This is a genomic window from Mesorhizobium sp. M0292, assembly GCF_040321695.1.
Classification (GTDB): domain Bacteria; phylum Pseudomonadota; class Alphaproteobacteria; order Rhizobiales; family Rhizobiaceae; genus Mesorhizobium.
In genome coordinates this window covers 1-56,378 of the sequence record NZ_JAMYSB010000031.1, presented here as the reverse complement: position 1 = coordinate 56,378, position 56,378 = coordinate 1, and the positions used below count along the sequence as shown (strand labels likewise).

The following is a 56,378-nucleotide window of genomic DNA, read 5'->3' as shown; positions in this document are numbered from 1 at the left end:
GTGCGCCTTCGATCAGATCCTTGATCTGCAGCTCGCCCTTGGCGCGCTCGTCGCCGCCCTGAATGATGGCAACCGGGCTGCCGCGGCGGTCGGCATATTTCAACTGCGCCTTCATGCCGGCGCCGCCGAGATACATTTCGGAGCGGATGCCGGCCGCGCGCAGGCCGGCCACCATCTTCTGGTAGCGGCCGAGGCTTTCGGTATCCTTGTCCATCACCAGCACGACGACCGGCGCGATCACGTCTGTGGTGTCCAGCTTGCCGAGGTTCTTCAGCGCCGTCATCAGGCGGGAGACGCCGATCGAAAAGCCGGTCGCCGGCACCGGCTCGCCACGGAAGCGCGAGACCAGCCCGTCATAGCGGCCGCCACCACCGACCGAACCGAAGCGCACGATCTGGCCGTCTTCGTTGGGGATTTCGGCCAGAAGCTCGGCCTCGAAAACCGGGCCGGTGTAGTATTCGAGGCCACGCACGACGGAGCGGTCCATGGCGATACGATCTTCGCCGTACCCTGCCGCCCTGACCAAGGCTTCAATCGTGGAGAGCTCGCCAACGCCTTCCTGATAGATCGCGTTCGCATCGACATTGGAATCCTGGCGGGCCTGTTCCCTCGCTGTCGCGAGAAGAACGGCCTCGGCTTGCGCCTCATTCAGTCCGGCACCCTTGGCAAAGTCACCCTCGCCTTCCTTGCCGCCATCCCAGCGCCCCGGACCAAGCAGCAGTCTCACGCCTTCCGGTCCGAGCTTGTCCAGCTTGTCGATCGCGCGCAGCACCGTCAGCCGACGCCCTGCATTCTCATCGCCGCCAAGGCCGATCGCTTCCAGCACGCCATCGAGCACCTTGCGATTGTTGACGCGGATGACGTAGTCGCCGCGCTTGATGCCGAGCGCTTGCATCACGTCGGCCATCATCATCGCCATTTCAGCATCAGCCGCGACGCCCGGTGTGCCGATGGTGTCAGCGTCGAACTGCATGAACTGGCGGAAGCGGCCGGGGCCGGGCTTTTCGTTGCGGAACACCCAGCCGGAGCGGTAGCTGCGATAGGGCTTCGGCAGTCGCTCAAAATTCTCGGCGACATAACGCGCCGTCGGCGCGGTCAGGTCGTAGCGCAACGACAGCCACTGCTCGTCATCGTCCTGGAAAGAAAATACGCCCTCATTAGGCCGGTCCTGGTCGGGCAGGAATTTGCCCAGCGCATCGGTGTATTCGATCAGCGGCTGGTCGGCCGGCTCGAAACCATAGAGCTCATAGACCGAGCGGATCGTCGCCATCATCTTCTCGACGGCGCGGATGTCTTCCGCACTGCGGTCGGCAAAGCCGCGCGGCAGCCGCGCTTTCGTCTTTTCCGATTTGTCGGCCATGGGATGGGTCTTTTCGCTTAGTAATCGATGACTTGTTTGGAGTGGGCGTGTCCTAACCGAAGCGGCTTTGTGCGGCAAGGGTTTGCGCTTTTTCCTTCTCCTCCGAAACAAAACGCACCAAAAGGAAACAATTCCGCCATCGGCGCGGCATCGTGCCGACACAATCAGAGCCGATAAGCGCGCCGAAACAAAGGGTTGGGGCCATGACTGCGGCACACAAGTTCGACATCAGAGACGACGGCTTGCATGAAGTCCGGCTGCGGCCGGCCGAGAGCCGTGCGCAGGTGACGGCGAGCCTCGGTCCGTTTGAGGTCACCGCCGACGAGCGCAAGGGTTCCACCATGCGCGAGGCGCTGATGACCGGATTGCTGGTGATTTATCCGGCCTTTGCGGCACTGGCGGCGATTGTGGCGGGATTGTTCCTGACTGGCGCCAGCGGGACGTGAGTTCCTTACCCTCCCCTTGTGGGGAGGGTCGACGCGTAGCGTCGGGGTGGGGGTGCGGCGCCAAGATACCCCCACCCGCGCCTTCGGCGCGACCTCTCCACAAGGGGGAGGTAGGGGGACAGCGCCCTACTTCGGCCTCTTAAAGGCCTTGCGTTCCTTCTCCACCTGCTCCCGGCAAACACACCCCTCGAGATGGTCGTTGACCAGGCCCATCGCTTGCATGAAGGCATAGACCGTCGTCGGTCCGACAAAGCTCCAGCCGCGCTTTTTCAACTCCTTCGAAATCCTGATCGAGACCGCTGTCGTCGGGTTGGCCCGCAGGTGGGCGAGGTCGACGATCTCCGGCCGCTCCTCCGACCCCGGCTCGAACTTCCAGAACCAGGCGGCCAGCGAGCCGAATTCATCCACCATTTCGCGCGCGCGTTTGGCGTTGTTGATGGTCGAGACGATCTTGCCGCGGTGGCGGATGATGCCGACATTGGCGACCAGGCGCTCGACATCCTCGTCGGTGAAGGCAGCGACCTTGTCGAAGTCGAAACCGGCGAAGGCCTCGCGGAAATTCTCGCGCTTGCGCAGAATGGTCAGCCAGGACAGGCCGGACTGAAAGCCTTCCAGGCAGATTTTTTCGAACAGCCTGCGGTCGTCGGCGACCGGCCGGCCCCATTCATGGTCGTGGTAGTGCAGATAGTCCGGCAGATTGCCGTGCCAGAAGCAGCGCGTGATCCCGTCGGAGCCGGTAAGCAGTCCGGTGTTGTCTTGCGCCATGGCCAATCCATCCGTTAACGCGCTTTCGCGCTGCATTTACCGCGGCTTTACCAGATTCCTGAACCCGGCGGTAACCACACCAAAAGGTTTACTGACAAAGCGGCATTTTACGCATTCCGATTCATGTTTCGGTTGCCGCTTCGCGCCAAGGATCGCGCAACCGGGGGCAAGTTCCGCCTCCGTCCGTTCGACGATCAAGGTGCGTTCCGATGAAGATCTTTTTGCGTTCCGTGCTCGGCGCCGTGGCCATTCTGGCCGCCGGCGTCACCTCCTCTGCCGCCAACGACCGCTATGCCGACAGGCCGCCGGTGATGGTGAGCCCCGACCTTTCCGCACCCTGGGTGCTGCAGCTTGGCCGGGCGCCCGGCATCGTGCGGCAGAGCCGACAGGTGGTCCAGCAGCCGCGACTTCGCTATGCGCAGCCGGCGCGACCCGATCGGGTGCGCACTGCTTCCGTGCAGGCGCCGGCCAAGCGCGTGGTGATGCGGCCGCAGATCAATCCGCTCTACCTGCCGCAGGAAGTCGCCTATGACGGCCCGCAGAAGCCGGGCACGATCGTGATCGATACGACGCAGAACTTCCTGTTCCTGGTCGAGAAGAACGGCAAGGCGCGGCGCTATGGCGTCGGCACAGGCAAGCCTGGCTTCGAATGGTCTGGCACGCACAAGATCACCAACAAGCGCGTCTGGCCGGACTGGCGCCCGCCAGCGGAGATGATCAAGCGCGAGGCCGCCAAGGGCCGCTACCTCCCGACCTATCTGGCCGGCGGCGAGGAAAACCCGCTTGGCGCCCGCGCGCTCTATCTCGGCACGACGGAATACCGCATCCACGGCACCAACCAGCCATGGACCATCGGCGGCTCGGCGTCTTCCGGCTGCATCCGCATGCGCAACGAGGACGTGGTTGACCTTTACGAGAGGGTCAATGTTGGAACGACCGTGGTCGTGATATAATCGGCTACCGAATCATCTGATCCAGAAGGTTAGACCTTCAGGATCGGGAAGAGTTTGCGGGGGACGGGCCGTGTGGGGATGCGGCCAGTCAGGAAAGGGCAGCCCGGGAAACCGCGCTGCCCTTTCTCTTTGCGGCTATAGCTGAGCCAGGCTGCGCCAGAACGTCGCGCCAGGGGGATGACGGTTCGCTTTCACGCTGCCTTGCCGCATTTCCCCTGCTATAGGGACGGCCAAACTCCCCTGCGCCAAACTCCGCTGCAAAGGTCCAGCCATGTCTCCGCCAGACGATAGCCGCTATCTCCGGGGCGGCCCGGTCGCCCAGCGCATCATGGCATCCGTGCGCGAGGATGCCGCCATCGCTACCGCCGAAGGTTTTCCGCCCAAGCTGGTGTCGATCACCGTCGGCGATACCGCTGCCGTAGATGTCTATGTGCGCAACCAGCGCGCCAAGGCCGCCCTTGCCGGCATCGGTTTCGAGGAGCGGCGGTTCCCCGCCGACATCAGCGCCGGCGAACTCGAGGCGGCGATCCACGGCCTGAACGCCGACCCGCGCGTCACCGGCATCATCATCCAGCGGCCGGTGCCGGCGCATATCCCGATCAAGACGCTGCAAGCGGCGGTGCATCCACTGAAGGACGTCGAGGGCATGCATCCGGCGTCGATCGGCAATATCGTCTACAATCAGCTCGACCTCGCGCCTTGCACGGCTGCGGCCTCGGTCGAGCTGCTCAAGGAAACCGGCCTCGACCTCAAGGGGCTCGAAGTCGTCGTCGTCGGCCATTCCGAGATCGTCGGCAAGCCGATTGCCTTCCTGCTGATGAGCGAAGGCGCGACGGTGACGGTGTGCCATCACATGACGCGCTCGGTGGCGGCACATGCGCGCCGCGCCGATGCGCTGTTCGTCGCCGTCGGCAAGCCGCGGCTGATCAAGGCCGACATGGTGAAGCCCGGTGCGGCCGTCATCGACATCGGCATCAATTCCGAGATCGGCCCGGACGGCACGAGCCGCATCGTCGGCGACGTCGACACCGAGAGCGTGAAGGAAGTCGCGTCCTGGATCACGCCGGTGCCGGGCGGCGTCGGCCCGATCACTGTGGCGATCCTCTTGCGCAACACAATGGTCGCGCTCAGCCGCCAGCGCGCGCGCTACCAGGCGACGTATGGCGTGGTGGACCGGCTGGCAGCGGAATAGCTGCTTACTCGGCGGCGACCAGGTTTCCTTCGGAGACGCCCTCCGGCTTCGGACCACCATAAGCCCAGTCGAGCAGCTTGATCGTGTGCACCACCGGCAGCTTTGCAGCCGAAGCGATCTGGGTGATGCAGCCGATATTGCCTGTGGCAACGATCTCCGCGCCGGTGGCCTCGATGTTTTTCACCTTTCGGTCGCGCAGCTTCTCCGAAATCTCCGGCTGCAGGATGTTGTAGGTGCCGGCCGAGCCGCAGCACAGATGTCCCTCGCGCGGATCGCGCACGACGAAGCCGGCCCTGGCGAGCAATTCCTTCGGCTGGCGGGTGATCTTCTGGCCGTGCTGCATCGAGCAGGCGGAGTGATAGGCGACGACGGTGCCGGGTTTGCGCACCGGCTCGGGCAGGTCGAGGCTTGCGAGATATTCGGTAATGTCCCTGGCCAGCGCCGAGACCCGCGCGGCCTTGTCGGCATAGGCCGGATCGAGGCGCAGCATGAAGCCGTAGTCCTTGATCGTTGTGCCGCAGCCGGACGCGGTGATGACGATGGCATCGAGCCCGCCCTGGTCGATGGCACGCGTCCACGCATCGACATTCTGCCGGGCCGAGGCAAGGGCTGCTGCCTCGCGGCCCATATGATGGACCAGCGCGCCACAGCAGGCTTCGCCCTGCGGCACCACGACCTCGACGCCCAGCCGTGTCAGCAATGCAATCGTCGTCTCGTTGATGGCGGGGTCGAGTACCGATTGGGCGCAGCCGGTGAGGATGGCGACGCGGCCTCTCTTCGTCCCCTGCCCGGCATGAATGCCGGAAGAGGCCATTGGCGAGACCGTCGGGATCGAGGCCGGTGCCAGCTTCAGCATCGCGCCCAGCGGCCTCAGCGCCGGCAGCCTTTCGAACAGGCCGATGAATGGCTTGCCCAGTCTCGCCAATTTCAGCGCGGCGCGAAAGCGCGCGGGATAGGGCAGCACGAAGGCCAGCATGGCGCGGGTCAGCCGGTCGAGCAGCGGCCGCTTGTAAGTCTCCTCGATATGGGCGCGGGCATGGTCGACCAGGTGCATGTAGTTGACGCCCGACGGGCAGGTGGTCATGCAGGCCAGGCAGGACAGGCAGCGGTCGATATGGGTGACGATCTCCTTGTCGGCCGGGCGGCCATTCTCCAGCATGTCCTTGATGAGATAAATGCGCCCGCGGGGCGAATCGAGTTCGTTGCCAAGCGTCACATAGGTCGGGCAGGTGGCGGTGCAGAAGCCGCAATGCACGCATTTGCGCAGGATCTTCTCCGATTCCGCGACATGCGGATCAGCAAGCTGGGCAAGGGAGAAGTTGGTTTGCATTATCTTAGCCTTGGGCCATGCGGCCGGGATTGAGGATGGACTTGGGATCGAACTCGGCCTTGAGCCGCGCCGACAGTGCGGCCTTATGCGGTGCCTGCGGCTCGAACACCGGGACGGCGGCGCGATGCGAAGAGGTGGCGCGCACCAGCGTGGCGTGGCCGCCGCCAAGCTTTCTGATCAGCCCGCGCAGCAGGGCGGCCTCGGGATCGCCCTCCTCCATGCGCAGCCAGAGCAGCCCGCCCTGCCAGTCGTAGAAGGCGCTGACACCGATCTGCATGCGCAGCGTCAGCACCATCTGATGGGCCTGAGACGGCGCCATGGAGACGCGCCAGACCGGCTTTTCGCTACGGTCGGCGAATGGCGTGCAGTCCCTTATGTCACGCCAGAGGGAATGCGAGGCCTCGCCTGCAATCTCCTGCAGCGGGCCCGCATTTTTGAGCAGGGTTTTCAGTGCCTCGATGCGGTAGGCGACCGAAGGGCCGAAGCCTTCGACGCGCAGCAGCGTTGCGGCGTCGGTCCCGAGACTGCCGCCGGCAACGCGCGCGGCGGTGCGCTCGGGCAGATGGGCGGCGCTCGACACTTCGGCGCTGGAGCCTAGCGCCAGCGCCATGGCGGCAGCCGCCGCATCGTCGAGCAAGCCGCGCACGGCAAGCGTCACCTCGATCTCGGCCGCCGGCAGCACCTTGAAGGTGACATCGGTGAATACAGCCAGCGTGCCCCAGCTGTTGGCCATCAGCTTCGACAGATCGTAGCCGGTAACATTCTTGACGACGCGGCCGCCTGATTTGAACGCTTCGCCACGACCGGCAACCGCGTTGATGCCAAGGATATGGTCGCGCGCGGCGCCCGCCTTCAGCCGGCGCGGGCCGGACAGGTTGGCGGCAAGCACGCCGCCGATCGTGCCTCTTCCCTTGATACCGCCGAACAATGGGCCGTAGTCCATCGGCTCGAAAGCAAGTTGCTGGCCGTTTTCGGCGAGCAGGCTTTCTATATCGGAAAGCGGTGTGCCGGCCTTCGCCGACAGCACCAGTTCGGCCGGCTCGTAGAGGGTGACGCCGGTGAGCTTCGAAAGATCGAGCGTGTGTTCGCTCTGCTGTGGCCGGCCGATGCCGCGCTTGGAGCCGTGGCCGATGGTCTCCAGCGGCGATTCCTCCGCAGCCGCCCATTGGACGGTGGAGAGGACTTCGGTGGATGAGGTGGGAGTGAAGGTGGTCATGGCGACGCGCCGCTTGCGAGTGCAGAGACGTCGAGTTCCTTCGCGCCCCCCTCTGTCCTGCCGGACATCTCCCCCACTTGGGGGGAGATTAGCAGCTTTGGCGACCGCGCCTCTCTAGCAACGTCGAAGATTGGCGAAGGCAGAGATGACTGGTGATCTCCCCCCTTGTGGGGGAGATGTCCGGCAGGACAGAGGGGGGCGCGAAGGATCGCCGACGTGAGACATTCCGCCCCCATCAAAACCTCGGAATGTCCGGAAACGCCACCTGGCCGCGATGCACATGCATGCGTCCAAGCTCCGCGCAGCGGCGCAGTTGCGGGAACACTTTTCCCGGGTTGAGCAGATGGTTGGGATCGAAGGCGCATTTGACGCGCATTTGTTGGTCGAGGTCGATCTGGTTGAACATTTCAGGCATCAAGTCGCGCTTCTCGACGCCGACGCCGTGCTCGCCGGTCAAGACGCCGCCGACCTTGACGCAGAGCCGCAAGATGTCGGCGCCAAAACTTTCCGCCTTGTCGAGTTCGCCCGGCACGTTGGCGTCGTAGAGGATCAGCGGATGCAGATTGCCGTCGCCGGCGTGGAAGACATTGGCGACGCCAAGACCGTATTTTCCCGACAGTTCGCGCATTCCGGCGAGCACACGCGGCAATTCCTTGCGCGGGATGGTGCCATCCATGCAGTAATAGTCGGGTGAGATGCGGCCGACCGCCGGGAAGGCCGCCTTGCGGCCGGCCCAGAAACTCAGCCGCTCCTGTTCGGATTGCGAGATGCGGCAGGTGGTGGAGCCGTTCTTGTAGGCGATCGCCTCGACGAGACCGATCAGGTGGTCGACCTCGACGCCCGGCCCGTCGAGTTCGACGATCAGCAGCGCCTCGACATCAAGGGGGTAGCCGGCATGGACGAAATCCTCCGCCGCATGGATCGCCGGCCGGTCCATCATCTCCATGCCGCCGGGGATAATGCCGGCGCCGATAATGTCGGCGACGCATTGGCCGCCCTGCTCGCTGGTCGGAAAGCCGATCAGCAGAGCACGGGCCGTCTCCGGCTTTTTCAGGATGCGCACGGTGACCTCGGTGACGACGCCGAGCAGGCCTTCGGACCCCGTCATGACGCCGAGGAGATCATAGCCTTCCGAGTCCAGATGATTGCCGCCAAGCCGCACCACCTCGCCGTTCATCAGCACCATCTCAATGCCCAGCACATTGTTAGCGGTCAGGCCGTATTTCAGGCAGTGCACGCCGCCGGAATTTTCAGCGACATTGCCGCCGATCGAGCAGGCGATCTGGGAGGATGGATCGGGCGCATAGTAGAAGCCCTCCTGCTCGACGGCGGTGGTGATGCCGAGATTGGTGACGCCGGGCTGAGCGACGACGACGCGATCGGGATAGTCGATGGCAAGGATGCGGTTGAAGCGGCTCATGACCAGCAGCACGGCATCCTCGAGCGGCAACGCGCCGCCGGAGAGCGAGGTGCCGGAGCCGCGCGGCACGACACGGATGTTGCGGTCGTTGCAGTATTTCAGCACCCGCGACACCTGCGCCACCGTTTCCGGCAGCACCACGACCAGCGGCAATTGCCGGTAGGCGGTGAGACCGTCGCTTTCGAAAGCGCGCATTTCGTTGGTGGCGTCGACGACGCCCTCGCCCGGCACGATGATGCGCATGTCGGCGACGATCTCTGCGCGCCTTCGCATCGTGGCGTCGTCTGGCTTGGGCATGACAAGGCCGGACATCGGCGGCGTCCTCCGCTTGGCTGGTAAAAATCTTTTACCAGTTACATCCGGATGTTGCAAACACCGCGTCGGGCAAAGAGCGTACTGCCAGCCTTCCGCAGCGGCAATCTGCCGCTATGGATCTTAACCCTCCCCCTTGTGGGGAGGGTCGCGAACGCAGTGAGCGGGGTGGGGGTCCGCGCGACGAAAGCTCTTTACGAGCACCCTCACCCCGATCCGCTATGCGGATCGACCCTCCCCACAAGGGGCAGGGTAAAGTGCGCTCCTACTCCCCCGGATGTTTCGCCGGCTCGGAGTGCATCCGCCTGACTCGCCGCACGCCCCACCAGACCAGCACGATGGCGACCGGCACCGCCGCGGCAGTGACGATTTCGGGTGCAAAGGCATGGCCGAAGATCGAGGCGCCCTTGGCGAGATAGGAGATCAGGCCGACGACATAGTAGGACACTGCTGCCACCGACAGGCCTTCCACCGTCTGTTGCAGCCGCAGTTGCAGCCGGGCGCGGTTGTTCATCGACGCCAGCAGATCGCGGTTCTGCTTCTCGACCTCGACATCGACCCACGTGCGCAGCAGCGTCGTGGCGCGGGTTAGTTTGCGCGACAGGTTGGCCTGGCGCTCCTCGACCGAACGGCAGGTGCGCATGGCAGGCGCCACCCGCCGCTGCAGGAAGCCGCCCCAAGTGTCGTAGCCGGGCACGGCTTCTTCGTCCAGCGCTTCCAGCCGCTCGACAACGATGCCGTCATAGGCGCGGCTGGCGCCGAAGCGATAGAGGCTGGAGGCGGCATCAGCCTCGAGTTCAGCGGCAAGCTCGGTCAGGTCGGCGAGCAGCGTCTGGCTGTCGCGGGTTTCAGCGACCTTCATTTCCAGCGTGGTCTGCGCCAGCCGGTCCTCGATGCGACGGGCGCGGCCCGACAGGGTCAGCGCCAGCGGCAGGCCGAGCATGGCAAGCGTGCGATACGTCTCGAGGTCGATCAGCCGCTGCGACAGCGCGCCGGTCCGCGCCGGCGTCAGGCCGCGATCAAGCACCAGGATGCGGGTCAGGCCGTCGCCGTCCTGGCGGAAATCGGTGACTATGGCCGCATTGCCGCGCTCGACCAGCGAATAGCACAGGCTCGTCGGGTCGAAGGCCGCTATCAGCTTTTCGCTCGCCTGCGTCCATTTGCGGATTTCGAGCCTTATCCCTGAAATGACCGTTCCCGGCGGCGAAAAGCCGTTGCCGAAGGGAGAGTCTTCTTGCGCCGCCCTGCTGCTTTCGGCCAGCGGCCCTTCCCACAGATAGGTCGAAAATTCCGTATGCCGCTCCCAGCGCACCGTACCCTTGCCCCACTTCATGGCGTGGTGGCGGGCATGGCGGTCGGGCGCGGCAATGCCGAGGCGCCGCGACAGTTCGGAGAGCACGGCCATGTCGACGCCGGAGCCGCCCTCGGTCATGAAGGCGAGTTGCACAAGCACGCGCGGCTTCTCGATCAGCGGATGCGGCCGGGCATGGACCTCGCCAAGCGCGCCGGGCCGTCCCTCATGCGCGGGAAAGCCCATCACGCTGCCCTGGGCGCGCGGCTGGAATTCGAGGTTGGACGTCTCGTCCGACACGGTGGCCCCCCTGTTCTCGACCCTTCGTGTGATGGCGTGCTCTAAAGGCAATCCATGAGGCGCGTAAACACCAAAGTCTAGCATCGTAAGTCCTGCCGGCGCGACGCGCAGACCGACCCGATTGGGCGAATTGGATAAATAATTTGACCAGTTGGCGACGCTGGCTTTATCTTGCGCGACACCGGTTCAATTCCCCAGGCCCCCGTTGAGCGATATTTTCTCCAGGATCGAGCATTCGCGCACCGCCGACGAGGTGGTGCAGCAGATCGAAAGCCTGATCCTTGAAGGCGTGCTGCGCACCGGCGACCGGCTGCCGGGCGAGCGCGAGCTGGCGCGCCAGTTCGACGTGTCGCGGCCGATCCTGCGCGATGCGCTGAAGGCGCTGGAAGGGCGCGGGCTGCTGATCACCAAGGCCGGCGGCGGCACCCATGTCGCCGACGTCATCGGCCAGTTGTTCACCAAGCCGGTGACCGACCTCATCTCGATGCACCGCAAGGCGGTGACCGACTATCTGGAATACCGCCGCGAGATCGAAGGTGTTGCGGCCGAATATGCGGCGCGACGCGCGACAGCGGACGACATTGCGCTGCTCGACCGCATCATGGCGCGTATGGACGAGGCGCACCGCACCGGCGATTTCGACGACGAGGCGGAAATCGACGTCGAGTTCCACCATGCTGTGTGCGAATGCGCGCACAACATCATCCTCTTGCATACGCTGCGCTCCTGCTACCGGCTGCTGTCTGAAGGCGTGTTCCAGAACCGGCTTCTGGTGTTCAGCGTGCCCGGAGCGCGCGAGGCGCTGCTGGCCCAGCACGGCGCGATCTACAAAGCCGTGAAGGCCGGCGATCCCTCAGCTGCCCGCAAGGCGGCGATGGACCATATCTCCTATGTCGAGCGCTCGATGCTCGAGGCCGAACGCAGCGGCGACTGGCAGCGCGTGTCGCGGCTCAGGCTCAAGCAGCGCTCCGACGCCGACGACGGCTTCAAGACGACTGGCTAACGAGGAACCACCATGAGCGACATCCTCACCATTGCCGATCTCAAGGACCTGGCGCGCCGGCGGGTGCCGAAGATGTTCTACGACTATGCCGATTCCGGCGCCTGGACCGAATGCACCTACCGCGCCAACGAGGAGGACTTCCAGAAGATAAAATTCCGTCAGCGCGTGCTGGTCGACATGAGCAACCGCTCGCTGGAATCGACCATGATCGGCGAGAAAGTGGCGATGCCGGTGGCGCTTGCCCCAACTGGAATGACCGGCATGCAGCATGCCGATGGCGAGATGCTGGCGGCGCAGGCGGCAGAGGAATTCGGCGTGCCGTTCACGCTGTCGACGATGAGCATCTGCTCGATCGAGGATGTCGCGTCGGTGACGAAGAAGCCGTTCTGGTTCCAGCTCTACGTGCTTCGCGACAAGGATTTCGTGCTCGACCTGATCGACAGGGCGAAGGCTGCAAAATGCTCGGCGCTGGTGTTGACGCTCGACCTGCAGATCCTGGGGCAGCGCCACAAGGATGTCCGCAACGGGCTGTCGGCGCCGCCCAAGATGACGCTGGCCAACATTGCCAACATCGCCATGCGACCGCGCTGGCTGATGGGCATTGCCGGCACCAAGCGCCGCACCTTCCGCAACATTGTCGGCCATGCCAAGGGCGTCGGCGACGTCGCTTCGCTGGCATCGTGGACGACGGAGCAGTTCGACCCGCACCTGTCGTGGAAGGACGTCGCCTGGATCAAGGAGCGCTGGGGCGGCAAGCTGATCCTGAAAGGCATTCTCGACAAAGAGGACGCGCTGATGGCGGTCGAGACCGGCGCCGACGCCATCATCGTTTCCAACCATGGCGGGCGCCAGCTCGACGGCGCATCGTCGTCAATCATGGCGCTGGAGGAGATCGCCGATGCCGTCGGCGACAGGATCGAAGTGCATATGGACGGCGGCATCCGCTCGGGCCAGGACGTGCTGAAGGCGCTTTGCCTCGGCGCCAAGGGCACCTATATCGGCCGCCCGTTCCTGTACGGGTTGGGCGCCATGGGCAAGCAAGGCGTGACCCTGGCGCTGGACATCATCCGCAAGGAGATGGACATCACGCTGGCACTGTGCGGCAAACGGCTGGTGACCGAGATGGGCAAGGACCAGTTGCGGCGATAGGGTCTTGTTCACCGATTAGACCCTAGCCTCGCTGGATCACGGAGACGAAGCCGCCTTGACCGAGACCGGCATCCACTACCTCGACGCGCGCGCGCCCGATGGCATGCGCCTCTATGCGATCGGCGACGTGCATGGCCGGCTCGATCTGCTCGCCGCCATGCATCGCCGCATCGAGAGCGAACGCGAATACAAGCCGACCAGCGATTGGCGCGTCATCCACCTCGGCGACTATGTCGACCGCGGACCAGAGTCCAAGGGCGTCATAGACTTCCTGATCGAGGCACAGAAACGCGATCCACGGCATCTGATGCTCGCCGGCAACCACGATATCGGCTTCCTCGATTTTCTCGACGAGCCTGACCCGGAAGGGCTGTTCATCCGCTATGGCGGCGTGCAGACGGCACAATCCTATGGCGTCGACCTAGCGGGACACGCAAGCTGGTTCGGCAAGGCCGAGGCGTTACGGCGGGGACACCAGGCACTGGTCAATGCTGTACCGCAAGCCCATGTCGACTTCCTGCGGTCGCTGCAATTGTCACTGATATCAGGTGATTTCTTCTTCTGCCATGCCGGCATCAGGCCTGACGTGCCGCTGGAGAGCCAGAGCCCGCAGGACCTGGTCTGGATCCGCGACGTCTTCCACAACCATCCAGGGCTTTACCCGAAGGTGATCGTGCACGGCCACACGCCGGTGCCGGAGGCCGAAGTTATGCCCAACCGCGTCAATGTCGACACGCTCGCCTGGCAGTCAGGAATGCTCAGCGCGCTCGCCGTAGACGGCGCGGACAAGCGTATCCTGACGGTACAGGGAAAAGCGTTTTAACGGAGGGCGGCGGTGACGCCGTAGCCGTCGACGGCTTGGTGGTTGTTGGCTGCATCGGCGGAATATATGCCGAGACCGCACAAAACGATGGCAGACAGCATGACAAAGGACAGAAGCGCTGCTTTCACGGACGTCATCTCTAGTTGAGCTTCCTGCATCTGGGCACGAGGCGGTTACCAATGCGTTGAAACAACGAATTCGTCTCAAAGTTTCGACGATTTCGCGCTTGTAGGTCGATTCTGTATCGGCGGTGTGTCGCGCGGAGCACACAGAAGGTTCATCGGGGTTGCATTGCCGATGCAGAGCGCGCGCCTTGTAGGTAGCGTTCGGCCACAAACCAAGGATGAAAGCGGTTGTCCCCGGCGGATTCCCCGCCGCGTGCCAATTATGCAACGCGCGACCGCTGCTGGCTCAGATCGTCGCCACCCAGGCGCGGGCAATGGCCAAACCCGCGGCATCGGCCTCGGGGCCGTTGCGGGCCATTTCGCCGTCGAGACGGTCGTGCCAGTCAGGATGGCGATCGGCAATGAGCGGGGCGAAGGACGTGCTCCAGTCCTTCACCATCGGCCGGTCGGCCTCGAAGTGGAACTGGAAGCCGTAGACGGCGCGGCCGATGCGGAACGCCTGGTTCTCGGCAATGTCGCTGCCGGCGAGCCGCACCGCATTTGCAGGCAGGGCGAAGGTGTCGTCGTGCCATTCGAAGATGGGGAAATCCTGGGGCAGCGCGGCGAGCACCGGATCGGTCCTGGCGTCCGGCGTCAGCGATACCTTGTGCCAGCCGAACTCCGAGGCGCCGCCGATCTGGTTCTCGCCGCCGAAAGTGCGGGCAACCAATTGGCTGCCCAGGCAGATGCCGAGCACCGAGCGATCCTTGTCGGCGAAATCGCGGGTCAGCTTGAGCAGCGCCGGGAAATAGGGGTAGTCATCGTCGGCCAGCGCGTTCTGACCGCCGCCGAGCATCACCATGGCATCGTGCCCGGTCGCGTCGTGCGGCAGCGCGTCGCCCTTGTAGGGCCGGCGCAGGTCCAGATCGGCGCCCGCTTCGGCGAGCGCAATGCCAACCTGCCCGAGACCGGTATTGTCGTAGTTTTGGACCACCAGCACCCGCATCGCCAAACCCTGCTGACATGAAATGATGCGAGGAGCGATATCATGTCGCCCCTATTGCAGCCAAGATGCGCATTCGGGAGAGAACTATGCCACTGCAGAACCGGGTCGATCCGTTCGGCGCCATCCATGCCGTATCCGAGCGCGGCCTGTTCACCGGCAATCGCGGCATCATCCACGATCCTGAGACCAAGACGCTGCTGAAAAAGCGTTGGGCCTTGCCGGCCTGGATCATCTGCGTCTGCCAATTCCGCAATGTGCGGCGCGAGCCGATGGGCAGGAACAGGCCGGGCGGCAGGGCCGGCTGGACCGAGTTGTTCTTCCTCGACGAGGTGACGGCGCTGGCCGCCGGGCACCGTCCCTGTTTCTATTGCCGGCGTGAGCGAGCCACGGATTTTGTCGGGCGTTTCGGCAAAGTCTTCGGTGTAAACGAACCGCGCGCGCCAATGGTGGACAAGCGGCTGCACAAGGAGCGGCTGGCTTCCGGCGGCAAGCCACCTGATGTCACCATGGGAGAGCTTGCCGAATTGCCGGACGGAGCGATGATCGCGGATGGCGGCTCGGCCTATGCGCTGCGCGGCGGCAACGCGCTGCCCTGGTCGTTCGCAGGCTATGGCGATGCGGCGGCCTTCGACAGCCTTGCCGGCCGGTCGCTGCGCCTGCTCACACCGGCCACGACCGTTTCGGTGCTGCGGCACGGTTTTGAACCGGTGTGGCATCGTTCCGCCGAGACTTGACGCCAGGCACCGCCTCGCCCATTCCTCGGCGATGCGCGCCAATTACAAGATGCAGCGGCTGTTCGTGCCGGACGACCTCGCGGCAGGCATCGAATTCGATGCCGGCCAGCAGCAGAGCCATTATCTCACGCATGTGCTGCGGCTCGGCGAAGGCGCCGAGATCCTGGTCTTCAACGGCCGCGACGGCGAGTGGTCGGCGGCGATTGCCACCAGGTCGAAAAGGGCGGTGCGGCTGAAGGTGCTGGCCTCGCAGAGACCGCAACCGCCCCTGCCTGACCTGATCTATTGCTTTGCGCCGCTGAAACAGGGCCGGCTCGACTATCTCGTGCAGAAGGCGGTCGAGATGGGCGCCGGCATCCTGCAGCCGGTGATCACCCAGCACACGCAAGTGGCAAAACCCTCCATCGACCGGCTGCGCGCCAATGTCGTCGAGGCGGCCGAGCAATGCGGCATACTGGCGGTGCCGGAAGTGCGCGAGGCCGAGAAATTCGAGCGCCTGCTCTCCGGCTGGGACAAGGAACGCCGGCTTATCTTCTGCGACGAGGATGCCTCGACCAACAACCCGCTGCCGGCATTGCAGGCAATACCTGAGAGGAAGCTGGCGCTGCTGGTCGGGCCGGAAGGCGGCTTTTCCGATGACGAACGCAAGATGCTGCGGGCGCCTCCCTTCGTCACTGCCATCCCGCTCGGACCGCGCATCCTGCGCGCTGACACAGCAGCTGTAGCGGCGCTTGCGGTGATGCAGGCGACGGTCGGAGACTGGTAAGAAGCGTAAAGATCAATTCCTGTTGACCTGTGGCTCAGGATTTTTCGCTTGATCGGCTGCTGACATTTCGTCCATTTAGCGCCGGCGGGCTCCGAGAGCCGCAGAGGGGGCCCCATGGCGCGCGACACAACCGATTTCCGGCCAATCGAAGGCATCGACGAACTGGTCGAGCATCTGGCCGAAGGCAACAAGCCGCGCGACAAGTGGCGCATCGGGACCGAGCACGAGAAGTTCCCCTTCTATGTCGACGGCAACGCGCCGGTGCCCTATGGCGGCGAGCGCGGCATCCGCGCCATCCTCGAAGGCATGCAGCAAAAGCTCGGCTGGGACCCGATCATCGACGACGGCCGCATCATCGGCCTGGTCGAGCCGACCGGCCAGGGCGCGATCTCGCTCGAGCCGGGCGGCCAGTTCGAGCTGTCGGGCGCGCCGCTGGAAACGATCCACCAGACCTGTCGCGAGGGCAATGCGCATCTGGCGCAGGTACGCGAGATCGCCGAGCCGATGGGCATCCGCTTTCTCGGCCTCGGCGGCAGCCCGAAATGGTCGCTGGCCGAGACGCCGAAAATGCCGAAATCGCGCTACGAAATCATGACCCGCTACATGCCCAAGGTCGGCACCAAGGGTCTCGACATGATGTATCGCACCTGCACCATCCAGGTGAACCTCGACTTCGAAAGCGAAGCCGACATGCGCCGCAAGATGCAGGTGTCGCTGAAGCTGCAGCCACTGTCGACGGCGCTGTTTGCCAACTCGCCCTTCACCGACAGCCGGCCGAACGGGCTGCAGAGCTGGCGCGGCGACATCTGGCGCGACACCGACAACCAACGCTCGGGCCTGCTCGAATTCTGCTTCTCGCCCGAGTTCGGCTTTGCCGACTATGTCGAATGGGCGCTCGACGTGCCGATGTATTTCGTCATCCGCGACGGCCACTATCACGACATGACGCACATCACCTTCCGCCAGTTCATGGCCGGCGTTGCCCGCAATGAAGTACCGGACGGACTGCCGACCATGGGCGACTGGGCGAACCATCTGTCAACGCTGTTCCCTGACGTCAGGCTGAAGCGCTTCCTCGAAATGCGCGGCGCCGATGGCGGGCCGTGGCGCCGCATCTGCGCGCTGCCGGCCTTCTGGGTCGGGCTGCTCTATGACGAGGCCGCGCTCGACGCCGCCGAGGCGCTGACTTCGAGCTGGACCTATGAAGAAACGCTGGCGATGCGCAATGCGGTGCCGGAACAAGGCATTTCCGCGCCGTTCCGCAACACGACGCTGCGTGAGATCGGCCGCGATGTAATGACCATTTCGCGCCTTGGGCTCAAAAATCGCGGCAGGAAGAACCGCGACGGCTATGACGAGACCTCGTTCCTCAACACGCTGGACGAAGTCGTGGCGCGCGGTACCACCAGTGCCGAGGAAATGCTGTCGGCCTACCACACGCGCTGGGGCGGCTCGATCGAGCCGGTGTTCATGGAATATGCGTATTAGCGTCGCGCCTTGAGCAGCGGCAAAAGCCGCTTCAATCGAACATCGAAACGAACTAGGTTCTCCCTGGAGGATTTCCGGGAGGAGAAACCGATGCCTACCTTGTTCGACATATTGGCGCAGGCGCAGAACGGCAACGGCATGCAGGCGCTTGCCCAGCAGTACGGGCTTTCCATGCAGCAGACGCAGGCGGCTGTCGCCGCTCTGCTGCCGGCCTTCTCGCAAGGGTTGCAACGCAACACCGCCGATCCCTATGGGCTAGGCGCCTTCATGACGGCGATGGCGAGCGGCCAGCACGCGAAATATTTCGAGGACGCGACCAGGGCTTTCTCACCGCAAGGCGTCAATGAGGGCAATGGCATTCTGGGTCATCTGTTCGGCTCGAAGGAGCTGTCGCGCGCGGTGGCCAGCCAGGCCGCGCAGGCGACCGGCGTCAGCCAGCAGATCCTGCAGCAGATGCTGCCGGCCATCGCTTCGATGGTGATGGGCGGATTGTTCAAGCAGACGACAAACCAGTTGACCGGGGGTCAGATGCAGGCCGCCGGTGGCTTCGGCGGCGGCAGCAATCCGCTCGGCGAGATCATCGAACAGATGATGCGGCAGGCGGGCGGCGGGGCACAGCCTGCGCCGCAGCCAGCACCCAATCCTTACGGTGAGAACCCGCTGGGCAAAGTGCTGCAGGACATGTTCGGCGGCGGCGCGCAACAGCCGCAAAGCCAGCCGCAACAGGCGCCCAACCCCTATGGCGACAATCCGCTCGGCAAAGTGCTGCAGGACATGTTCGGCGGTGGCGCGGCACAGCAACCGCCGGGCCGGCCGCAGCAACCAACACAGCCGCAACAGACGCAGAGCCCTTACGGCGACAACCCGCTGGGCAAGATTTTTGAAGAGATGATGCGGCAAGGCGGTGGTGGCGGCTTCGGCCTGCCCGGTGGGCAGCCGGCGCCGCAGCAGCCGCAAGCACCCCAGCCGCGACAGGCACCGCAGGAGCGCCAAGCGCCGCAACCGCAGGCCAATCCGAGCGGCAGGCCACGCAATCCGTTCGACGATATTTTCGGCAAGATGTTCGAGACCGGCGCCCAGCAGCGCGACGACTATCAGAAGGGCGTGGAAACGATCTTCGACCAGTTCAAGCGGGACATGGACCGGCGGTAGTTGGCGGTAGTTGGGCGCTGACCTTCGCGGCTTCGGAGCAAGGAACGAAGCGACGCGGCGCAGACCGCACGATGACGACGGAGCTTTAAAAGAAAAAGCCCGGTCCTGGAGGAGGACCGGGCCAGTGTGCAGGCTGGCCGGCGGGGAACCGGCAGGGAGTGGGGAGCCTGCTATACTCGTTGGTCGCGGCGAGCCTGAGAAAGGTTCACGGCAACCGAAACAATGCGCCCGATATCACGCTATCTGGCGGGCGAGATCTTCGATCGTATCGGCACGATCGCTCGCAATCGCACGCAGCTTCACGGTCGGATCGGCGCCGAACGGCACATCGATGGCGGCATGGAGGTCCGCGCGCGTCAGGCCGATATCGGCGAGTTCGGCGTCCGACATCTCGCCGAGGCGATAGAAGGCCCGGCGATTTTTCCAGGCCTGGTAGGCATTGAGAAGGGTGTTGGCCACGCGCGTCGCAACGGCCGGACGCGAGGTGATGCGCGAGGTCTCGGTGGCGAAATCAAACGTGGTCATGTCGGTCTCCTTCAGACTCGAACTGGACAAGACCAGGCGATCGGCGCTGGGGACAGCGGCCGTTCCGGTCTCGATTCACATGCTTTCATGTGGACAATGTGAATTTGCCACGCACCGATTGATTAATCCAACGAATGTTTCTAATCTTTAGCATCAACGCTAGTGATGGATTGGACCGATGAAAGCGCCACTCGATCTCGACCAGTTGCAGACCTTCATCTCGATTGCCGATACCGGCAGCTTTACCCGCGCGGCCGAGGAAGTGCTGCGCACGCAATCGGCGGTGTCGATGCAGATGCGCCGGCTGGAAGAGCGGATCGGCAAGCCGCTGTTCGAAAAGGACGGCCGCACCAACAGGCTGACTGAGGAAGGCGACAAGCTGCTCTCCTACGCGCGCCGCCTGCTCTATCTCAACCGCGAAACGCTGGCCGCCTTCGATGACCAGCGGCTCGAAGGCACCATCCGCATCGGCACCCCCGACGACTATGCCGACCGGTTCCTGCCCGAAATCATGGCACGCTTCACGCGCTCCAACCCACGCGTCGAGCTGACCGTCATCTGCGAGCCGACACCAGGCTTGGTCGAGCATATCAAGCGCGGCAATCTCGATCTTGCGCTGGTGACGCACAACGACACGCGCGGCCAGTCGGAAGTGGTGCGGCGCGAGCCGCTGCTATGGGTGACCTCGGCCAACCATGCCACGCACGAACAGGAAGTGCTGCCGATGGCCTTCGGCCGGCCGAACTGCATCTGGCGGCGCGCCGCCGTCGATGTGCTCGACCGGCAAAGCCGCGACTATCGAATCCTGTTCACCAGCTTCTCGGCCACCGTCATCACCGCCGCGGTGCTGTCGGGACTGGCGATCTCGGTGCTGCCGGAATGCGCGCTGCGGCCCGGCATGCGGGTGCTGGGCGAAGCCGACGGTTTTGGCGCCCTGCCCGACTGCCGCATCGGCATCATGCGCGGCCAGACCTCGCGGCCCGAAATCGTCGACGCGCTGGCCCGGCACATCTCGGAAAGCCTCGACAATATTTCCGTGCCGCTCGGCGAAGAAACGGGAAGCTTCGATTTTGCCTCGCTCGCCTTCGCCAAGATGAAGCGGAGCAAGCCGAACCAGATCCTGCCTGGCTGGTAGGAACGATCAGGCCGACGCTGCCGCTTCCGTCGTTGCGTTGGCCGACGACAGGCCGGGCAGCGCCACCAATTGCGCCGGCTCCAGCGGCGGCGACAAGAGGTAGCCCTGCAGCTGCTGGCAGCCCATGGCGACCAGCAGCGCCTTTTGCACCTCGGTCTCTACTCCCTCGGCGGTGACCTCGACCTTGAGCGCGCCGGCGAGATCGATCAGCGCCTTGACGATGGCGCCCGAATTGCCGTCGCCGTCGAGAAGCCGCACGAAGGAGCGGTCGATCTTGAGCTTGTCGATGGCATGGCGGCGCAGATAGCTCAGCGACGAATAGCCGGTGCCGAAATCGTCGAGCACAATGCCGACGCCCGACTGGCGCAAGGCTGCCAGAGCCGCTCTGGTGGTGTCGTTGTTTTCCAGGAGAACGTTTTCGGTGATCTCGAGCTGCAGGCGCTTCGGCGCCAGTCCCGTTTCGGCGAGGATCGAGGCAACCTCTTCGGCAAAGCCGGCGTCGCGCAATTGCAGCGGCGAGACATTGACGGCGAGCCACGGCAGTTTGGTCTTCACGGCGAAGCGGCAGGCTTCCAGCAGGGCCCATGCGCCGAGCTGCCCGATCATGCCGCGTTCCTCGGCGATGGCGATGAACTGCGCTGCCGGCAATGCGCCATGGACCTCATGCGCCCAGCGGATCAGCGCCTCGGCGCCGACAATGGTCTTGCCGTCGCTGGCAAAGACCGGCTGGTAGGCGAGCTTGATACCGGTGCCGCCATTCAGCGCGCTGCGCAGCTCGCTCTCGACCTTGCGCTTGCGCAGCAAAAGGTCGTCCATGTCGCCGGCGAAGACCTGGTAGCGGCCACGGCCGTTCTTCTTGGCTTCGTAGAGCGCGATGTCGGCCTTGCGCAGCAGATCGTCTGCGTCGGCATCAGGGCCTGTCGACAAGGCTATGCCGATGCTGGCGCTGATAAAGACCTGATCGTCCATCAGCTTGAACGGCTCCTGCAGTTTCTGCAGCACCCTCTCGGAAATATCCTCGGCGTTCCTTACGTCGCGGACATCGATCAGGATCACCGCGAATTCGTCGCCACCCAGTCTTGCCACCGTGTCGACGTCGCGAACCGTATGCTGAAGCCTGGCCGCCGTCTGGCGCACGAGTTCGTCGCCTGCCGGGTGACCAAGCGTGTCGTTGACATGCTTGAAGCGATCTAGATCGAGATAAAGCAGCGCGACCTTGCTTTCATTGCCGGAGGTAAGCAAGGCACGCCGCAGCCTGTCCTCGAACAGTGCCCGGTTGGGCAGGCCGGTGAGCGTGTCGTGAAAGGCGAGATATTGCGCCTGGGCCTGGCTGGTCTGCAGCGCCGATGACGCACGGCGCAGACGCCGGAGCAGAAAGGCGAGCACGCTCGCCGCAACCAGCGCGGCCAGAGCCAGGGCCGGGCTGGCCTTGCCCACCAGCGTCAGGCCGGGCCGTTCCTGGTCCCAGGCAATATAGCCGAGGATGACACCCTGTTTGTCGATAAGCGGAATGGCAGCCGAGCCAAGCGGCTGAGCCATCGGCAGGAGATGCGCCCCCGCCAGCAGATATTTCTGCGCGATCTTGCCGATCACCGCGTCGTTGATGAACTCTATGGAGACATGCAGATATTCGCTGCCGGATGCCTGGGTGACGCGATCCGAACTCGGCACCAGAGGCATGACGCTGAGTATGGCAGGCTGACCGCCAAGCGAGACCAGATCGTCGGCAACGAATTTTGCGCCGGCCTGGCTTGCGTCCTTGCTCATCATCTGGCGCAACCTGGCGATGGTCGGCCGCAAAGCGGGTTCGTCCTCGCCAAAGACGGCAGGCGACACGACCTTGCCTTCGCGCATGGCGTGGACCGGCCGGTTGGCGTTGTCCAGCACATAGACCCGGTTGTGGCCGTAATACGAGTACATCCAGACGCTGAAATTCTCGGCCATCCAGGTCTGGTTGCCGGCCTTGGCGTTTATAACGGAATCATCCCAGACGGCGACGCTTTCCTGCTCGCGCTTTACCGCGGCGATCAGGTCCTGCAGGCCGTTGGCAAGGAAAACCTTCTCCCGCTCGAGCGAGACCCGGTCGGCCTGCATGGTGGCGTAAAGGCCGAAGCCGACAACGATGGCCAGTGCAAAAACGGCAAGCGTCAGCACCGTCAGGGTGACCTGGAACGTCAACGGGCTGCGTTGTTTGCGGGCGCTCATGCGTCCTCCTTGGCCCAGAGTCAATCAGGCCAGGCTTAAGATCAAGTTATGGAATCTTGACGCGGAGCGACAACAGCCGCTCAATCGGCCGATGAGCGACGCAGAATCCGAATCACGAACCAATGCCACCGAATACACGGTGAGCGAGATTTCCGGCGCGCTGAAGCGCACGGTCGAGGATGTCTTCGGCCATGTGCGGGTGCGCGGCGAAATTTCCGGCTATCGCGGGCCGCACTCTTCCGGCCATGCCTATTTCACCCTGAAGGACGACCGCGCGCGGCTCGATGCCGTGGTCTGGAAAGGCACGATGAGCCGGCTGAAATTCCGTCCCGAAGAGGGGATGGAGGTGATCGCCACCGGCAAACTCACCACCTATCCCGGCAAATCCAACTACCAGATCGTCATCGACAATCTAGAACCCGCCGGCGCCGGGGCGCTGATGGCGCTTTTGGAAGAGCGCAAGCGGCGACTGCAGGCCGAAGGACTTTTCGATGCCGGCCGCAAGCGGCGGCTGCCGTTCATGCCGCGCACCATCGGCGTCGTCACCTCGCCGACCGGATCGGTGATCCGTGACATCATCCATCGCATCAAGGACCGCTTTCCGCTGCATGTGCTGGTCTGGCCGGTAAGAGTCCAGGGCGAGACGGCGGGGGCGGAAGTGACGGCCGCCGTCAACGGCTTCAACGCGCTGGCCTGGGATGGCGCGATTGCCCAGCCCGACCTTCTGATCGTGGCGCGCGGCGGCGGCAGCCTCGAGGACCTCTGGGGGTTCAACGATGAAGGGCTGGCGCGCGCCGTCGCCGCCTCGCGCATTCCGGTGATTTCGGCCGTCGGGCACGAGACCGACTGGACCTTGATCGACCTCGTCGCCGACATGCGCGCACCGACGCCGACAGGTGCGGCGGAGATCGCGGTGCCGGTGAAAGCGGACCTCGAAGCGACACTAGCCAGTCTTGGCGCACGGCTCAAAGCAGCCACCTTGCGCAATTTCGAACGCAAGCGGCAGGCCTCGCGTGCGGCCGCCCGCGCGCTGCCCTCGCCCGACCAGTTGCTGGCGCTGCCGCGACGGCGGCTGGACGAGGCGGCCAGCCGGCTTAGCCGGGGGCTGATGGTCTCCACCGAAAGAAAGCAAGCTCGGTTCTTCGCCGTGAAGCTCACTCCGGCAACGCTGTCGCGGCGGATTGCCGAGGCGCGACGCACCAACGACCGCAACCTTTTGCGCGCCCAGGGGGCGCTGCGCGCATTGGCGAGAGCCCGGCGCGCGGAGTTGAATCGTGCGGCGGATCAGTTGCCAAAATGTGCGAAAGCATCCCTGCAACGGCACAGGCAGCAACTGGCTTTGCTGCAAGGCCGCATTACGATCGAGCCAACGGCACGGCGGCAAACCGTGCAGAGGGATCTTCTGACAGCTTTGACGAGACGAGGCACGCAAGCGGTACTGCTCAGGCTGGAGCGACTGCGCGGCCGCATCGTCCAATCCGAGAGGCTGATGGCAACGCTGTCGCACAAGGCTGTGCTGGCCCGCGGCTTCGCGCTGGTCAAGGATGCCGGCGGCGCGGTGATCAAACTGGCAGTTGATGTGGCGCCGGGCGCTGGCCTGCAGCTGGAGTTCGCCGACGGCATCGTAAATGCAGTCGCGACCGGCGACGCCGAGCGGGTGCAGGCCGTTGCCAAACCAGCGGCCACGCCGCCCGCCAGCAAACCCGCCGCAAAGCCGACGGCCAGCAAACCGAAAGAACCGGGCAATCAGGGCTCGCTTTTTTAGAGGACCGCATGACCGGACATGACCCGCATCTTCAAACGCCGGCGGGCAAGCCGCGCGCCCGTGCTTTCGGCATTGCCGCCGGGCGGCTTCAACGCCATCACCGATGTGCCCGGCGTATCGGTCGGCTATGCGACGCTGATTTCCGGCGAGGGTCTGCTCGAGGTTGGCACGGGGCCGGTGCGCACCGGCGTCACCGCCATCCTGCCGCGGCCGTTGGCTGAGCTCGCCACGCCGGTGTTTGCCGGTGTCTTCAGCCAGAACGGCAATGGCGAGTTGACGGGGTCGCACATTATCGAGGAAGTCGGCGCCTTCAACCTGCCGGTCACCATCACCAACACGCATTCCTGCGGCGTCACCCGCGACGGCACGCTGCGCTGGATGCAACGCGTGCTGCCGGCGGCGCTCGACAGCGGCTGGGGCCTGCCGGTTGCGGCGGAGACCTATGATGGTTTCCTCAACGACATCAACGGTCATCACGTCGGCTTCGAAGATGTCTAAGCCGCGCTCGACGGTGCCGCCGGTGGAGCGATCGAGGAAGGCAGTGTCGGCGGCGGCACCGGCATGATTGCCTTTGGCTTCAAGGCCGGCTCGGGCACGGCATCGCGCATCGTCGAGTGGCAGGGCATCAGGCATACGGTCGGCGTATTCTTGCAGGCGAATTTCGGCAAGCGGCGCAATTTCACACTGCGCGGCGCCCGCGTCGGGCCCGATCTGGTAGAGCCGGCGATGCGCGAAGGCACGCCGCGTGCCGAAAAGGGCTCGATCATCGCCATCGTCGCCACCGATGCGCCATTTCTGCCGCACCAGATGAAGCGGCTGGCAAAGCGCGTGCCGCTCGGCATCGCCATGACAGGCGGCTTCGGCTACCACAGTTCGGGCGACATTTTTCTGGCCTTCACCATCGCCAATCCGCAAGCAGCACTTGCACCGTCGGGACGAACCGCAAACGCCGCTTACATCCCGGACGTCGATATCGATCCGTTCTTCGATGCGGTGGCGCAAGGCGTAGAGGAGGCGATCCTCAATGCAATGGTCGCCAATGAGGATATGAGCGGACGCGACGGCAATTTCGTGCCGGCGCTGCCGAAGGCCTGGCTGAAAGATCGATTTGGATAGAGGACAAGGCCTGGCGGCGCCAGGCCTGTTGCGTCACGGCTTGGCCGCGTTGCTCTGGTCGGCCTCGGCCGCCTCTTCGAGCCGCGATGCGATCAGTTCCTGGATGTCGCCGACTTCTTCCTGGATATCTTCCAGCGGAATGCCGACCTCAGCGGCCTTGGCCGCGCACTCCTTGGCGAGGGTCTCGGCCTGCTTCTCGATCTTTACCGGCGAGTGCTGGCAGTGAACCTTTTCACCGATCCACCCGCGCAAGAACTCGATCGCATGTTCACTCATACTGCTTTTCCCTGGCGGCTATGCCGGTTGGTAACCGTAAACGTCCGCACCCGGTAAAGGATGCATGCTGCCATTCGAACCGAGTCGGCTTCGCCCGGCAAGTTGATCTTGTCGGAGGTCCGAAGAGCCGAATGAAAGGAAGGGTTCAATGAGCACGTTCTGATTGTTTGATAGAGTGGTACGTTGGCCGGGATCGGCTTCGGCTCTATGCTATTGTTCTTACGATCTTTTCCTGCTGTCGACGGCCGATTTGTATCACAATAGGGATCACAACGCGTAACACATTTTCTGCTGCTTCGTGGTACACCGCCACAGCTACACGGTCGAAGCCGCCGCTATATAGTGACATCATTATGCGATGTCGACTCTATCAGCCATCCTGCTTCTTTCCGCCGCGCTGTGTCAAACGTCATCCCCGTCCAGTATGGAGATCGGATGGCCCCGGAGGGCGTATGAAGATGTTGATTTTATTGCGTTTCGTGGGCCAAAATCAGAAAGCTCTCGTCAGCGTCACCCCGCTCGACTGCCTCCGCCACACTCAGCGCCTCCGACGTCGATTCCTTGCACGTAAGGCGCGGGCCGGATGAACGACAACATTGGCGCGTTGGCAGCGCGCTCCTGCTAAGGACGATGTCTCGATGCAACAAGCTCTGCCTTTCGCTGCGCCGTCTCCAGACCGATTGAGATGAAGGCGCGCGCATGCCGGGCCAATTCCATATTGTCGGACCACAGATTGCGCCAGATCGCCGTCTTCCGTGACAGGTTCTCGTCGACGATCTTCGACGAGAAGGATTCAAAGCTGAGGTCGTCCCTATAGCCGATCGCGGTCAGCGCATCGAAGATGGCGGCAAAGTCGATATTGCCGGTGCCGAGGAAACCGCGATGGCTCTCGCCGATATGGACATAACCGATCTTGTCAGCGGCATGGCGGATAGCCAGTCCGACATCGGCCTCCTCGATGTTCATGTGGAAGGTATCGAGATGCAGGAAGATGTTGTCGGAGCCGGTGTCCGCGATGAAGGCCAGGCCTTGTGAAGCGGTGTTGAGAAGATTGCTTTCGAAGCGATTGACGATCTCCAGATTGAGCGTGACGCCGGCGGCCTTGGCCGTCTCCGCAACCTTCGCAAGTGTACCCGCGCTGCGGTTCCACTGATCGCGCGTCGGCGCCTGCGTCTGCAAGCCGTGGCTGGTACTGAGGATGCCGCCAATCTTCTGGCCGCCGAGATCGCGGGTGAGCGCGATCGTCTCGTTGAGGATCTCGACGCCGCGCGCGGCAACCGCCTTGTCGGCACTCGAAATGTCGCCGTCGGCCGGCAGGCCGATGCTGATCGCCACGCCAAGCTTGAGGTCGGCGATGCGCCTGGCCAGCCCGCCAACGTCGACATTGGCGGGGTCAAGATAGGAGAACTCGATCAGGTCGAAACCGGCCTCCTTGGTGTTGGCCAGCGTCCGTTCGAGGTCGCCTTGCGCCGAACTCGCCGACCAGACGAAGGAATGAATACCGATGCGCGACATGATCGTCTCCCGTTTCTGGAATTGAGTTGCGGCCGGGTTGCCCCGGCCGCATCGGCCTTGGGAGGCTTAGCGGGCTGCGGTCCAGCCCTTGTAGTCTTTCAGGTTCTCGGCCGTGATCAGCTTCGGGTCGAGCAGCACGGTCGGCTCCGCCGGCTTCTTGCCGGCAAGCAGCTCAGCCGCCATCGTCAGCGACTGGCCAGCCATCACGTAGGGATCCTGCGAAGCCGAGGCCTTGATCATCGAGGTGCCGGAAGCGAGTTCCTTCTCGATATCGGGAGCGCCATCCACTGCGGTGAAGATGAACTCCGAGCGATTGAGCTGCTTGGCCGCAAGCTGGGCGCCGATCGCCGTCGGATCGTTGATGGCAAACACCGCATCGATCTTGTCGAAGCGGGTGAGCAGCGACTGGAAGACCTTCAGGCCGCCGTCGCGCGAGCCTTCGGCATTCTGGTCGTCGGAGAGGATCTTGATGTCGGGGTGTTTTGCAAGGACGTCTTTGCAACCCTTCACCCGCTCCAGGATCGACGACGACGCCGGGCCGTTGAGGATAACGTAGTCGCCCTTGCCGCCGGTGTGGTCGACCAGATACTGGCAGGCCTCTTCGCCGGCCTTGACGTTGTTGGTCATCACGGTGACGTCGGCGCCTGGCGCCGAGACGTCGAAGGCGGCAACGACGATGCCCGCTGCTTGCGCCTTCTTCACCGCCGGGCCGATCGCCTTGGCATCGACCGCATTGAGCATGATCACGTCGACCCCGGCGGCGATGAAGGAATCGACCTGAGAGACCTGCTTGTTGAGGTCGTAGTCGGCCGACACTGACGTCACCTCGACCTTCGGGTTGATCTTCTTGGCCGCGTCCTCGATGCCCTTGATGGTGGCGACGAAGAAGGGGTTGCCGAGCAGGCCGACCGAGATGCCGACCTTGTTGAGGTCCTTGGCCGATGCGGGCGCGATGGCGGCAGCCGCGAGTGCGACGCCGCAGAGCAGTTTAGCGATGGTCTTCATTGCTTTCCTCCAATTGCCCCGCGCCTCTCACGGTGCGTTACACAAACCGGTCGTTTACGCCGGCGACCAAGGTCAATCACGTTCTCGCTCCTGCCTGGAGCCTGTAGCGGTCGAGGGCGACTGCCACGATGATGACCAATCCCTTGATGATGTACTGCCAGATGTCCGAGACACCGGCCAAGATAAGCCCATTGGAGAGCACCGCTATGATCAGGCCGCCGATCAGCGTGCCCCAGATCGAGCCGACGCCGCCGACGAAGCTGGTGCCGCCGAGAATGACCGCGGCAATGGCGTCGAGTTCGTAAGACTGCCCAAGCTGCAGCCCGTTGGCCGCATAGAGCCGGGCCGCTGACATGGCGCCGCCAAGGCCGGCCAGCAGGCCGGAAACGCCATAGACAAAGAGCAGCACCAGCGGCACCTTGATGCCGGTCAGCCGCGCCGCTTCGGCATTGCCGCCAACGGCATAGATCCAGGTGCCGAGCACGGTGCGCTTGAGCACCAGCCAGGACAGCACCACGACCGACAAGGCGATGATGACCAGCCACGGAATGCCGAACAGCGAACCGTTGCCGATGAAGTCGAACGGCAGGTCCGAGTTGAACACCGTGGTGTCCTGGCCGAGCAGGCGGGCGACGCCGCGCACAGCGGTCAGCGACCCCAGCGTGACGATGAAGGGCGGCAGTCTGATATAGGCGATCAGCAGCCCGTTGATGACGCCGAAGCCGAGGCCGACGAGAATGGCCGCCGGCACGCCCAGCAGTCCCCAATCGGGCACCAGCGACACCATCACCGCCACCATCGCCGAGGCGGCAAGTATCGAGCCGACGGACAGGTCGATCCCGCCGGTCAGGATGACGAAGGTCATGCCCGCTGCCAGCACAATGTTGATCGACGATTGCTGCATGACGATCAGCAAATTGGTCTGGGTGAAGAAGCGCGCGTTCATCAACTGAAAGCCGACCGCCAGCAGGATCAGGATCGGCAGCATGCCAAGGGCGGCGAAGGCGGTGCGCAACCGCCGGCTCCTGCCGACAACCTGGCCACTGATCTCGGTCGCCTTGTCGGTCATCCCTTGGCCGCTCCCGTTGCAAGTTCCATGATTGCTTCCTGGCGCAGCGGCTGGTCTTTGGACGCCGTAACCTCGCCGGCAATCGTGCCGTCGCGCATTACCAGCACGCGGTCGGCAACGCCGATCACCTCCGGCAGTTCGCTGGAGATCATCAGGATGGCGATGCCCTTTTTGGCGAGATTGTCGATCAGCCGGTAGATTTCCGACTTCGCTCCGACATCGACGCCGCGCGTCGGTTCATCCAGGATGACCACTTGCGGCTCGGTCTCGAGCAGGCGGGCAAGCAACACTTTCTGCTGGTTGCCGCCCGACAGCGAACCGGCATTGGCCTGTACCGACCTGGTGCGGATGGAGAGATCCGAAACGGCAGTGGCAGCACGTCTCTCGGCGGCTTTGAAATCGCGCAAGCCGCCGGGCCGCGCATCCCTGGCCAGCACGCCCATGCTGATGTTGTCGGAGATCGACATGTCGAGAAAGAGGCCGAGCTCCTTGCGGTCCTCGGTGAGATAGGCGATGCCGGCATTCAGTGCCTCGCTTGGCGAGCCGATGGTTACGGGCTTGCCGTCGAGTTCCAGCGTGCCGGCGATGCGTCTGTCGGCACCGAAGATCAGTCGCGCGAGTTCGGTGCGGCCCGAGCCGACAAGGCCAGCCAGAGCCAGCACCTCGCCCTTGTACAGTTCGAAGGAGCAGTTCTTCAGGAGATTGCCGTCCGCCATGCCGCGCACCGACAAGGCGACCGCGCGCTTGTTGTCCGGCGGGCGATGATCCTTCCTGTAAAAAGCGGACAGGTCGCGGCCAACCATCATCGAGACGAGGCGCGAGGCGTTCAGCTCGGCACGCTCGAGTGTGCCGACATAGCCGCTGTCGCGCAGCACGCTGACACGGTCGGCCAACTGGTAGACCTCTTCCATGCGGTGGCTGATGTAGATGATGGCGATGCCTTGCGACTTCAGCGTCGCGATGACCTCGAAGAGACGGTCGGTCTCGCGCGAGGTCAGCGAGGTGGTTGGCTCGTCCATGACGATGATGCGCGCGCTGGTCGAAAGCGCGCGGGCGATTTCGACCAGCTGACGCTCGCCGAGCGACAGGCTGGAAACCTGAGCCCGTGCGGAGAAGGACACGCCGAGACGCTTGATGATCTCATTGCTGCGCCGGTAGCATTGGTCGCGGTCGACGATGCCAAAACGCCTCGGCTCATTGCCGAGGAAGATGTTCTGCGCGACCGTCAGGTTGGGCGCCAGCGACAGTTCCTGATAGATAACCGCAATGCCGTGAGCCCGCGCCTTGATCGGGTCGCCGGTGGCGACCGGCACGCCGTCGATCAGTATCTCGCCGCCGGCATCAGGCCGATAGGCGCCGGACAGCACCTTCATCAAAGTCGACTTGCCAGCACCGTTTTCACCCATCAGCGCATGGACTTCGCCGGCATGGACGGTCAGCGACACGTCCTGCAAGGCGCGGACTGGCCCGAACGTCTTCGAGATGTGCCGCATTTCCAGCACTGGCTGGCGCGTGACTTCGGCCTGAGCAGCGACAATCACCGTGCGCCTCCCGCTGCCGCGCGGGGGATGCCCTGCTCGCCGATGAGGCCACGCCATGTGTCGCGATATCGGGCAAGTCCGGTGAAGCTTGCGGCACGCACGGGCTCCGGCACTTCCGCGGCAAATTCGCGGCCGACGGTCTCGAAGGCCAGCGCCGCCGCCCCGGTGGCGCTGCCCTCCAGTGTGGCCCCTTGCAGGAAGGCCTGGCTGGGACGCAGTTGCGCCACTAGCCCGGCGAGCAGGCCGCCAGCGTTCAGTCCGCCATCGACGATCACGGTGTTGTCCGAATGGATCTGGTCGAGGCAGAGGTCGACCATCAGCGCGACGTAGAGCAGCGCCACGGCTGCGCGTTCCTCGGCGCTTGGCATGCGGCCGACCAATTTGCCGGCGCGGCCGGGCATTGGTCCGCCCGGCGCGAAGCTCGGCAGCGCCATGCTGCCGGCGTTGATCACCCGCTGCACTGTCGCCGGCGCGATCGCGCCTTGCCAGCCGTCGCTGATCGTGGCGAATTCGCGCCCGCCCATAAAGCGGATGGTCGGCACAGGGCCGCCGTCGACATCGACATTGACCAGCATGTCGCGCTGGCCATCGAGCGCGTCGAGCAGGCAATCCGGATTAAGCACGACGACCCAGGTGCCGGTCGAGACGACGGTGACCGGGCCAAGCTCCTGCCGGCGATAGGCATGGAGCGCGGCATTGCTGTCATGGACACCATTGTGGATGGCGATCCGCCGCTTCGTGTCGCCGAGGCGTTGCTCGCCGATAACCGAGCCCGCCCGCTCGAAAGCGGGCATCCGGTCGCGCCAGCCCTCGATGTCGACCAGCGAACTGAAGTCGCGCTTGCGCGGCGCCCATAAATGCGAGTGGCAGCCGAGATAGGACACTTCCGAGACCGCCCGGCCGCCAAACCGCCAGCTCCAGTATTGTGGATAGCCGAGGATCGATTTCGCGGCCGTGAATGCACCGGGTTGCACCGCCTGTAGCCACAGCATGTGGCGACCGTAGTTGAAGCCGAGCGGCAATCGCGGCGAGAAGGTCTCGGTGAAATCCGGAACGAGGCGATCAATTTGCGCGGCAATATCAGCCGGCGGCTCTTGCTCATAATCGAGTATCGGATGCGTCAGCGCCGCCTCGTCGACCAGGGCAAAGGTGCAGCCATGGCCCGACACCATCACGCCCTGTACGCCATGGACGTCGGCGGCCTCGCTAACGGCGCGAACCGCCCAATCGTGAAGTGCTGCCTCATCAAGCACGCTGAAGCCATCTTTGCGCATCCAGTTCGGCCGGGTCCGGCGCTCGTCGACGATGCGCCCGTCCTGAGCGAAGACGAACAGCTTCGAATTGGTCTTGCCGAAATCGAGGACGGCCATCTTCACTGGATGGCTCCCGAAGCCGAAGCGATGCGCACCATGACGCCCGCGTCTTCCAGCATGCGCGCGTCGACGTCGGACAGGCCGTCATCGGTCACCAGCGTGCCGATGCGCGACAAGGGCAGCGCGATGTTACGGGCGTGGATCGACAGTTTGCGGCTGTCGGCCAGCACCACGATCTGGTCGGCACACAGGCTGAGATCGGCGATGGAGCGGACCAGCAGCGGGTGCGATTCCAGCACGCCCTCCTGGCCAAGGCCTTGCGCGCCGAGAAAGAACTTCGATGCGTAGAACGGCTCCGCCTGGGTCGGTGAATGGATGATGCCCGGCTCACGATGCAGATCGCCGCCGGCAACGGTCAGGCTGCAATGGCCGTGGTCGCTCAGATAGGCCGCGAGCGGCATCGAATTGGTATAGAGACGGATGCTGCGCTCAGCCAGCTTGACCCCAAGGTGGAAGCAGGTCGAACCGCCATGCACGATGACCGCATCGCCGTCGCGCACCATCGTGGCCGCGAGAGCGGCGATCTGCCGCTTGGCCTCGACCGCGAGGTCGCGGTTCTCGTCATAGGGCCTGGCATAGGCAACACCCGCCTGTGAAGCGCCGTCGAGCGCCGAGATGCCACCATAGACCTTCCGTGCTTCACCGGCCTCGTCGATCTTGTCGATGTCGCGCCGCACCGTCGCCGCCGACACGCCGAGCTGCTCCTGCAGTTCGCGCACCGACGCGAAGGGGCGATCCCGCAGCAACTCGACGATCTGACGCTGGCGGCCGGAGTCGCTCAATCGTTTTTCCTCCCAGGAGCCGTTTTTGCCACGGCATTTGACGTAACTTACTCAACATCTTTCCGATTGCAAGAACCTTTGATGACATTAGATCACTATTGACGTAAGTCGCTCGCATCTGCGATACACATCAACATCCCACGACGGGTATCCGAAGCTGCGAGGCTGACGGAGCTGATAGAGGAAATGCGCCATGGCGAGCTATGCGGATGCGCAGGAAATGGCTGCTTTGCGGGCGCTTTCGGCCAGCATCGGGCGCAATCCAAATCTGACCCAGGCCGCCGGCGGCAACACCTCGCTGAAAGCCGGCGACACGCTGTGGATCAAGGCTTCCGGCACATGGCTGAAGGATGCGCTCTCCGAAGACATCATGGTCCCGGTGGCGATGGCGCCGCTGCTCAGGGCTGTCGAACAGCGCGACAGCGCCGCCGACCAGCCGCAGATCTTCGCCATCGAGACGCTCAACGCCCGGCGCCTGCGCCCTTCGATTGAAACCACCGTTCACGCGCTGATGCCGCAGCGCGTCGTCCTGCATGTCCATTGCGTCGAAACCATTTCGCTGGCGGTACAGGCCAATTGCGAGGTGGAAGCCGCCAGACGCCTTGATGGTCTCAAATGGGCGTATGTTCCTTATTTCCGGCCAGGCCTGCCGCTTGCCCAGGGTATTGCCGAGCGGCTTCAGGCTGGGGTCGACGTGCTAATCCTTGCCAATCACGGGCTGGTCGTCGCGGCCGATACCGTCGCCGAGGCCGAAGTGCTGCTGCGCCGCGTCACGCTGCTTCTGGCGCGGCCGGCGCGCCAAGTGGCGGAACCGGATGTTGCGGGATTGGCGGCGCTGGCCGGGAAAACCGGTTACAGGCTGCCGGCGGAAATCGAGGCGCACGCGGTCGCCATCGATCCCGAAAGCCGCCGCATGGCGTCCGGGGGCAGCCTCTACCCCGATCACGTCATCTTTCTGGGTCGGGGGTCGGTGGTGGCAAAGCCCGGTGAGGATGTGCCGCGCGTCATCGAGCGGTGCGGTACAAACCCCGTGGCGATCCTGTTTCCCGGGCTGGGCGTGCTGATGCGCGGCGATGCCAGTGCGGGCGCCGACGCCATGCAACGCTGCCTTGCCGACGTGACGGCACGCATCGACATTGCAGCGCGGCTGAACTACCTCACCGCCGCCGAGAACGATGAACTGGTCAACTGGGACGCCGAGAAGTATCGCCAGAAACTCAATGCCGCCAGCCGCTGACACGCCGCTTGCCATAGGCATCGACATCGGCACGTCCGGCGCGCGCGCGGTCGCCATGCGTCCGGATTTTTCCATTGCCGCGCGTTCCGCCGTTTCGCTCGAGTTGTTTGGCCGGAATGCCCGCGACCCTGCAGTGTGGTGGTCAGCGGTCGGCGCAGCGCTGGCGGAACTGCTTTCGGGCATCGACCGAACAGCGGTCCGGTCGATCGCTGTTGACGGCACTTCAGGTACGTTGCTGCCGGTCGACGGCGCCGGGCGGCCGCTGGCCGAGCCGCTGATGTACAACGATACGGTCGCCGACAACGCCATTCTGGTCGCGATCGCTCGCGAAGCCCCAGCGACCAGTGCCGCACTTGGGGCGACGTCCGGTCTCGCCAAGGCGCTCTGGTTCCAGCGCACGCCCGGTGTTGCCGCGGTGCTGCATCAGGCGGACTGGATCGCGGGACAATTCTCCGGTCGCTTCGATGTCAGCGACGAGAACAATGCCTTGAAAACCGGTTACGACATCACGGCCCGCTGCTGGCCGGACTGGATTGCGGCCACCGAAATGCGCATGGAGTTGCTGCCCGGTATCGCCAGGCCGGGCGATGTCGTCGGCAAACTCACCGCGGATGCCGCGGATATGTTCGGCTTACCGCGCGAAATCGCCGTCGTCGCCGGAACGACCGATGGCTGCGCCTCGTTCCTGGCGACAGGTGCCGCGGCAATAGGCGACGGCGTCACCGCGCTGGGGTCGTCGTTGACCGTCAAGATCCTGTCCGACCGGCCTATCTCGGCGCCACGCTTCGGCATCTACAGCCATCGGCTTGGAGATGTCTGGCTGGCGGGCGGCGCATCGAACTCCGGCGGCAAGGTGCTGACACAGCATTTCCCTCTGGCGCGCATCGTCGAGCTGAGCATGGCGATCGACCCGATGACCGAGACCGGCCTCGACTACTATCCTCTTGCCACTGCAGGCGAACGCTTTCCGATCGCCGATCCGGCACTGCCGCCGCGTCTTGTGCCGCGACCGGTGGAGGACGCCGACTATCTGAAAGCCATGTTGGAGGGTATCGCCGCGATCGAGGCGCTCGGCTATGACAGGCTCGCCGAGCTCGGCGCTCCGCAGCTGACGTCGGTCAGAAGCGTCGGCGGCGGTGCGGCGAATGCCGCCTGGACGGCGATCCGGCAGCGCAGACTTGGTGTTGATTTCCTGCCGGCGCTTTCGGACGAAGCCGCCGCCGGCACAGCGCGGCTGGCGCTGATGGGCGCAAGCGCGGCGGGGCTTCTATGAGCGCGAAAACAGTCGAACACCTCAACGGCGTCAACCAGCTGGCCGAGCGCTATGATTTTTTCCTGCTCGATCAGTTCGGCGTGCTGCATGACGGCGCCAGCCCCTATCCAGGGGCAGTGGAAGCACTGTCGGCGCTGAAGCGCGCCGGCAAGACCATTGTGCTGATCTCGAACTCCGGCAAGCGGGCGGGGCCTAACGAGAGCCGGCTGCTAAAGCTCGGCTTCGAACCGGGAAGCTGGGACCATTTTGTTTCTTCCGGCGAGGTCGCGTGGGAGTTCTTCCACGACATGGCGGTATCCGGAAAGCTACTGCCAAACACGAAATGCCTGTTGATAAGCCGCGACGATGACCGCTCGGCGATCGAAGGTCTGCCGTTCGCATTGACTAAGGACGGTGACGATGCCGGGCTGGTGCTGATTTCGGCCAGCGAGGGCGACCGCTATGATCTTGAGCACTATCGCCGACTTCTTGCGCCGGCTGCGGTGCGGCAGGTGCCATGCTTCTGCACCAACCCTGACAAGATCATGCTGACGGCAGTGGGGCCGCGCTTCGGTGCCGGCCGGCTGGCGGATCTCTACGAGGACCTCGGTGGTAGCGTCACGCGTATCGGCAAGCCTTACCCCGCCATATTCGGCGCCGCACTAGCGCTGGCAGGCAATCCAGACCGCGGCACTGTGGTCTGCGTCGGCGACAGTGTCGAACACGACATCGCTGGCGGACTTGCTGCCGGCGTGGCCACGGTGCTGGTTCTGTCAGGAATATTGGCGGACACACCTGACCTGTTCGACCTGTTCGACACGATGGACGCATACCCGGATTACACCATGGATGGCTTCAGGTTTCGCTGATTTGATTCACCCCGCAGCGCTCGCGCCCGAATCCGGCCTCAACGCCTCGTGGCCGGCGAGCATTGGCCGGCTGGCTCAAGGCTGCCGAACAGCGCGGATCCAGTCGAGCCGCGCGGCTGGAATGAGGCCGTAATTGTAGAAATTGATGCCGTCGACACCGGGCGCCAGCGCTGGCTTCACCTTGGCCGCAAGAATGTCGGGGCGGGCCATTTCCGGATAGAACAGCCGGTAGCCGGCGCCGAGGAATTTGTCCGCGCCCAGTGCCGCACGGCCGGCCGCCATCAGGCTGGCGACATCGCCGGCCTGCATGTCGTAGGCGCACAGGATCGCCCCGTCGCAGACCTTGCCCAGCGCTGCCAGATCGCAACCGCCAAGCCAGCCGTCTTTCAGATCGATAATAACGACCCGCGTCGTGGGATCGGCTACCTCGCGCAGTTCGGCGACCAGGCTGGTCACTGGCTCGAATCGCCACAAGAGATAGGCATGGAGCTCCGGCCAGGGGGCAAAGGCGTCGATGCCGCAGGCGGGAAAATCGGGAAAGCGCCGCTCAGGCATCGCACGCTCGCAGGTCTCGACGATCCATTGCCTGGTGAGCTTGCGCGCCGCCTCGGCATCGATGCCGGCTTTTGCCGCACGGGCGACGCAGGACGGACAGAAGCACAGAGACAAAAGAAAATCGTCTTCCGGCGTCAGCCCGACACCGTCCTTCTCGTGATGGTATTCATGGGCAAAGCCCATGAAGGACGGGCTTTCAAGTTCTATCCGGTCCGGCCGGTAGCTGTGCGAGATGTCTGCGATCAGCGCGCGGACATAGGCGCGCGCATCGGGATGGGAGGGGCAGAGATTGTAGTAATTGGCATCGCCGAAGGCGTTGCGGGTGACGGCCTGCGGATGCAGCATGCCCAGGCGGGTGTTGTGCAGGCAGACCGTCCAGCACGAAACTCCTAGTCCGCCCGCGTCGCGACGGCGGATGAGCTGACCGAGCACGTCGCCGCCCTCAGTGATCACGTCAGCCACCTTGGGCTGGATGGCTAGACTTCCCCAGCGCGCAGCGGTCGGCTTGAAATAGATGGTGCCGTCCTCAGGGAAATAGGCCTTGCGGCGCGGGCTGCGCGGCTGCAGGAAGCGCCCGGCATGATAGGATGTCGCCAGGCTGATCATGTTGAGCCCGGCGCGCTCGACAAGATCACGTTCGACCGTCTCCAGGCCGAGATCCTGGATGTCCCAGGGATAGGTCCACATGGACAGTTGCTGCATGGAATATCCTCTGCCTTTGGCTCAGCCGTCGACCGGCTCTGCGACCTGCATTAGGCAGTCGCCCGCCTCACACATCGTGTGCAGCCGGCGCGACAGCACCAAGCCGCTTTCGGCGAAATGCAGGGCCTCCTCGGCAACATCGAGCCGCTCGAGATCGTGGTACCAGCCGGCCAATTGTCCTGAAGTGACACTGTCGCCGAGCCTAGCGGCGGGCTCGAACCAGCCGCGGCGGGTGGCATAGAGGCCCTGGCTGTGCCTGGACAGGGACAGCAGCCTTGTCGGCGCCGAAGGCTTTTCGCCCGCGCCAAGAACCGGCGCGTCGACCACACCCATTGCTATCATCAGACGGTCGAGCGCGCGGGCCGTGATCGCCATCGAATCGACCGTTGCGGTGCCACCGCCGCCGAACTCACCGCTGACGCCGACGGCGCCGGCGCGGCGCGCTGCGCCCATCGAGGTTGGCGAGGCCTGGCCGTTGTCAGCGATAAAGCCGTAGGGCATGCCGAGCGTGCGCATCAGCTCGACGCCGCGCCGGTGGCGCTCGGGATCGGCGTTGCGTTCGACCAGCGCGGTCGGCAGATGCTCCATCGACGTGCCGCCCGAATGGATATCGAAGACGACGTCGTGACGAGGAAACAGCTCCGTCTCAAGGAAATTGGCGAGCCGGCTTGTCGGCGTTCCCGAGGGATCGCCGGGAAACGCCCGGTTGAGATTGCCGCCGTCGAGCGGCGAGCAGCGCTTGGCGGCCATCACCGCAGGGGCGTTGGCCATCGGCATGATGGTGATGCGGCCCTTGATCCGCTTCGGATCGAGCCGGCGCGCCAGTTTTGCCAGCGACAGCTCGCCCTCATATTCGTCGCCGTGATTGCCGGCCATCAAAAGCAGTGACGGGCCGTCGCCATTGCGGATGAGGCAGATCGGCACCTTGACCTGAAAGTAGGGCGAGCGATCGATCGAGAACGGAATGCTTAGATGGCTGAGCGTCTTGCCGTCGCGGTCGAAATCGAGCGTGTGGGCGAGGCCGGTGTGCATGGTCAGACCGCCGCGACCGCGGTGATTTCGATGCGGAGATCAGGGTCGGCAAGCCGCGCCTCGACGCAGGCCCGCGCCGGCAGGCGGGCAGGATCGATCCAGGCATCGTAGATGCTGTTCATGGCCTCGAAATCACCGATCTGCGGCAGGAAGATGTTGACCGCCACCAACTTCGACTTGCTGCTGCCGACCTCGACCAGCAGCGCCTCGACTTTGGCAAGCACGTCGCTGGTCTGGCCTTCGATGCCGGCCTTGCGATCGTTGGCCACTTGGCCGGCTATGTGAACGAGGCCGCCATAGACGACTGCCTGCGACATGCGCGAGCCGGACTGAAAATACTTGATCATATCGGATCCTTTCGAGGTTCTCTTTTTGGGGGATCTGGTCAGCCGAACCAGGTGGGGAAAGCGTGGCGGACGTGGCCGGTCGCGTCGACCCCGAAGATCACGCGATAACGGTCGAGGCAGGTGCAGGGGTGCGAGATGCCGAATTCGATGACGTCGCCGACGGCGATGTCGTCGCTCGGCGCAATCGACAGGAAGGCATGCTGGTCGTTGAGCTTGACCACCTCGGCGCGCGCGATGGGCATCGGCGACGGCTTCCCGGCGCGGAAGACCGTGAGCAGCGTTGGAAATCCCTGGTCGAACGACACGTCGCGCATCCCCATGCCGCAGATGATGAGGCCGGGCTCAGGCCGCGACAGCACTTCGGCCCACAGGCGTAGCGCAGGGCGAAAGGAATGCCGCGCCGAAGCGCTGATGCCGCCTATGGCAAAACCCTTGCGGGCATCGAGGGCGCCGAGCGAACGGTCATAGGTGCCGTGGTCGTGGAAGAAGATGGCGCCACTGCGCAGCACCAGCGTTGCGTTGCCGTCGCTGAAAACCACCGGCGAAAGTGCTTCAACCACTCTGTCGAAGAAGGCGGAGCCGCCGGCTGTGACGATCAGCGGTGCGTCGCCGCCGACGCGGGCACGCAGCCGCAGGAACATGTCGGCGGTCATTGCCAGCAGGCCGGATATCACCTCATCGGTGCGACCGGGCTCGGGTTGCGCCGCCGCCCCTTCATAGGTCGTAACGCCGGCGATCAGCAGCCGCCCGCCGGCAGCCGTGATCGCATCGGCGATGGCCTCGGCTTGCGCGGTGGTGCGGGCGCCCGCCCTGCCCGCACCAAGTTCGACCAGCACATGCAAAGGCGGCAGTGCCGCATTGGCGCGCCAAGCCTCGGAAAGCGCGTTCACGGCGTCGACCGAGTCGGCAAAGACATAGAGCTCGGCATCCGGCCAGGCACCAGCAAGCACGGCCAGCCGGTTGGCGCCGCCGGCTCCGCCAACCTCATTGGCGATGATCAGCCGTGTCAAGCCGGCGTTCAGCATCACTGTCGCTTGCCTGATGTCGGCGACCGTCGTGCCCCATGCGCCGGCCTCGACCAGCGACCGGGCAAGGTCGGGCGCCATCGGCGTCTTGGCATGCGGAGCGATCTCAACATTGTGTTCGCGCGCATAGCGCAGGAACAGGTCGCGATTGGCGGAGAAGGCCGCCTCGTCGAGGGTCAGAACCGGAAGCGCCATGCGTCCATCCGCGGGATGCCAGTGCTCGGCCGCGACAAGGCTGCTGTCAAGCCCGGTTGTGCCGGGAGGCACGCCGCGGATGCGGTCGTCGAGCTGAAAATTTTCGTGCACCGAAAGGGCTGGAACCGGTGAGTTTTCAGTCATCCGATGCTAACCCTTTCACCGTCGCAGAACGAAGCCAGAATCGATCGCCGGTCACAGCCTGAGAGAGATACGTGCCAGAACCTTACGCCGGACCGATCATCGACGCCCATCATCATCTTTGGGATCTCAGCCTGGGACGGCATCCCTGGCTCGCCGCCACGGCCGGCGAGCGCGGCGGCCTGGGCGAGCTTGGCCCCTTGCGGCGGAACTATCTGCCCGGGGATTATGCGCGCGATGCCATAGGGCATAATGTCGTCGCCACCGTCCATGTCGAAGCCGGCTGGGCGAGTGGCGACTGCATCGGAGAAACGCGCTGGCTTGAAACACTCGACAAATCGCGCGGCTTCGCCGCCCGCTATGTCGTTCACGTGCCGCTCGCCGATCGCCAGGCGCCGGCGCTGATCGAAGCGCAAGCCGCGTTCGAGCGTGTCGCCGGCGTGCGCGACATATTGAGCTGGGATCCCGACCCTGCCCGCCGTTTTGCGGCCCGTGACGGCATCATGGACGATCCGGCCTGGCGCGCCGGGCTTGCCTTGCTTGGCCAGCATCGGCTGGCCTTCGACCTGATGGTGTTTCCGCGCCAGCTCGCCGACGCGGAGCGGCTTGCCAGGGCCTTCCCCAACCAGCAATTCGTGCTCAACCATTGCGGTAGCCCGATCGACCGCGACGCCGATGGCATGCAGGTGTGGCGCGACGGGCTGCGGCTTCTGTCGCAATGCGACAACGTCGCCATCAAAATATCGGATCTGGTCGCCTACGATCATGACTGGACGCTCGACAGCCTGAAGCCCGTCGTCCTGCATTGCATCGATTGTTTCGGCACCGATCGCGCCATGTTCGGCAGCGACTTTCCGGTCGCCGGCCTGCATGCCTCGTTCGATGACATATATGACGGCTTCAAAACCATCACAGTGGACTTTTCCGCCGACGAGCAGACGGCGCTGTTCTTCGGCAACGCAAGGCGCATCTATCGGCTCGACGATGTGTCATCGGCGCGCCTGCTCCCGGCCTGAGAGCAGCAGCAGGCCGAGGATCAGCGAGCCGAACAGGATGCTGCGCCAGCCGGGCGATGCGTTGACGACGGTGATCAGCGCGGTGATGGTGACCAGCAGGATGGCGCCGGGGATGGTGCCGGCATAGGTGCCGAGCCCGCCGAGGATCGAGGTGCCACCGAGGACCACGGCGGCAATCGAGGCGAGCAGATAGGGATCGCCGATGCCGACATAGCCCTGTCCGTTCATGCCCAACACGAGCACGCCGGCAAGTCCCGAGCAGAAGCCGCTGATGCCGTAGACCGCAAGCGTCGTGGACGTGACCGGAACACCGGACAGTGCCGCGGCAAGCGGGTTGGCGCCCATGGCGAAAATCCGGGCGCCGAGCGATGTCGCATGCATCGTGGTCAGCACGATCACCGAGACGACCACCCACAACAATACGCCAGCGGGAATGCCGGCCGGCCGGCCATTGCCGAGCCAGTGGACCAGCGGGTTCTCGGCGGTCACGGCGCTGCCGCCGGCGATGATGATCAAAAGACCCTGCAAGAATGTCGCCATGGCCAATGTCATGATCATCGGGTGGACGCGCAGCAAAGCGACGCCGAGCCCGTTGACCAGGCCGATTGCCGTGGTCAGCACCAGAACGGCAAGAATGGCGGTGATGCCGGTCGGATCCACCTGCCACGACAGCAGCGGCAGGCTGACGGCGCTGACCGTGACGATGGCCGCGACGGAAAGGTCGATGCCGCCGGCGATCACCACAAAAGTCTGGCCCGCGGCAACCAGGCCGATGACGGCGCCGAGCTCCACCAGATAGCGCAGATGGCCATAAGCGCCGAAGCCGCGCGAAACGAAGCTCGCCACGATCCAGACCGCGGCAACGATGGCAACGGTGAGAAACGGCCGGCTGCGCAGGACCGTCAGGGCGCGTTTGCCGCCCGCGCTGTCATTCCATGCTGTCATTGCTGTGCCTTGCGGAATTGCGGGATGGCGACCGCGCCGATGATGATCAGGCCCTGGGCCACATATTGTGCGACCGGCGTGAAGCCGAGGAAGAACATGACGCTGATCATCAGGCTGAGCAGCAGGCTGCCGGCAAGCGCGCCGCGCATCGTGCCCTGGCCGCCGAGGAAGCCGATGCCGCCGAGCACCGCAGCGGCAATCGAGTTCAGGGTAAAGGCGGCGCCGATGACCGGGTCGCCCGAACCGGTCTGTGCGGCGACGAACAAGCCGGCGCCGGTGGAGAGCAGACCGCTGATCGCATAGGCCGCAATGCGCGCGCCGTCGACCGGCACGCCGGAGCGATAGGCGCCGACCGGATTCTCGCCGGCGGCATAGAGGCTCAAGCCAAGCGGCGTGGCGAGATAGAGCTTCCACAGGAGAATGATGACCACCAGCAGTACGAATGCCGCCGGTGTGTTGCCGGCAAGCAGGTCGGACAGCCACGCCGGGATTGCGCCGCCGGGCCGCGGCAGGATCAGCAGTGCGGCGCCGCCGATGATGAAGGACCCGGCAAGCGTCACCACGATCGCCGGCAGGCGAAGCCGTACCACGATGAAGCCGGTTGCCGCCCCGATGCCGAGGCCCGTCAGCGCCACCGCGGCAGTGCCCCCGGCGACGCCCAGCGGCCCGGCCATCGTCGTCGCGGCGATGACCGCGCCCAAGCTGACCGTCGCGCCGATGGCCAGGCTGATGCCGCCGGTGAGCATCAGGATCGCCTGCGCCATGGCGACCAGCGCCAATGGAAACCAGCTCTGGGTGAATTTGGCGAAGCCGGACGCCGTGAACAGGCCCGGAAAGAGGACGCCATAGGCGATGAGAAACACCAGGACGACGGCAAACAGGCTGCGCACGCCGACATTGCGACGCATCTGCACCGGCCAGTAGAGCGCATCGGTCTGCCGGGCGGAGGAAGATGTGTTCATGCCGCAACCTTCCGCTGTTCGGCGCCCATCGCCGCGGAGACGATGGCTTCCTCGCTCAGCGCTCCACGCGCCAGCATGGCGACGATGCGGCCTTCGCGGACGATGGCTACACGGTCGCAAAGGTGCACGAGTTCGGGCGTGTCGGAACTGAGCAGCACGACCGCCTTGCCGGCGGCGGCGAAATTGCGAAGCATCATGTAGATCTCACGTTTTGTTTCGACGTCGACGCCGCGCGTCGGATCGTTGAGCAGAAGCACCAGCGGGTCGTGCGGCATCCATTTCGCCAGCGCCACCTTCTGCTGGTTGCCGCCCGATAGAGCCTGCGCCGCCCGGCCGAGGTGACCCTTGATGCCGAGTTGGGCGGCAAGGCTTTTGGCCGTCTCGCCCTCTGCGCGGCGGCTGCGCAGCTTCAGCGCCGGCAGCCTGGCAAAGGCGGGCAGCATCATGTTGGTGATGATGGGATGGATCAGGTGCAGGCCCTCGCGCTTGCGATCCGCGGGCACATAGGCCAGCCCCAGCGCGTTGGCTTTCGGCACGCCGCCGGGCAGGCCGGAGGCGCCGTTGACGGTCGCCGACGCCGTCCGTGCCGGAATGGCGCCGTAGAGACCGAGCAGCAGATCTTCCTGCCCTTGCCCGACCAGGCCGCCAATGCCAAGCACTTCGCCCGTTTTGATATCAAGATCGACGTCGCGCATCAGGCCGGCCGAAAGATTTCGGACAGAGATAGCGTCGGCAGGCAAACTGGAAGGCTGCCATTGCGGAAAAAGATCACCGGGATCGCGGCCGACCATCAGCCGAACCAACCCGGCGGCGTCGGTGCCTTCCAGGGTGCGGTCGGCCGTGCAGGTGCCGTCCTTCAGAACGGTGACGTGCTGGCACAGCGCCATGACTTCGTTCAGTCGGTGCGAGATGTAGAGAATGGCGATGCCTTCGCCGCGCAACCGCTGCAGCAGATCGGTGAGAATTTTGGTTTCGGTTGCCGATAGCGACGATGTCGGTTCGTCGAGAATGAGCACGCGCGGCCGGCGGTAGAGCGCCTTGGCGATCTCCACCATTTGGCGGCGGCCGAGCGACAGATGCCCGACCGGCGTCGACAGCGGCTCGTGCAGCCCGACAAGTTCGCATGCGGTCCTCGCCCGCGCAGCGAGTTCGCGGTAGTCAATCAGGCCGAACCGTTTGGGATAGGCGCCGAGACCAATATTTTCGGCGATGGAAAGACTGGCCGTCAGGCTGAGTTCCTGCTGGACGACGGCGATGCCGGCCTGCCGCGCAACAGCCGGCGTCATGCGTGAGACCGCGCGTCCATCGACCTCGATCGTCCCGCTATCCGGTCTCAAGGCGCCGGACAAAAGGTTGATCAAGGTCGACTTTCCGGCGCCGTTCTCGCCGAGCAGCGCATGCACGCGGCCCGGCTGGAGAGCGATTGAAACGTCGCGCAGGACGGGGTTGCCGAAGAAAGACTTCGACACACCCCGCGCCGCGAGCAGCGGAGCCATGGTTGTCAACGCTACAACCCTTCAGGCTTATTTCTGAGCCAGCAGCTTCTTGAACAGCTCCTCATGGTAAGGAGAAAAGATGTAGCCGTCAGCCGGGAAGTCCTTGGCCCGGGCGAGGTATTCGTCGATGTTGGAATTGTCGATTACCGGCAGCGGAATCTTGACGAAAGCCGGCACATCCTTGCCTTCCAGCGCCTGGACGGCAGTGTAGGTGGCGAAGGCGCCGAGCCAGTTCGGCTGCATCGTCGCCCAGCTCTTCAAGCCCTTTTCTTTCCAGAGTTCCAAAAACTGCCGGGCGTTCTCACCGGTGATCGGCACCTGTTCACGGCCCTGCTTGTCGAGGGCCAGCACGGCGCCTGCCGACAGAGCGCCGCCGAGCGACAGGATGCCGTCGATCTCGGGGTTGGCGAAGAGGAGGCTGGTGACGGCTTCCTGTGCCGGCGCGACGTTGTAGGGCGTGTTGGTCTCGGCAAGCACCGTCACGTCGGGATGGGCCTTGAGCTCAGCGTCGGCGCCTTTGCGCCTGTCATCGCTGACCGAAACCCCGGCGGGGCCATTGAGGATCAGGATCTTGCCCTTGCCGCCGATGGCGTCGATCAGGAACTTGGCGGCCTGGTCGCCCCATTGCGAAGAATCGGTGTTGACCTTGGCGGTGACCTTGTCGGTGTCGACGAGGCTGTCGAAGTTGATGATGGCGATGCCCTTGGCGCAGGCGTCGGCCAGAACGCGTGCCGGTGCGGTCGACGAACCGGCGATCAGGATGATGGCGTCGACATCGGAATCGATCATCGACTGAATCTGCTGGATCTGGACGTTGGCATCGCCCTGAGCGTCGGTGACGAGGAGCTTGTCGACCAGTCCCTGCTTCTTCAGGGTCTCGACTTCGGCTTCGATCGTGCCTTGGGTCTGCTTCATCCAGGTCGGCACGGAATAGATGTTGGCCCAGCCGATCGTGTACGGCGCCTTGCGGTCGCCCTTGATGCAGTTGGCGGCGGCATTGGCCTGCGAGGCGACGCCAAAGCTCAGCACGAGACCGAGGCAAAGCGCGCTGGCGGATGCGAAAAACGGTGATTTCATCATGACTGTTCCCTTCAGAGGTTGTGGCCTCGACGTGCAGAACAAGGGCGAGGAAACCCGTCGGTCGCCGGGTCTTGGAAACCGTGTGTCCTCTCGGGATTTGTCTGCGTCAGGCTCGTTAGTTTGTCTGGTATTTCAGACAATGTGTCTGTATATCGGACAAATTGGATGCTAGACCGAGCCTTGACATCTTTCAAGCGCCTTGAGACGAGAACCGAAATGATTTTGGCGGATGGTCATGAGCGACGGCACTAACGATGCGATCGGGAAGGAAGCCGGCGCGGAGCCGCGCAACGGCGAACGACGACGCGGCATTGACCGCGTCATCATGCTGCTCGAGGCGTTGCTGCGGCACCGCGCGCCAATGCGCGTCGGCGACATCGCCAAAATGATCGGCGCGCCGCGTTCGACCACCTACGAGATCGTCAACAGCCTGCTCGACGCCGAAATGCTCGAAAACGTCGGCGGTGAAGGTTACGTCTATTTCGGACGCGCCATGCATCTGTTCGGCTGGGCCTACTCACATCACAATGCCCATTACCGTCGCATCATCGAGACCTTGGATAAGTTGGCCGCCGAGACAGGCGAGACGGTCCAGCTATGCGGCCTGCGTGGCAACAAATACGTCGTTCTTGACTGCCGAGATTCCCCAGGCCCGTTCCGGATCTCAAGCGATGTTGGGGTTGAGGTGCCGATCCCATGGACGGCATCCGGACGGCTGCTCCTCGGCCATATGAACGAGCAAGAGTTGAGGGATTTCATCCCATCTGGCGACTACAGGCTTCCCGACGGCCGCATCATTGCACCAGCCGAATTCTTTGCCGATGTTGCCTTGGCCCACCGGCAGGGTTTCAGCGAGACCACAGCCTTGGCCGACCGTTTCACCTGGTGCATGGCGGCCCCCATCCGTGACGGCCACGGCGCCATCAAAAGGACCTTGTGTTTGGTGTTACCCGTCGACACGCCGGAGCCACGGCGCGACGAACTGCTTGCGTTGCTGCGCGAGCGCGCCCGTGGACTGTCTCTGGCGGGAGGCTGACGATCAGCCGTCGTGCCCTCAGGTTGAAGCCTCTTAAAGGCACATGGATTCCGCTCTTCCCCATGGGTTCCATTTAGGTTCCGGACCTTAGTCCCATAGTCGGTGGATAAGGTCCGAACCAGGGAACACGCAACCGGAAGCCACATTAGGAGAAGACCGTCGATCAAAGTCCCTTCATCGCCGGTTGAGGATCCCGCCGCTCTTACTGTCGAGAGCGCGGCGGGATCCTTACGCGCGGAGCGAGCACATGAGATTTGTCGAGATTTTCACAGATGTGCTTACGGCCCTGCTTCTCGCTTTATTCGTGTGCGGGATATTCGCTGTTTTCGGAGGCCATCTGGTTCCTCCACGCTACGCAAAGATGGTGTTGCTGCCGGACCTCGATAAGATGACGACTGCATCATCTACACCCAGCTTGCCCGATTCCATCGACTTGCAAGTTCAAAAGCGCCCAGAGGTGCAAAGGTCTGCCGGCGTGACACAGCGCGCAGTCGGTCTGGAGCCGCCAGTGCCATCCAGCAAGCGGTAAGAATCAGCGGAGGTTTTGTGGCTCCCCAGCTATCAGAGAGCGCCGGCGATTATTGACAGACCCGGCTCTTGAAATTGGCTGAAATCGCCGCTCCACATTTCCGCATCTGTTTGAATTGTGTTTATCAACTAGTGCGAACGCTATGGCGAAGCAGGTTGAGCTGGCGGCGTTCCTGGCTGATCCCCGCCAGTGCTTGATCGCGGCGTGGGATCCTTGTCGAGCTTGGGATTTCGGTCCACCGGTTCGCCATTCACATCATCGGCCTTGGAGTTTGCAGGGTCCGTTTGGCCAGGATTTGGGCTGTAAGTATCTGGCGATGGAACCCGGCTGTTTTGCTGTGTCGCCGGTGTCTTAGCCTGCTCGCCATAGATTTCAGCGATCCCCCAGGCAACGAGCGCCAAGACAAGGCCTGCCAAGAGCACGCCAAGGACCGGTCGCCCCAAGCCACCCTGCCTGGCCCGCTTTTCCGGAATGTTTCTGCTCATGATCGCAACCTTGGGCTAAGAGGAGTGGCCCGCGCTCCAGGAGCGAAGACGCGGGCAGTCAAGAGCTCCGGATGTTGGCCATGCGGCGAACAGGGAACTCGCTGCACATACCGAACTCGCTGGCGCTGTTGATGTTCCCACGGAATCCAAACAGCGCGCCGCCGGGAGCCGGACTGGCAATTTGGGTTGGAGTGGCTGGAACGAGCCAGCTCAAGGTCAACGAGCGGCGGTGTGCGTAAGCGGGCATTGCGAGCCAGACTGGAACTTTGCCGAATCTGCCGCGTTGCCGACCATGGCCGACTACAACGAGACCACCAATCCGGTGCTGACCGGTTGCAAGGCCCGCGTTGCCACCAGGGACATCTGTTTGAAGGCTATCTGAATTTGCTCCTCGTTGTCGGCGATTCCGCCCGATGGAACATCCTGATCCGGTCGCGGTTGGGAAAGCCCGGCCAGCGACAGGAGCATCATCATGGACGTCGAACGCAACCCGGCCGAAGACAGAGGCGATATCCAGTCTGGGGTGACAGAGGACAAGACGCCGGGATTCGACCCGGCGGCGGCGCCTATGGAAACCGATGCCGAAGCAGCAGACACCTGCGCCGTGCCGGTTCCCGCAGCGACGGGCACGCCGGCTTTCGCTAATCAAGCAAGCTTCGCCAATGCGATGCGGCGGCCGGACGACGAGCACGCCCCGGCCCCGAGTAAAAACGGCCCGGTGCTGGCCATTGTCGCGCTTGTCGTCGTTGCCGCCGTCGTGTTCGTTGTCGCCGCGATTCTGGCGCGATAGCAGATCCTGCGCTTGCGCCAAACCTCTGCCCTGCGAAGCGATCAGGGATGCGGTCGTGGCAGCAGGCGATCAGCGGCTGGAAAAACAAGCTGCAGGTTGCAGCGGCGCATGGCACGCCGGCCGGCACCCTGGCCGAGCAGCATTGCGGCATGGCCGAACCCGGTTCGGCCGCCAAGGGTTGAGGCCGGATGCTCGTTCGAAGCGGGAACATTTCACATCAAGCCAAGTTCGGGCTCGCAGAGCTTGTCGTCAAGGAACAGCACATGAAGGCCCTCACATGGCACGGTAAAGGCGACATACGCTGCGATCAGGTGGCCGATCCGACGATCCAGGATGAACGCGACATCGCTGCAGAAGGTTCAGAACGGCGATATCGACCCGTCATTCGTGATCACCCATCCGGCTGGCCTCGAGGCCGGGCCCGAGCTTTACAAAACCTTCCGCGACAAGGAGGACGGCTGCATCAAAGTCGTGATGCGCCCGCACGGCTGACCGTTCTGCCCCAGTGGCCCGACTTTGTTGTCCGGCCGTCTGCATGCTGAAAAGGCGAGAGTTGAAAATGGCCAAGGACAAACCCGTATCGACAAACCCGGCCGCGACACCTCCGGTCAGATCGCCTGACGCCGCCGGCCTGCCACATCCCCCTCGCGATGCTGAAGACAGCGATTCCGGCGCCAGGCCGACGGCGCCCAAGACCGCTGGCGCCCAGGAAGCGTCAAGATCGCCGCTCGACAGCCGCGTTGCAAATCGCAATGCCGGCCGTCCTCGTCAGGCAGGCACGACGCCTCGGCCGACCGACGAACCGCTGGAGTAAAGATGCGGCGCGGGTATCTGCACCGCGGTGTGTGTGCAGTCAGGGTCTTCCTGCCCTGCCGACAGCGCCATACAGGTCTTGATCTCCCGTGGATCGCCGGGATCGGCAATCAAGACTTTAGCGGGAAATTCGATGGTACCGTTGGCTGGATCGCTTCGGCTCTACACGATTGTATTTACTATGTTTTTCTTCGTAACGGTGGGCAATTTGTATCACAATAGGTATCGTAACGCGTAACACATTTTCTGCTACTTCATGGTACATAACCACACGCGGTTGAAGCCGGCGCTACGATGCCGCTTCTCGGCCGCTTTCATCAATTGATCTGCCAAGTCGCTGGCGGCGATCGGATCGTCTCGCGCCGCAATGGGGAGTTGCTCGGCAACCCACCCTGTCCAAAAACTTCAGTCCGGGAACACTCAAAATTCCAAGCGGGGTGCGCACCGGGCTGAAAGTCCGGCGTTTTTGTCCATATCTCGTCGTACCAACGACAGAGATACATTGATGCCGAAATTCTTATCACCGGTGCTTCGTCGGGTTTCGGTCTCGCCACGGCAGAACTCTTCCTTGCTCGGGGTTGGGAGGTCGTCGCGACCATGCGCACCCCCACGCACACACACTTCAGCCTCGGCGAATGCGTTGGCGATGCTATTTCCAACGCTTTCCATAACCCGCGACCTGATCGTGAACGACCTCGTTTCGGAGTCAGCCCTTGCGCTCCTGAAGACTGTTGCCGCCGTCGACCACCAACAGGGCGCCGTTGACGTAACTCGCGCCTTCCGATGCCAGGAACACCACCGCTGCGGCAACCTCGTCCGGTCGCCCGGCCCGCGCCGGTGGCGTGTGCAGGGCAGCTTGCCGCTCCATTGCGCTAGACGAGCCCGTTTCGATCCAGCCGGGGGCCACGGCATTGGCCGTGATGCCGCTTTTTGCCACTTCGAGCGCCAGCGTGCGCGTCAGGCCGACCATGCCGGCCTTGGCGGCGGAATAGGCTGCTGTGCCTTCGAAAGACACCAGCGGCCCGGTAACCGACGCCACATTGACGATGCGCCCATAGCCTGCCTCTACCATCGCCGGCAAAAACGCGCGGGTGACCAGGAATACGGTCTTCAGGCTGACGTCGATCCCTTGGTCCCAGTCTGCCTCGGTCATGGCAAGAAACGCCTTATCGGACGAGGGCGATGCCAGCGAACCCATGCCGGCATTGTTGACCAGGATGTCGACAGCGCCGACATCAGCCCGCAGCCGCGCGACTTCGGCCGCGATGGTGAGATCGGCGACCGCAGCTTTGGCATTGATGCCCTCGGCGCAAAGTTCGGCGGCGCGATCGAGTACACGCGCGCTGGCACCGTTCAGGAAAACGGCATGACCGGCAAGACCGAGGTGCCGCGCTATGGCAAAGCCGATGCCGTCGGCAGCACCCGCCCCGGTGATCAGTGCTCGCTTGATGATAGAAGAAGGCATGGTCAAATCAGACTCCGCTGGTTGCTACGAGGATGAGCCCATAGGCCCAAGTATGCGAGATGGCCGGACAGTGGCCTCGACCTTTGTTCCTCGTCCAACACCTGTGTAGCGTTCTAAATGCCGATTGCGCAGCCGTCCTTGCGTGGGTCTGAACCGCCCTGCAGCGTTCCATTCATCCAGTCGATCATGATCGCTTGGGCGCCCCCGATCGGCTCTTCCGCCGGGACGATGCGGAATCCGCGACCGGCCAGTTCCTCCTGAACCGCGACTGGAAGCGTGCTCTCGACCTCCACGTCCATCGTGCCAGGAATTGGAAAGACGCGGGGCAGATCAATGGCTTGCTGAAGGTCGAGGCCAAAATCAAGAACTTTTGACAGGAAGTGCGCGTGACCCATGGCCTGATACGCTCCACCCATCACACCGAAAGGCATAACAACGCGCCCATCCTTCACCAGCATGCCCGGAATGATCGTGTTCAGCGGGCGCTTGCCTGGTTCGATAACGTTTGGGTGGTTGGGATCCAGCGAAAAACTTATACCGCGATTGTTGAGTATCACGCCCGAGCGCGCCGCGACGATGCCGGAGCCAAAACCATAATAGATCGAGTTGATGAAACTGACGGCGTTGCGATCCTTGTCGACGACGGAAATATAGACCGTGTCGCGATGCACCGGCATATCGAATGAAGGAAGATCCGCGCGCGCGCGGCCAAGATCAATCATCCCCGCCAGACGATCCGCCGTCGCGCTTGAAAGCAGTTGCTCGACCGGCACCGCCACCTTCGCCGGGTCGGCGAGCAAAGCATCGCGCGCCGCATAAGCAAGTCGCGTCGCCTCGATCTCGATGTGCAGCCGGTCGGCGGATTGAGGGTCACCCTTGGCCTCGAAGCGCGACAGGATATTGAGGATCATGAGCGCTATGACGCCTTGGCCATTTGGCGGACATTCGTAGACGTCGTGGCCGCGGAAACCTGTCTTTATCGGCGTCACATATTCGCCCCTGGCCCCCATGAAATCATCCAGTGTGTGCAAACCGCCGAGGCTTCGCAGGCGCGAAACCATGTCCTCGGCAACCTCCCCCATGTAGAAGGCGTTGCGTCCATCCGTAGCTATCTTGCGGAATGTTGCGGCGAGTTCTGGTTGCCGGTGCACCTCGCCGATCCTCGGCGCCCGCCCCCCAGGGAGAAAGATGCGTTTTGCGCCAGGATCGGCGGAAAGCAGCGCCGCCTCCTGTTCCCAGTCGAAATGCACGCGTGGGGAGATGGCGTAGCCGCTTTCGGCGAACTCGATCGCAGGAGCGAAAAGCTTGCCCAGCGGCAGTTTTCCATGATCGGCGTTGAGCTGGGTCCAGGCGTCCACCGCTCCGGGAACCGTTACCGCATGCGGTGAGTGACGCTCGATTTCTGTGATGCCCTGAGATGCATACCAATCGGCTGTTGCAGCCGCAGGGGCACGGCCGGATCCGTTGTAGGCGATGATCTCGCTGGACCCTTCTTTCGACATTAGGACGAAACAGTCTCCGCCGATGCCGGTAGACCCCGGTTCGACCACGCACTGTACGGCGCTGGCGGCGATGGCCGCATCGAGTGCGTTGCCCCCCGCCTCCAGAATCCGAACGGCTGCAAGCGTGGCCGACGGATGGGACGTCGCAGCCATGCCATGCCGTGCGACCACGACCGAACGGCTTGGTTTCTCGAAATCTCTCATACGCGAAAAACTCCCTAGAACGATTGCAGTGAGCGCCAGCCGATCACGCTGGACTGGTCGCAAGGCCCGATGCCGGGCGCAGATGCCGTGACAGATTGTATTCGAGCCGGCCCAGTGTCCGGGTGATGATGAAATTGAGGATCAGGTAGATAGCGCCGGCGCAGACGAAAACTTCCATGGCCCGGTAGGTTTGCGAAATGATGCCCTGGGCGATGCCGGTGATTTCCATCAGCGTAACGATGGATGCAAGTGAGGTTCCCTTGACCATCAAAATGATTTCGTTGCCATAGCTTGGCAAAGCCTGGCGCAGTGCGATCGGCAGGACGATGCGGCGCAAGGTCATCAGTCGCGTCATGCCAAAGGCCTGCGCCGCCTCAATCTGGCCGGACGGGACCGACTGCATGGCGCCGCGGAGGATTTCACTGCCATAGGCTGCGGTGTTGAGGGTTAGCGCGAGGATGGCACACCAATAAGGTTCGCGGAAAAGGCCCCACAAACCAAGTTCCTGCAATGTCGGCCGAAACTGGCCAAGGCCGTAGTAAATCAGGAATATCTGGACCAACAGGGGCGTGCCGCGAAACACCGCGACGAAACCCTTGATTGGCCCGTAAATCAAGGGCTGGCGGAGGCGCTGGGCCAGCGCCAAAGCCAAGGCGAGGATGGCGCCGAGCAGGATGGACGTGCCGGCAAGCTCAAGCGTCAGCGGCAGGCCGGCAAGCAGCGTTGGCAATATTTCAGCGAAAAAGGCGAAATCCATTACACCCCCCGAATGCCCCGAAGCGCGCGGCGTTCAGCGCGCTTGAACAGCAATCCCGTCGCTGAGGCGATGGCCAGGTAGAGAGCGGCGGCAGCCATGTAGAAGAGAAACGGCTCGCGGGTCGATCCAGCCCCGATCTGTGCCTGGCGCATCAGTTCGACAAGCCCGATTACCGAAATCAGCGCTGAATCCTTGAGCACCAGTTGCCACACATTCCCTAGCCCCGGGATGGCGTGACGCATAAGCTGGGGTGCGATCACCCGGCGCAACATGAGCGCAGGCGGCATGCCATAGGCGCGCGCTGCTTCGATCTGACCGCGGTCGATGGCGATGTAGGCACCGCGGAATACCTCCGCCTGATAGGCACCCGAAATTATGCCGATTGCCGTTGTGCCTGTGGCGAAAGCCGGCAATCCAAGGAAGCCCTGGGCGCCAAACCAATGGCCAACCGCAGTCAGCGCCATGCTACCGCCGAAATACAGGAGATAGATGGTCAAGAGGTCGGGAACGCCCCTGAATACCGTGGAATAGGCATCGGCGAGCAAGCCGAGGGAGCGCGACCCGCTGACCCGGGCCGCAGCTGCCAAGGCGCCGATCACCGAGCCGACCATAAATCCGGCGACCGAAAGCAGAAGCGTTACGAACGCAGCGCTGAGCAGCGCCACCGCCCAACCGCCGTCGCCAAACCCTAGCAGACGAACGCTATCCAGCATCGGCTAGTTCGCGCTCCGGGAAGGGCTTCTCACTTGGGCGGCGTGACGTCGGCCTTCAGCCATTTCAGCGAAAGCTTTTTGATGGTGCCGTCGGCAATGGCTTCATCGATCGCCTTGTTGAACATCGCCTTGAGCACGGTATCCTGCTTGCGCAGCCCTGCCCCAGTGCCCCGTCCGAAAACCCCGCCGAGAAAGCCGGGACCAGCGACCGTGTAGCCTGAGAATTCCGGCTTGGCCAAGGTTGCCGCCAAAGCGGTCTGCTGTGCAAACAGGGCATCCACACGGCCGGCCGCGAGATCGAGGTCGTGCTGTTCCGTGGTTTTGTACTCGCGGATTTCGACGGCGCCGTCGAAATACTTTTTCAGGAACTCCAAGTTCGCCGTCGCAGCCTGGACGCCGACGATCTTGCCGGCGATCAGCGGCTTGATCTTGTCGATTGCCGCCTTGGCAGGGGCCTCGTCTTCCAGTTTTATCTTCTCGGTCGAACCGGCCAACGCACCGAGCGCGCTGTCCTTCGCCACGGCGAACCCGGAAGGATCGATCGCATAGGGTTGAGTGAAGTCTATGACTTCAAGTCGTTTGTCGGTGATAAACATGCTCGCCATGATGACGTCGAACTTGCCAACTGTCAGCGCCGGGATGAGCCCATCCCAGTCCTGCGTAATGATGGTGCATTCAATTTTCATACGCTCACAGAGATTGCGCGCGAGCTCGACCTCCATGCCGTCAGGCTTTCCATCAGCGGTGGTAAAGTTCCAGGGCGCATAGGCGCCCTCCGTCGCTATGGTGATCTTCTTTGGCGCATCCTCGGCCGAAGCCGACAAAGCGGCAGCTAAGCTCAATCCGGCCGCAAGACATGCAATGGGTAATAGTTTCATGGTTCTGTTCCCCTTTTTTTCGGCCCTGCGAGGGCACTTTGTAGAAATCGAATATCCCTCTTGCCCGACTACCTCAACGTCGGCTCGGGCTCGCGAACTCGGCCAGCAGCGGCGCCGTGTCGAGAATGTGTCTGCGCATCACGGCTTCGGCAGCTTCGGCATCGCCGCCGCGTAGCGAATCGATCACTGCCGAATGCTCCTCCGCGGCGCTGAGCGGTTTTTCGACATAGTCGAACCAGATGCGCAGATAGGGCTCGATGGTCACATGCAGGGATGCGATTTGCCGAATAAGCTTCGGGCGGCCGCTTAGATTGCAAATGTAGCCGTGAAATTCCTGGTGCCGTGTCACCCAATCAGCGCCGCCGGCAGCGCCACTGCGCTCCATCCGGGCCAACAAGCGCTCAAGTTCGGCAATGGTTTCGGTGTTCATCCGAGGCATTGCCAGGCGAACGGCAAGCCCTTCCAGTACCGAGCGAATCTCGAATGTCTCGTAGATCTCGTCCAGCGTCAGACCAGCGACGATACAGCCACGATTGGGGCGGATCACCACCAGCCCGTCGACTGCCAGCCGCTGGAAGGCCTCCCGCACAGGCATCCGGCTCATGCCGATCTCGGCCGCGATCTCTTCCGGGATGAGCCGGTCGCCTGCACGGTAACGCCCGAGGCGTATTGCAGACTGCAGATGCAGAAAAGCTTCCTGCTCCGCAGTGGCCGGCGTCTGGGCGTAGGGAATTGCCGAATGGCTCATCTGGGGATCTTTTTTGCTGAATTTTCTGATCAACGCAAATTGGATTTTTGTATCCACAAATACAATAGAGTTCTGTCGCGCAGTCAAGGCAAATCGTCAAGAGCCCTTAGATGTTTGATCCCAGGCTTTGATGGCGCATACTTTTCGTCCGAATCAAAGGATGCGCTATGGGCCATGTTCTTCATGGGAGCGCCACGACGACAGAGGCGATCCGTCGAGCGATACAGCATAGTCAGAGAGCCTGAGGGCGCTGGCGAAGCGCTACGGCATCAATCAGAAGACGGTTAGGAAGTGGAGGAACCGGACGTCGGTCGCCGATCTTCCGACTGGCCCCAGAGATCCGAAGTCGACAGTGCTATCGACTGAGGAAGAGGCGGTCATCGTCGCCTTTCGGCGTTATACGCTGCTGCCACTGGACGATTGCCTCTATGCTCTCCAACCGACGATCCCGCATCTGTCGCGGTCATCCTTGCATCGCTGCCTGCAG

General features: G+C 63.6%; 50 protein-coding genes and 4 pseudogenes (1 of these 54 running past the window's edge). 22 read left to right on the top strand and 32 right to left on the bottom strand.

The annotated features are described in order from the left end of the window. Nucleotides 1–1,360 carry the 5' portion of a histidine--tRNA ligase gene (hisS, locus tag NKI96_RS29550; RefSeq protein ID WP_352807478.1) on the bottom strand. It extends 143 nt beyond the left edge of the window, so 1,360 of the gene's 1,503 nt are visible here — the first part of the coding sequence; it begins with the start codon at nt 1,358–1,360; its stop codon lies beyond the left edge, outside the window. Nucleotides 1,361–1,563: 203 nt separating this feature from the next. Between hisS and NKI96_RS29545 the strand changes: the two genes are divergently transcribed. Continuing rightward, nucleotides 1,564–1,806, top strand: a complete 243-nt coding sequence (locus NKI96_RS29545) for a hypothetical protein (protein ID WP_023681830.1) — start codon at nt 1,564–1,566, stop codon at nt 1,804–1,806. Between the two features lie 126 nt (nt 1,807–1,932). Here NKI96_RS29545 and NKI96_RS29540 read toward each other — a convergent pair whose 3' ends face one another. Further along, nucleotides 1,933–2,571, bottom strand: a complete 639-nt coding sequence (locus NKI96_RS29540) for a DNA-3-methyladenine glycosylase I (RefSeq protein WP_023686832.1) — start codon at nt 2,569–2,571, stop codon at nt 1,933–1,935. A 209-nt stretch (nt 2,572–2,780) separates the two neighbouring features. Between NKI96_RS29540 and NKI96_RS29535 the strand changes: the two genes are divergently transcribed. After that, entirely contained in the window at nt 2,781–3,524 is a 744-nt protein-coding gene (locus tag NKI96_RS29535) for a L,D-transpeptidase (protein ID WP_352807475.1), read from the top strand. A gap of 271 nt (nt 3,525–3,795) precedes the next feature. Next, nucleotides 3,796–4,716, top strand: coding sequence for a bifunctional 5,10-methylenetetrahydrofolate dehydrogenase/5,10-methenyltetrahydrofolate cyclohydrolase (locus NKI96_RS29530; protein WP_023670547.1), 921 nt, complete (start codon nt 3,796–3,798; stop codon nt 4,714–4,716). 4 nt (nt 4,717–4,720) lie between these two features. On the opposite strand, the gene glcF is transcribed toward NKI96_RS29530, so the two are convergent. From glcF to NKI96_RS29510, 4 genes are all read right to left on the bottom strand, one after another. Then, complete coding sequence (gene glcF, locus NKI96_RS29525; protein WP_023710126.1) at nt 4,721–6,046, bottom strand: glycolate oxidase subunit GlcF; 1,326 nt, start codon at nt 6,044–6,046, stop codon at nt 4,721–4,723. A gap of 4 nt (nt 6,047–6,050) precedes the next feature. Then, on the bottom strand, nt 6,051–7,262 hold the full coding sequence (locus NKI96_RS29520) for an FAD-binding protein (protein WP_352807472.1): 1,212 nt from the start codon (nt 7,260–7,262) through the stop codon (nt 6,051–6,053). Nucleotides 7,263–7,497: 235 nt separating this feature from the next. Next, nucleotides 7,498–8,994, bottom strand: a complete 1,497-nt coding sequence (locus tag NKI96_RS29515) for an FAD-linked oxidase C-terminal domain-containing protein (RefSeq protein ID WP_352807469.1) — start codon at nt 8,992–8,994, stop codon at nt 7,498–7,500. A 265-nt stretch (nt 8,995–9,259) separates the two neighbouring features. Beyond that, a complete protein-coding gene (locus NKI96_RS29510; RefSeq protein WP_352807466.1) occupies nt 9,260–10,585 on the bottom strand; it encodes a DUF3422 family protein in 1,326 nt (441 codons plus the stop codon). A gap of 205 nt (nt 10,586–10,790) precedes the next feature. On the opposite strand from NKI96_RS29510, the gene NKI96_RS29505 reads away from it, so the two are divergent. The 3 genes from NKI96_RS29505 to NKI96_RS29495 are packed head-to-tail and all read left to right on the top strand — an operon-like array spanning nt 10,791 to nt 13,560. Then, a complete protein-coding gene (locus tag NKI96_RS29505) occupies nt 10,791–11,588 on the top strand; it encodes an FCD domain-containing protein (RefSeq protein WP_352807464.1) in 798 nt (265 codons plus the stop codon). 12 nt (nt 11,589–11,600) lie between these two features. After that, complete coding sequence (locus NKI96_RS29500; protein ID WP_352807462.1) at nt 11,601–12,737, top strand: alpha-hydroxy acid oxidase; 1,137 nt, start codon at nt 11,601–11,603, stop codon at nt 12,735–12,737. A gap of 55 nt (nt 12,738–12,792) precedes the next feature. Beyond that, a complete protein-coding gene (locus tag NKI96_RS29495; protein ID WP_352807459.1) occupies nt 12,793–13,560 on the top strand; it encodes a metallophosphoesterase family protein in 768 nt (255 codons plus the stop codon). Here the strand turns inward: NKI96_RS29495 and NKI96_RS29490 are convergent. Both NKI96_RS29490 and NKI96_RS29485 read right to left on the bottom strand, forming a co-directional pair. Next, a complete protein-coding gene (locus NKI96_RS29490; protein WP_006206855.1) occupies nt 13,557–13,697 on the bottom strand; it encodes a hypothetical protein in 141 nt (46 codons plus the stop codon). The two genes, NKI96_RS29495 and NKI96_RS29490, sit on opposite strands and share 4 nt — an antisense overlap. A gap of 274 nt (nt 13,698–13,971) precedes the next feature. After that, on the bottom strand, nt 13,972–14,670 hold the full coding sequence (locus tag NKI96_RS29485; protein ID WP_023670555.1) for a type 1 glutamine amidotransferase: 699 nt from the start codon (nt 14,668–14,670) through the stop codon (nt 13,972–13,974). A gap of 86 nt (nt 14,671–14,756) precedes the next feature. Between NKI96_RS29485 and NKI96_RS29480 the strand changes: the two genes are divergently transcribed. The 4 genes from NKI96_RS29480 to NKI96_RS29465 all read left to right on the top strand — a co-directional run bounded on the left by NKI96_RS29480 (nt 14,757) and on the right by NKI96_RS29465 (nt 18,810). Beyond that, nucleotides 14,757–15,404: a hypothetical protein gene (locus NKI96_RS29480; protein ID WP_023670556.1), complete on the top strand. Its 648-nt coding sequence runs from the start codon at nt 14,757–14,759 to the stop codon at nt 15,402–15,404. 31 nt (nt 15,405–15,435) lie between these two features. Next, nucleotides 15,436–16,170, top strand: coding sequence for a 16S rRNA (uracil(1498)-N(3))-methyltransferase (locus tag NKI96_RS29475; protein WP_352807457.1), 735 nt, complete (start codon nt 15,436–15,438; stop codon nt 16,168–16,170). A gap of 114 nt (nt 16,171–16,284) precedes the next feature. Next, entirely contained in the window at nt 16,285–17,658 is a 1,374-nt protein-coding gene (locus tag NKI96_RS29470; protein WP_023670558.1) for a glutamate--cysteine ligase, read from the top strand. A gap of 90 nt (nt 17,659–17,748) precedes the next feature. Further along, nucleotides 17,749–18,810 (top strand): DUF937 domain-containing protein, encoded by a 1,062-nt coding sequence (locus tag NKI96_RS29465; RefSeq protein ID WP_023818658.1) that lies wholly within the window; start codon nt 17,749–17,751, stop codon nt 18,808–18,810. Nucleotides 18,811–19,044: 234 nt separating this feature from the next. Here the strand turns inward: NKI96_RS29465 and NKI96_RS29460 are convergent, their stop codons facing one another. Then, complete coding sequence (locus NKI96_RS29460) at nt 19,045–19,335, bottom strand: DUF1127 domain-containing protein (RefSeq protein ID WP_352807454.1); 291 nt, start codon at nt 19,333–19,335, stop codon at nt 19,045–19,047. Between the two features lie 178 nt (nt 19,336–19,513). Here NKI96_RS29460 and NKI96_RS29455 point away from each other — a divergent pair, with 178 nt between their 5' ends. Then, on the top strand, nt 19,514–20,470 hold the full coding sequence (locus NKI96_RS29455) for a LysR substrate-binding domain-containing protein (RefSeq protein WP_023670561.1): 957 nt from the start codon (nt 19,514–19,516) through the stop codon (nt 20,468–20,470). Nucleotides 20,471–20,476: 6 nt separating this feature from the next. Here the strand turns inward: NKI96_RS29455 and NKI96_RS29450 are convergent, their stop codons facing one another. Further along, nucleotides 20,477–22,675 (bottom strand): bifunctional diguanylate cyclase/phosphodiesterase, encoded by a 2,199-nt coding sequence (locus NKI96_RS29450; protein ID WP_352807452.1) that lies wholly within the window; start codon nt 22,673–22,675, stop codon nt 20,477–20,479. A gap of 91 nt (nt 22,676–22,766) precedes the next feature. Between NKI96_RS29450 and xseA the strand changes: the two genes are divergently transcribed. Further along, complete coding sequence (gene xseA, locus NKI96_RS29445; RefSeq protein WP_023692358.1) at nt 22,767–24,440, top strand: exodeoxyribonuclease VII large subunit; 1,674 nt, start codon at nt 22,767–22,769, stop codon at nt 24,438–24,440. A gap of 8 nt (nt 24,441–24,448) precedes the next feature. Further along, nucleotides 24,449–25,556, top strand: a pseudogene (locus NKI96_RS29440) (DmpA family aminopeptidase). 33 nt (nt 25,557–25,589) lie between these two features. Here NKI96_RS29440 and NKI96_RS29435 read toward each other — a convergent pair. The 7 genes from NKI96_RS29435 to NKI96_RS29405 all read right to left on the bottom strand — a co-directional run bounded on the left by NKI96_RS29435 (nt 25,590) and on the right by NKI96_RS29405 (nt 33,117). Then, nucleotides 25,590–25,832, bottom strand: coding sequence for a DUF768 domain-containing protein (locus NKI96_RS29435; protein WP_023670565.1), 243 nt, complete (start codon nt 25,830–25,832; stop codon nt 25,590–25,592). A 621-nt stretch (nt 25,833–26,453) separates the two neighbouring features. After that, nucleotides 26,454–27,347, bottom strand: coding sequence for a sugar phosphate isomerase/epimerase family protein (locus NKI96_RS29430; RefSeq protein WP_023707957.1), 894 nt, complete (start codon nt 27,345–27,347; stop codon nt 26,454–26,456). Nucleotides 27,348–27,413: 66 nt separating this feature from the next. After that, nucleotides 27,414–28,352 carry an ABC transporter substrate-binding protein gene (locus NKI96_RS29425; protein WP_023670567.1) on the bottom strand — a complete coding sequence of 313 codons (939 nt, stop codon included), beginning with the start codon at nt 28,350–28,352 and terminating at the stop codon, nt 27,414–27,416. 76 nt (nt 28,353–28,428) lie between these two features. After that, on the bottom strand, nt 28,429–29,421 hold the full coding sequence (locus NKI96_RS29420) for an ABC transporter permease subunit (protein ID WP_352807449.1): 993 nt from the start codon (nt 29,419–29,421) through the stop codon (nt 28,429–28,431). Continuing rightward, a complete protein-coding gene (locus NKI96_RS29415) occupies nt 29,418–30,914 on the bottom strand; it encodes a sugar ABC transporter ATP-binding protein (protein WP_050588083.1) in 1,497 nt (498 codons plus the stop codon). Before NKI96_RS29415 ends, NKI96_RS29420 begins: the two co-directional genes overlap by 4 nt. Before the next feature lie 44 nt (nt 30,915–30,958). Further along, a complete protein-coding gene (locus NKI96_RS29410) occupies nt 30,959–32,338 on the bottom strand; it encodes an FGGY-family carbohydrate kinase (RefSeq protein ID WP_023732351.1) in 1,380 nt (459 codons plus the stop codon). Next, nucleotides 32,335–33,117: a DeoR/GlpR family DNA-binding transcription regulator gene (locus NKI96_RS29405; RefSeq protein WP_023701285.1), complete on the bottom strand. Its 783-nt coding sequence runs from the start codon at nt 33,115–33,117 to the stop codon at nt 32,335–32,337. The genes NKI96_RS29410 and NKI96_RS29405 overlap by 4 nt, the downstream gene beginning before the upstream one ends. 193 nt (nt 33,118–33,310) lie before the next feature. Here NKI96_RS29405 and NKI96_RS29400 point away from each other — a divergent pair, with 193 nt between their 5' ends. The 3 genes from NKI96_RS29400 to NKI96_RS29390 are packed head-to-tail and all read left to right on the top strand — an operon-like array spanning nt 33,311 to nt 36,475. Beyond that, on the top strand, nt 33,311–34,354 hold the full coding sequence (locus NKI96_RS29400) for a class II aldolase/adducin family protein (protein ID WP_023670571.1): 1,044 nt from the start codon (nt 33,311–33,313) through the stop codon (nt 34,352–34,354). Continuing rightward, a complete protein-coding gene (locus NKI96_RS29395; RefSeq protein ID WP_023723356.1) occupies nt 34,338–35,627 on the top strand; it encodes an FGGY-family carbohydrate kinase in 1,290 nt (429 codons plus the stop codon). Before NKI96_RS29400 ends, NKI96_RS29395 begins: the two co-directional genes overlap by 17 nt. Beyond that, nucleotides 35,624–36,475: a TIGR01459 family HAD-type hydrolase gene (locus NKI96_RS29390; protein ID WP_023686807.1), complete on the top strand. Its 852-nt coding sequence runs from the start codon at nt 35,624–35,626 to the stop codon at nt 36,473–36,475. The genes NKI96_RS29395 and NKI96_RS29390 overlap by 4 nt, the downstream gene beginning before the upstream one ends. A gap of 75 nt (nt 36,476–36,550) precedes the next feature. Here NKI96_RS29390 and NKI96_RS29385 read toward each other — a convergent pair whose 3' ends face one another. From NKI96_RS29385 to NKI96_RS29370, 4 genes are read right to left on the bottom strand one after another with little or no spacing between them, the layout of a single operon-like run. Further along, nucleotides 36,551–37,732, bottom strand: coding sequence for a hypothetical protein (locus tag NKI96_RS29385; RefSeq protein ID WP_023807587.1), 1,182 nt, complete (start codon nt 37,730–37,732; stop codon nt 36,551–36,553). A gap of 21 nt (nt 37,733–37,753) precedes the next feature. Next, nucleotides 37,754–38,764 (bottom strand): succinylglutamate desuccinylase/aspartoacylase family protein, encoded by a 1,011-nt coding sequence (locus NKI96_RS29380; RefSeq protein WP_023686805.1) that lies wholly within the window; start codon nt 38,762–38,764, stop codon nt 37,754–37,756. Between the two features lie 2 nt (nt 38,765–38,766). Next, on the bottom strand, nt 38,767–39,111 hold the full coding sequence (locus tag NKI96_RS29375) for a RidA family protein (protein ID WP_023686804.1): 345 nt from the start codon (nt 39,109–39,111) through the stop codon (nt 38,767–38,769). A gap of 38 nt (nt 39,112–39,149) precedes the next feature. After that, nucleotides 39,150–40,475 carry an alanine racemase gene (locus NKI96_RS29370; RefSeq protein ID WP_352807444.1) on the bottom strand — a complete coding sequence of 442 codons (1,326 nt, stop codon included), beginning with the start codon at nt 40,473–40,475 and terminating at the stop codon, nt 39,150–39,152. A gap of 71 nt (nt 40,476–40,546) precedes the next feature. Between NKI96_RS29370 and NKI96_RS29365 the strand changes: the two genes are divergently transcribed. Further along, on the top strand, nt 40,547–41,488 hold the full coding sequence (locus tag NKI96_RS29365; protein WP_352807441.1) for an amidohydrolase family protein: 942 nt from the start codon (nt 40,547–40,549) through the stop codon (nt 41,486–41,488). On the opposite strand, the gene NKI96_RS29360 is transcribed toward NKI96_RS29365, so the two are convergent. From NKI96_RS29360 to NKI96_RS29345, 4 genes are read right to left on the bottom strand one after another with little or no spacing between them, the layout of a single operon-like run. After that, nucleotides 41,462–42,433, bottom strand: coding sequence for an ABC transporter permease (locus tag NKI96_RS29360; protein ID WP_023748645.1), 972 nt, complete (start codon nt 42,431–42,433; stop codon nt 41,462–41,464). The genes NKI96_RS29365 and NKI96_RS29360 overlap by 27 nt on opposite strands. Then, the gene (locus NKI96_RS29355; RefSeq protein ID WP_023834041.1) at nt 42,430–43,395 is read right to left on the bottom strand and encodes an ABC transporter permease; all 966 of its coding nucleotides are present in this window, start codon (nt 43,393–43,395) and stop codon (nt 42,430–42,432) included. The genes NKI96_RS29360 and NKI96_RS29355 overlap by 4 nt, the downstream gene beginning before the upstream one ends. Then, the gene (locus NKI96_RS29350; protein ID WP_352807438.1) at nt 43,392–44,891 is read right to left on the bottom strand and encodes a sugar ABC transporter ATP-binding protein; all 1,500 of its coding nucleotides are present in this window, start codon (nt 44,889–44,891) and stop codon (nt 43,392–43,394) included. The genes NKI96_RS29355 and NKI96_RS29350 overlap by 4 nt, the downstream gene beginning before the upstream one ends. Before the next feature lie 27 nt (nt 44,892–44,918). Further along, entirely contained in the window at nt 44,919–45,971 is a 1,053-nt protein-coding gene (locus NKI96_RS29345; RefSeq protein WP_352807435.1) for an ABC transporter substrate-binding protein, read from the bottom strand. 229 nt (nt 45,972–46,200) lie between these two features. On the opposite strand from NKI96_RS29345, the gene NKI96_RS29340 reads away from it, so the two are divergent. Then, entirely contained in the window at nt 46,201–47,007 is an 807-nt protein-coding gene (locus tag NKI96_RS29340; RefSeq protein ID WP_023723361.1) for an IclR family transcriptional regulator, read from the top strand. Between the two features lie 1,314 nt (nt 47,008–48,321). Here NKI96_RS29340 and NKI96_RS29335 read toward each other — a convergent pair. Then, the gene (locus NKI96_RS29335) at nt 48,322–48,495 is read right to left on the bottom strand and encodes a hypothetical protein (RefSeq protein WP_023697264.1); all 174 of its coding nucleotides are present in this window, start codon (nt 48,493–48,495) and stop codon (nt 48,322–48,324) included. On the opposite strand from NKI96_RS29335, the gene NKI96_RS29330 reads away from it, so the two are divergent. From NKI96_RS29330 to NKI96_RS29320, 3 genes and pseudogenes are all read left to right on the top strand, one after another. Continuing rightward, nucleotides 48,494–48,811, top strand: coding sequence for a hypothetical protein (locus tag NKI96_RS29330; protein WP_031201921.1), 318 nt, complete (start codon nt 48,494–48,496; stop codon nt 48,809–48,811). The two genes, NKI96_RS29335 and NKI96_RS29330, sit on opposite strands and share 2 nt — an antisense overlap. 68 nt (nt 48,812–48,879) lie before the next feature. Next, nucleotides 48,880–48,993, top strand: a pseudogene (locus NKI96_RS29325) (SDR family NAD(P)-dependent oxidoreductase); the annotation flags it as partial. A 181-nt stretch (nt 48,994–49,174) separates the two neighbouring features. Then, nucleotides 49,175–49,303, top strand: a pseudogene (locus tag NKI96_RS29320) (glutathione-dependent formaldehyde dehydrogenase); the annotation flags it as partial. Between the two features lie 1,027 nt (nt 49,304–50,330). On the opposite strand, the gene NKI96_RS29310 reads toward NKI96_RS29320, so the two are convergent. The 6 genes from NKI96_RS29310 to NKI96_RS29285 form a co-directional block, all read right to left on the bottom strand. Further along, on the bottom strand, nt 50,331–51,089 hold the full coding sequence (locus NKI96_RS29310) for an SDR family NAD(P)-dependent oxidoreductase (protein WP_352807433.1): 759 nt from the start codon (nt 51,087–51,089) through the stop codon (nt 50,331–50,333). A 113-nt stretch (nt 51,090–51,202) separates the two neighbouring features. Continuing rightward, nucleotides 51,203–52,795 (bottom strand): gamma-glutamyltransferase, encoded by a 1,593-nt coding sequence (gene ggt, locus NKI96_RS29305; RefSeq protein WP_352807430.1) that lies wholly within the window; start codon nt 52,793–52,795, stop codon nt 51,203–51,205. 43 nt (nt 52,796–52,838) lie between these two features. Then, a complete protein-coding gene (locus tag NKI96_RS29300; RefSeq protein WP_352807427.1) occupies nt 52,839–53,552 on the bottom strand; it encodes an ABC transporter permease in 714 nt (237 codons plus the stop codon). Continuing rightward, on the bottom strand, nt 53,552–54,265 hold the full coding sequence (locus tag NKI96_RS29295; protein ID WP_023669344.1) for an ABC transporter permease: 714 nt from the start codon (nt 54,263–54,265) through the stop codon (nt 53,552–53,554). Before NKI96_RS29295 ends, NKI96_RS29300 begins: the two co-directional genes overlap by 1 nt. 29 nt (nt 54,266–54,294) lie before the next feature. Next, complete coding sequence (locus NKI96_RS29290) at nt 54,295–55,143, bottom strand: transporter substrate-binding domain-containing protein (protein ID WP_023669343.1); 849 nt, start codon at nt 55,141–55,143, stop codon at nt 54,295–54,297. Nucleotides 55,144–55,216: 73 nt separating this feature from the next. Next, nucleotides 55,217–55,978 (bottom strand): GntR family transcriptional regulator, encoded by a 762-nt coding sequence (locus NKI96_RS29285; protein WP_245272100.1) that lies wholly within the window; start codon nt 55,976–55,978, stop codon nt 55,217–55,219. Between the two features lie 80 nt (nt 55,979–56,058). On the opposite strand from NKI96_RS29285, the pseudogene NKI96_RS29280 reads away from it, so the two are divergent. Then, nucleotides 56,059–56,378: pseudogene (locus NKI96_RS29280) on the top strand (IS481 family transposase); the annotation flags it as partial.

What these genes read in the sequence shown, in the direction of transcription:
- NKI96_RS29545 (WP_023681830.1), top strand. Translation starts at nt 1,564, where the DNA reads ATGACTGCGGCACACAAGTTCGACATCAGAGACGACGGCTTGCATGAA.
- NKI96_RS29540 (WP_023686832.1), bottom strand. Translation starts at nt 2,571, where the DNA reads ATGGCGCAAGACAACACCGGACTGCTTACCGGCTCCGACGGGATCACG.
- NKI96_RS29535 (WP_352807475.1), top strand. Translation starts at nt 2,781, where the DNA reads ATGAAGATCTTTTTGCGTTCCGTGCTCGGCGCCGTGGCCATTCTGGCC.
- NKI96_RS29530 (WP_023670547.1), top strand. Translation starts at nt 3,796, where the DNA reads ATGTCTCCGCCAGACGATAGCCGCTATCTCCGGGGCGGCCCGGTCGCC.
- glcF (WP_023710126.1), bottom strand. Translation starts at nt 6,046, where the DNA reads ATGCAAACCAACTTCTCCCTTGCCCAGCTTGCTGATCCGCATGTCGCG.
- NKI96_RS29520 (WP_352807472.1), bottom strand. Translation starts at nt 7,262, where the DNA reads ATGACCACCTTCACTCCCACCTCATCCACCGAAGTCCTCTCCACCGTC.
- NKI96_RS29515 (WP_352807469.1), bottom strand. Translation starts at nt 8,994, where the DNA reads ATGTCCGGCCTTGTCATGCCCAAGCCAGACGACGCCACGATGCGAAGG.
- NKI96_RS29500 (WP_352807462.1), top strand. Translation starts at nt 11,601, where the DNA reads ATGAGCGACATCCTCACCATTGCCGATCTCAAGGACCTGGCGCGCCGG.
- NKI96_RS29490 (WP_006206855.1), bottom strand. Translation starts at nt 13,697, where the DNA reads ATGACGTCCGTGAAAGCAGCGCTTCTGTCCTTTGTCATGCTGTCTGCC.
- NKI96_RS29485 (WP_023670555.1), bottom strand. Translation starts at nt 14,670, where the DNA reads ATGCGGGTGCTGGTGGTCCAAAACTACGACAATACCGGTCTCGGGCAG.
- NKI96_RS29480 (WP_023670556.1), top strand. Translation starts at nt 14,757, where the DNA reads ATGCCACTGCAGAACCGGGTCGATCCGTTCGGCGCCATCCATGCCGTA.
- NKI96_RS29475 (WP_352807457.1), top strand. Translation starts at nt 15,436, where the DNA reads ATGCGCGCCAATTACAAGATGCAGCGGCTGTTCGTGCCGGACGACCTC.
- NKI96_RS29470 (WP_023670558.1), top strand. Translation starts at nt 16,285, where the DNA reads ATGGCGCGCGACACAACCGATTTCCGGCCAATCGAAGGCATCGACGAA.
- NKI96_RS29465 (WP_023818658.1), top strand. Translation starts at nt 17,749, where the DNA reads ATGCCTACCTTGTTCGACATATTGGCGCAGGCGCAGAACGGCAACGGC.
- NKI96_RS29460 (WP_352807454.1), bottom strand. Translation starts at nt 19,335, where the DNA reads ATGACCACGTTTGATTTCGCCACCGAGACCTCGCGCATCACCTCGCGT.
- NKI96_RS29455 (WP_023670561.1), top strand. Translation starts at nt 19,514, where the DNA reads ATGAAAGCGCCACTCGATCTCGACCAGTTGCAGACCTTCATCTCGATT.
- NKI96_RS29450 (WP_352807452.1), bottom strand. Translation starts at nt 22,675, where the DNA reads ATGAGCGCCCGCAAACAACGCAGCCCGTTGACGTTCCAGGTCACCCTG.
- xseA (WP_023692358.1), top strand. Translation starts at nt 22,767, where the DNA reads ATGAGCGACGCAGAATCCGAATCACGAACCAATGCCACCGAATACACG.
- NKI96_RS29435 (WP_023670565.1), bottom strand. Translation starts at nt 25,832, where the DNA reads ATGAGTGAACATGCGATCGAGTTCTTGCGCGGGTGGATCGGTGAAAAG.
- NKI96_RS29430 (WP_023707957.1), bottom strand. Translation starts at nt 27,347, where the DNA reads ATGTCGCGCATCGGTATTCATTCCTTCGTCTGGTCGGCGAGTTCGGCG.
- NKI96_RS29425 (WP_023670567.1), bottom strand. Translation starts at nt 28,352, where the DNA reads ATGAAGACCATCGCTAAACTGCTCTGCGGCGTCGCACTCGCGGCTGCC.
- NKI96_RS29420 (WP_352807449.1), bottom strand. Translation starts at nt 29,421, where the DNA reads ATGACCGACAAGGCGACCGAGATCAGTGGCCAGGTTGTCGGCAGGAGC.
- NKI96_RS29415 (WP_050588083.1), bottom strand. Translation starts at nt 30,914, where the DNA reads ATGCGGCACATCTCGAAGACGTTCGGGCCAGTCCGCGCCTTGCAGGAC.
- NKI96_RS29400 (WP_023670571.1), top strand. Translation starts at nt 33,311, where the DNA reads ATGGCGAGCTATGCGGATGCGCAGGAAATGGCTGCTTTGCGGGCGCTT.
- NKI96_RS29395 (WP_023723356.1), top strand. Translation starts at nt 34,338, where the DNA reads ATGCCGCCAGCCGCTGACACGCCGCTTGCCATAGGCATCGACATCGGC.
- NKI96_RS29390 (WP_023686807.1), top strand. Translation starts at nt 35,624, where the DNA reads ATGAGCGCGAAAACAGTCGAACACCTCAACGGCGTCAACCAGCTGGCC.
- NKI96_RS29385 (WP_023807587.1), bottom strand. Translation starts at nt 37,732, where the DNA reads ATGCAGCAACTGTCCATGTGGACCTATCCCTGGGACATCCAGGATCTC.
- NKI96_RS29380 (WP_023686805.1), bottom strand. Translation starts at nt 38,764, where the DNA reads ATGCACACCGGCCTCGCCCACACGCTCGATTTCGACCGCGACGGCAAG.
- NKI96_RS29375 (WP_023686804.1), bottom strand. Translation starts at nt 39,111, where the DNA reads ATGATCAAGTATTTTCAGTCCGGCTCGCGCATGTCGCAGGCAGTCGTC.
- NKI96_RS29370 (WP_352807444.1), bottom strand. Translation starts at nt 40,475, where the DNA reads ATGACTGAAAACTCACCGGTTCCAGCCCTTTCGGTGCACGAAAATTTT.
- NKI96_RS29360 (WP_023748645.1), bottom strand. Translation starts at nt 42,433, where the DNA reads ATGACAGCATGGAATGACAGCGCGGGCGGCAAACGCGCCCTGACGGTC.
- NKI96_RS29355 (WP_023834041.1), bottom strand. Translation starts at nt 43,395, where the DNA reads ATGAACACATCTTCCTCCGCCCGGCAGACCGATGCGCTCTACTGGCCG.
- NKI96_RS29350 (WP_352807438.1), bottom strand. Translation starts at nt 44,891, where the DNA reads ATGGCTCCGCTGCTCGCGGCGCGGGGTGTGTCGAAGTCTTTCTTCGGC.
- NKI96_RS29345 (WP_352807435.1), bottom strand. Translation starts at nt 45,971, where the DNA reads ATGATGAAATCACCGTTTTTCGCATCCGCCAGCGCGCTTTGCCTCGGT.
- NKI96_RS29340 (WP_023723361.1), top strand. Translation starts at nt 46,201, where the DNA reads ATGGTCATGAGCGACGGCACTAACGATGCGATCGGGAAGGAAGCCGGC.
- NKI96_RS29330 (WP_031201921.1), top strand. Translation starts at nt 48,494, where the DNA reads ATGGACGTCGAACGCAACCCGGCCGAAGACAGAGGCGATATCCAGTCT.
- NKI96_RS29335 (WP_023697264.1), bottom strand. Translation starts at nt 48,495, where the DNA reads ATGATGATGCTCCTGTCGCTGGCCGGGCTTTCCCAACCGCGACCGGAT.
- NKI96_RS29310 (WP_352807433.1), bottom strand. Translation starts at nt 51,089, where the DNA reads ATGCCTTCTTCTATCATCAAGCGAGCACTGATCACCGGGGCGGGTGCT.
- ggt (WP_352807430.1), bottom strand. Translation starts at nt 52,795, where the DNA reads ATGAGAGATTTCGAGAAACCAAGCCGTTCGGTCGTGGTCGCACGGCAT.
- NKI96_RS29300 (WP_352807427.1), bottom strand. Translation starts at nt 53,552, where the DNA reads ATGGATTTCGCCTTTTTCGCTGAAATATTGCCAACGCTGCTTGCCGGC.
- NKI96_RS29295 (WP_023669344.1), bottom strand. Translation starts at nt 54,265, where the DNA reads ATGCTGGATAGCGTTCGTCTGCTAGGGTTTGGCGACGGCGGTTGGGCG.
- NKI96_RS29290 (WP_023669343.1), bottom strand. Translation starts at nt 55,143, where the DNA reads ATGAAACTATTACCCATTGCATGTCTTGCGGCCGGATTGAGCTTAGCT.